A 57671-nucleotide genomic window follows, 5' to 3' on the forward strand; every position below is an offset into this window, starting at 1 on the left:
CGCCGCTGCTGTTGATGCCGTCATGGACTCTGCCCGTCGATGCGTCATATAGCGTCGTGGACGCCCAGCTATAGACGGTGTTTGCGTCACTGAGATACGTCGAGTTGCCGGTGATTTGATAGAGCAGATTGCCTGCGATAACAAACGTCCAGTTAGAAGCCGACGCCTTGTATCCGGAAGGAGTATTTGCAGCAGCAACGTTCCACCAGATTCCGCCGCCGAAGGTCGTGTCATAGCCGCGACTCCAGACCGTTGCGAAGTTTGTCTCCGCATCGTTCAACCATGTCGTGTTGCCGGTGGCGTTATAGGCGCGGATAAAGGCGATCGTGGCCCACATCAGATCGTCGTCGTAGGTGTCCCCTGACCAGTCGCTGCTGAACTGGGTGACAAAGCCGTTGCACAACTGGTTGATCATCGTGACACCTGCCGATGTCGGATTCTGGGCATAGGCATCGAGAGCAATCTCGATCTCTTCGGCTCCAACCCAGAAGCCGGATGTACTGGTCGATCCCTGCTGACTGCGGTAATCGTAGTTATCGCCGCTGGGATTGAAATAGAAGGCGTTGTTATAGCTGTTGAAGGCGGACTGGGCGTCGGCTGCGGTCCACTGGGCATGAAGCGGATGTACCACACCGAGGACAAGCAGGATTGCGAGAAAGAGCCAATGTACACCGCGCGTGCGGTGAAGATCTGCACAGAACTGTAGCTTCATAAGGCACTATCCTTTGTGTGCATCCGGCGATACCGGGCGCGGTTCAGCTCAAACACATGCCGCACGATTTTGACCGCTGCTCCGCTTCCTGCATGCGAATTGTGCTTTCTTCATCGTTTGAGCGTTGCTCCATGGCGAAGAACCGGAGAAGGAAGTCCGCACACACCCGGTTCCAGAGGAAAGGCGATGAATATTCAACGATTGTTGCTGTTGGATAAAAACTCTACGGCGTGACCAGAGAGAGGTATGGCCACCTAATCAATAAAAGCGATCACGTGCAAAAGACTCTCAAATAGGCAATTGGTATCGTTTCCATAGCGAGCACATATTGCCACTCGCACAGTTAGATAGTCAAGCGGACTTGGAATTATTTTTGTAGGTTTATGGTCGCCGCCATGGAGGAATTCGGGGACAGCATACTGGAGTGCTCCTACTTCCGTCAGCTATGCCCTTGACTCCGCAACTGCGCAAAAGCTCTTCGCAAACGCTCCACGACCTCAGGATGTTGGGCCGCGAGGTTATGGGTCTCATAGGGATCGGCGGCAATATCGTATAGCTCCAGCCGTGCGACGGGAAACTTCTGCTCCTGCGGATCGGAGACTGCTGCGTCGGCTGGCGGCTTCCACTCTGGAGGAGGATGTGCCCCCGGCCGCTGGCTGCGATCGATCAGCTTCCAGTGGCCTTCGCGAATGGCAAGCACATCGGCTTCTTCCACCAGCGACTCACGTCCTCGCTCAGACTTTCCGAGCAATGCGGGCAGTACGTTCATGCTGTCTTCCGCCGTCCCCGCAGGCACCTTCTGCTGCGTAAGCGCTGCAAGGCTTGCGAGTAGATCGAGTTGGTCGATGAGCGCGTTGGAGACTCCCGGTTTGACGTGGCCGGTCCAGCGCACCAGAAAGGGCATCGTCGTTCCGCCCTCGAAGATGGTGTATTTGCCACCCCGAAAAGGGCCCGCCGGTTTGTGTCCATCCAGCTTGCGGTCCGATCCATCGTCATACCCATCGTTCACAACGGGGCCGTTGTCGGAAGTAAAGATCACGAGCGTATTCTCGTCCAGCCGCAGACGTTGCAATGTATCCAGAATCTGTCCAACGCTCCAGTCGAGTTGATCGATCACATCGCAACGCACGCCACAGGCATTCTTGCCTGCGAACTGCGCCGCGGGAGCGCGGGGCACATGAATATCGCTTGGCGTGAAGTAGAGCAGAAAAGGTTGGTGCTGATTCTTTTCGATAAACTCAACAGCTTTCCCCGTGAAGGTAGCGGCCATGGTCTCGTCCTTCCAGCGTGCGGACTGACCACCTGTCATAAATCCGATACGACTGATGCCATCCACGATAGTGCCATCGTGGCCCTCGCTCAGCTTCATCTTAAGTAGTTCGGGGTCTTCCTTGCCTGTGGGCTCGTTGCCGATCTTGTGATCGTAGGAGACCTGAATAGGATCCTTCGGATCGAGATTCACCACGCGATGATTGTGGATGTAGACGGTCGGCACACGATCCGCAGTCGCGGCGAAGAAGAACGCATCGTCGAATCCCACTTCGCAGGGGCCGGGCTTAATCTCCCCGTTCCAATCGATCGTTCCATCTCCTAAACCGAGGTGCCACTTACCTACCAGGCCCGTTGTATAGCCAGCCGATTTCAGCACCGAAGGAATAGTGGCCTGATGGCTTTCGATCAGCAGCTTGGCATCGCCGGGCAGAATCCGAACCCCATCGTGCCGCCACGCATAACTCCCGGTCAGCATCGCATAGCGAGATGGCGTACAGGTAGCAGCATCGGAATGCGCCTGAACGAACCGCAGCCCGCTTGCGGCCATGGCATCAATACGCGGTGTATGAACATGCGTTGCGCCATAGCAAGATAGGTCGCCATACCCCACGTCGTCAGCGAGGATCACAACGATATTTGGCGGCCTGTCGATCGGTGTGGCTTCCGCGAGGGAACAGAACCCGCGTGACGCGATTCCAGAGCTTACAGCAGCTAGACTCTGAAGAAAACGGCGACGATCTATGGCCATGAACTCTTCCCTGTATCCGGATCCGTGGCACGCCAAGAGCTGGGGCCACACTCACCATAAGATTCAACCACTCTAAACGAAGATAGATCGATGGCCCACCCGCCCTGGTGTGCCTTGACGAACGGATGCATCATCTCGTTCTCATCGCTTCTGGCTCCTGAGCAGGCTGCAGAGATGCTGATCGTCCCGCGATCATTTATCGTTGGCTGTATGAGCGGAAAGAGCAAAAATCGCGCGTGGGCATCGCTACTTTGCGCATTGCTGCTCTGGCTTACGGTGAGCCCTCCGCATTGCGATTTGTGCGATGGAAGTTCCTTTTCTGTCGCCACATCCCCGCAGTCCATCCTCAAGCATTCACATCCTGTTGCGCCTGATACCTGCAATGGCATTTGCTCTTGTTGCGCGTTCCAAGGACTTCCGAATACACAACAGGTCCTGATACCGGTAAACACCAGGCTCGCAGATGTTTCACCTGAAGCACCTCGTCCTGCGTTCACGCCGCCCTCTGCGATATTTCGACCACCACGCATCTTCGTCTCCTAGCTCGCAGCCCTCCGCCCTTTGTGCGGAGCGAATCAGCATTGACCCTGGAGATTTGTTATGCGTACACGCACGTTCACGCTCGTCGGAGCGTATGTTTTTCTATTCTGCTGCCTACCTGCTTTCGGGCAGGCGGTTTATAACGACACTTCCATTCATTCGTCCGAAACTGCAAAGGATACGGACGATCCAATTGCCATCCTGGAAGTGGGAGCGGCCACCAATTGGAACCTCACCGGGGGCACTGCGACCTTCGCCCCGAATCTCGCAGCGGAATGTACCCCCATCGAACACTGGCTTGAACTGGAGGCCGGTGTCTCGCCCTTCTACACCCGCAACTCTACGGAATGGGACACCGATCTTCTCTTCAAAAAGCCATGGACCATCTCCAGGCAAGCCGAGTTCATGCTCGGCGTAGGGCCTCAATGGACTCACCTGAAACAGAATGGAAGAACTACGAACTCCGTGTCCGGCGAGTTGGCTGGAGACTTCATGTTCTGGCCATCAGGAAGACACAGGTTTGGATGGTTTCTTGAACCGGCCTACAACTACAGCTTTGCAGGGGTGCATCAGCAGTCGATAGGCATGTCTGCTGGCCTGCTGATCGGGATTCGCTAGTCTGGCTGTACGCACTTGTAAAACTCCACCTCACGCTGTCCCTTCAGTCAACGCCAAGGTGCGGCAAGCTTAAAAAGATCTTCGCACCTTGGCGCATCCAGACAGCACCTTAGAAAGTCATCTTGAAACCTAGTTTCACGTAACGCTGGTCCGTCGTACGAGCCTGGGCACTGACACTGGTCAATGTGCCAAAGTTGGTATCGCCAACAGTGCTGTCTGGATTACTGAAGTGTGGGGTGTTGGTGATGTTGAACACTTCTATGCGAGGCTGAGCCGTAAAACGCTGCCTGATCGTGAAGCTGCGGAAGAGACTTAGATCGGCATTGCCAAATCCTGGCCCACGGATGGAGTCAAAACCCGCAGTCCCAAAGCGGACTGCCGTGACCGGGGCAAAGGCCGTGGTATCAAACCAGGGATGATCGGGACCCACGCCCTTGAATTTTTTGACATAGGGTTTGACCTGATCGGCCATCTGCGAACTCCCCGGAGCATTCAACGAAGCACCACTCGCGGACACAGTGAAGGGCTCGCCGGAGTCGAAGCTGATGATCGTATTCAGCTGCCATCCACCGGCAATAGCCGCCGCAATGCCATGCGTCAGGAACGTCTTGTTCTTACCGAAGGGCAACGCAGCAAGCGCCGAGATCTGAAGATTGTGCGTGCGATCGTAGGGCATGAGAGCCCGGTTGAGATAAAAGTATTGCGGGATAGGAATTTCCGGCATTCCATCTCCATGGGTATCGCAGCAGGTCCCAATCCACCTGGACCAGGTGTAAGAGACGCCCACTTGAAATCCGTTTGTGAAACGATGATTGAGGGCAGTCTGAAGCGCGTTGTAAACCATGTTTTCAAAAGCCAGGTCCTCGATTTCGGAGGCAGTATTTCCCGTGGCATAGGTACCGTTATAGAAGGGCTGGCTGGCTGCGCCTCCACCGACCTGGCCATAGTTGACGTTGTACCGGGTGTGCTGATGAACAGTGTGGGTGCCTACATAGGCGATCTGCCCCAGCCATCCTTTACCAAAATCCTGTTCGACTGCGGCGTTATACGACTCGGTGTAGCCGCGAATATAGTTTTTCGGAGAGGTGGCAAATGTAGCTCCGACAGGCAAAGGGATGATACCGCTGCTGATGTCGGGTGGCGTGAGGACAGGAATACCCTGCGCCAAAGTCGTCACAGGGCTATACGAGTTAGCGGATGAATAGTTACCGTTAAGATCGGCAGGGTAGTTATAAATGCCATCGCGGAACTGGCTGATCTGCTCTGGACTAAGGCTGAATCCAGCGCGAAGCACCATGGATTCGTTCGGACGGTAGGCGAGACCGATACGAGGCGAAAGCAGCGTCTTCTGCACATGAATACCGCAATCTTTCGCGATTGTGCCCTCACCGCATATCTCATATTGTTTGGTTGCGAAGTCGAAAAACTCAATGCCACGATCCGCACGTGTCGGAACCGGAAAATATTCCCAGCGGGTACCAATGGCAAACGTGAGCTTGGGGCTGACCTGCCACTGATCGCTCACATAGGGACTGAACTCCCAGGTCCTTAAGGTGAGGTACGGTGCGTTCTGCACGTCGCTCGACGTATTCTGCGCAAGGCCAAGCAGAAAATCGGCAAAGCCATTGAATTGACTTGGCGCTGCACCACCATTCAATGATGTAACACCGCCCGTAAAACTCAACTGGGTGTTGCTGGTCTCAATGTGGTTCATGTGCTGCTGGCTGACATCGATGCCGAAGCGCACATTGTGTCTTCCCTTAGTCCAGCTTGCATTAACGGTGTACTGGAAGATGGGGTCGGCGTAGACGAGAGGTGGATAGCTATAGCCATAGCTGTCGTAACCGGACGGCCTTAAGTTAGGAAATCCGCCTGCCGCAGGCAGATCGCCAACGTTCGTTCCGGGGATACCGAGCACATCCGATCCATAACGTTGATTGGAGAATGGAGGAACAAGATTTTGAACGGCGTGTGTCAGGCCAAATAGCGCCTCCACCACAAAGCGAGGTGTAGCGACATAGGTAGCCGAGACCGAAGTCGCGTAGGTGTTCCCATACGCAGAGGCGTCAGTGTTGGTGCCGGACAGAGGGGAAGAACCGAATTCAGGAATCGTCTGATTGTTGTAGGGGTAATCGCTGAAGCGCGCAAAGAGACGAAGCTTGCGTGTCGCGGTCCAGTCGAACTTCGTATCTATCTTCTGCAGCTTGTAATAGGACGGTTGCGTGTAATAGAAGTTGCTTGATTCGCCGGCCCCGGGAATATTTGGTTCTGGAATGAGCGCGACCACCTTTTGCGCGATCGGGCTGATTCGGTTCACGGGAATAACATTGCCAGCAAATGGCGTCCGTCCTGTCCCGTCCGCGTTTCCGGTGGCTGGATCGTAGATCAAGGTTGCAGCACTCCCAGATGAAGGAAGAGGCATGATGCCATTGCGCACGTTGTCGGTAGGAACAGTACCAATGCCTGGGTCTCCATTCGTATGCAGAAAATCGCCTTCATAGGAGCCAAAGAAAAATAACCTGTTTTTGAGGATCGGTCCACCGACCGTGCCGCCTGCATCGTTGTCGAGGTTCTTCGTCAACCCAACTCCCTGAGGCAGAAAGTACGGGCGGGCCGCGAGCAGATTGTCATAGTGATACCAATACACGGAGCCATGCAGCGAGTTAGTGCCGCTCTTGATCTGTACATTGATCGCGGCTCCATTCATCAAACCCTCGTCCGCGCCTGCACTCGCCGTAACCACGTTCACCGTCTGGATCGCATCCGTAGATGGAACAGCGAGGGAATAGTACTGAACCCAGGGATTTGTGGCGTTGACACCGTCAACGCGAACAATCGTGCCGCTCTCACTGGTGCCATTCGCATTAATCACCATGGAACGTTCAGGGTTGTTCGTTCCACCCGTGCTGGCTGACGGAGGAGAAACACCGGGCATTAGTCCGATCAACCCCTGATAGGAGCGCGTCGGCTGGGGGAGATCCTGAAACTCCTTGTTGGTGATCTGGTCATGAACGTCGGCGCTGTCTGTCTGCAACTGGGCGGATTCGGTGTCGACCGTAACGGACTGAACCTGCGAACTGATATTGAGCGTCGCGTCCACGCGAGCCGCTGTGTTGAGAGTCAAAACGACTCCCTTACTCTCAAAAGAACCAAATCCTGGTTTGGAAACTGAGACAGTGTACGTGCCGGCTGCAACCGTCGAGAACGTATAGCCACCCTCTGCATTGGTCGTGGTTTCTCGCGATATATTTGTCTCCGTCTGTGTAACTTTAACGGTTGCCCCGGGAATTAGCGCTCCACTGGAGTCCGTCACGCTGCCCACGATCGACCCATAAAAGGTTTGACACTCCCCTGCGGTCCCTCCCAGGAACAGGACACACACTGCAAGAACAAGGTAGAGCGAGGCCAATAAGTGTTGCGATAAGTGGCAATAACGAGATCCGTTGTTTTTTACTTTGGCAATATTCACAGAAACTCCTTGCGGTAAATGGATAGAGAACACAGATCTTTCGAAGCCTTCAATCCAGGCACACGGCAAATTCATTTGTTACCGCTTACATTTTGTGATCGTTTACATCCATTCCAATAAAGCCTCTCAATGACCGAAATCATTTAGCTTGCACTGGAACCCAGCAATCCTGCATCACGTCTTTGAGGCCAACTGAGAGCAAAAAACAGAAAATGACGAAGAGTGACAGACTCCTGCGGCGTTGCCTCTTTGTAGAAACCTGCAACCCACATAGAGTCTCGATGAACAAACTTTGAATGCCGGGAAGTGAATCACCTGTCAACAATGCTTGTCAATAGTGAAAATGCCTTCTTGGGTTCATCGCGCCAACCCGCGAACCATCTTGGAGAGGTACACGCGGACGATTCTGGCAATGAAGCACGAGACCGAAGCGAATATGGCGACCGGATAGCCATTCGTACTTGCAAAACTTCATCCCACGCTGTAACTTGAACTCGATGACGATGCACTGCACCTCCGCCCGATTTACCTATTGCTACTGGTGGCAACCAGCGGCCCGGCGGACGTATGTGCTTCTCTGAGAACCAGAGAACCTAAACGAAATCCACCGAGCCGCGACCCCAAAGGGTTGCGGTTTTTCTTTTGCCCCATGAACTGCTCACCGAACTGACAAACCAGGCTGACAAACCGAACCAAGGGAGACGACAATGACCGCAGCAACCGCTACCCTCGAAGCAGTGACAAAACACACCCCAACCCGATCGGTGCCGCTTCCAGCGGCTCACTCCAAACCGGTCGGCTATGACCGAATCGTCTTCACCGGATTCATGGGCTCGGGCAAGTCCACCGTCGGTGCCCTGCTGGCCGAGCGGCTGGGATGGGCGTTCCTCGACCTGGATACGGAGATCGAGCGGCGCTGCGGCCTGCCTGTGCCACAGATCTTCGCTGAACTGGGAGAGTCTCACTTTCGCCGCCAGGAGACAGCGGCACTGGCTTCCGTGTTGGGCCGTTCGCATGTCGTGATTGCGCTGGGTGGCGGTGCGCCCGAAGAGCTCGGCAACCGGCTGTTGCTGGAGCAGACGCCGGGAACAGCTGTGGTCTTTCTCACTGCCCCTTTCGCCACACTCTACGACCGTTGCCAGGTACAGGCAGCTACCCCCGGAGCCACCGAACGTCCTGTGCTGGCCGACCGCCAGAAGGCCGAAACCCGCTTCGAAGCCCGGCAGCGGCACTACGAGCGCATCGCCGACTCCACTCTGGACACAACAGCACTCTCCGTTGAAGAGACCCTTGAGGCGTTGCTTCTGCAGCTCTCCCCAAATTCACGCCCGTAGAGCAGTTCTCGTAATGGTGTAGAGCGAGTCAAGGGTATCTACGTCGTTTTTCCTCAAGAAAAACGACACTCGCAAGGTTTTTCCGCTTCACAGTATTACGAGAACTGCTCTAAATCGGGCATAAAGAGCGGCATACACCCAGCGGCCAGCCCTCTGCATCCAACCTCAAGCAAACAAAAGGAGCTCCGCGCTGAACTCGATATCATCTGCCGCGTCACCGTTACCCCCGGAAGAGCAGCCGCTCACGCCCAAAGAGGCGCGGGAGTCGCGCGCGACGCGCAGCAATATCCTGTTTTTCTTCGCCGTGCTGATCGCGCTCGGCCTGGCCTGGAAGCTGCTCAACGTGCTCGAGCTCGTCTACCTGAGCGCGCTCTTTGCGGTGGTCCTGATGCCGGTCGTGCAACGCATCCAGAAGCTCTCCATTCGCGGTTGGAGCCCATCACGGCCTATTGCCATCGCCCTCCTGCTCGGAACAGTTCTCATCGGCCTGACCCTCTTTCTCGTCGTCGGCCTGCCGCCTGTGGTGCGCGACATTCAGCACTTCGCCAACGATCTCCCGCAGCGAGCTCCTGCTCTCATCGCGAAACTGAAAAAGCTGCCGCTGGCGGACAAACTAGGCGTGGATTCCCTGGCACAGCGGTCCGAGGACCTGCTTTCCTCTGTTGCGAGCTATCTCCTCGCCTCGCTTCCGCTCTGGGTAGGCCGCATCCTCGACCTGCTCACAGCCTTCGTGCTCTGTATCTACTTCATGCTCGAAGGCGAATATGCCTACTTCTACTTCCTCTCCCTCTTCCAAGCGAACGAGCGTGCGCGGCTGGCCAGAACACTGATCACCGCCGAACACCGCATGAGCGGTTGGCTGCTGGGACAAGCCTCCCTCATGCTGATCCTCGGCGTCGTCAGCACCACGGTCTTCGGTATCCTGCACGTGCGCTACTTCGTTCTGCTGGGCGTCCTGATGGGGCTCTTCAACATCATCCCCGTCGCCGGTGGCGTCATCACGATCCTGATGGTGGCAGGCGTAGCCGCGCTTGATTCCTGGTCGAAGATGTTGGGTGTCTTCATCTTCTACGCCATCTACGTGCAGCTCGAAAATGGCTTCCTGACGCCGCGCATCATGAAAACCAGCGTGAACCTGATGGGACTCTCGGTGCTGGTCGCCTTGCTGGCCGGCACGGCACTAGCCGGAATCCCCGGCGCCCTCGTCTCCGTACCGACCGCCGCCCTCATTGCGGTGTTGATGGACGAGTACTTCGTCAAAGCGGACGGAGAGCAGATGGCCCGCGAAGCCGAGGCCAACGAAAAGACTGCAGCAAAGGCCTGATTTCTGCCTGCTCTCCTGACCTCTTGCCGGATGCTTTTTGGGGCAGCTCAACAAAGGGAAATTTATGTGCGCTAAAGATGACGGGATCGCCTGGCTATAGCACCCTGCAAACATAAATAGCTCTGCTCCTTGTCAGCGGCACTCTCTGCTCACATTAAAATCTCACCCCCCCTGGCGCACGTTTTTTCCTGATTTGACGATGCTTCTCCGGCGAATCCGGAACTTCACAGACGCGATTACGCGAAAATCCGACATCGCCATATTTTCCTTGACATCATTGGCGTGAGGGGCGAATACTTTCCGGCATTGAATTAATGTCTCTATTGAATATCAGCTGCTTAGTCGAGAGACTATTCAACCTGAATCGCTACCAGGGAGATCAAAATGCTCCGAAGTTTCGGCCATGCTAAGCCGTTACTATCTGCAACGATTTCCTTGAGAAATAGCAGTCCAGTGGACAAGCCTCCGCGGGCTGCTTGCCGCAGATTCGATATCTGCAGCTCGCCCTGCGAACCTACCCATCACAGACGTTAACTGTTCGAGGAGTTAGTATGTCTTTTCGAGTCAAGCCGTTCAAGGCATGCATATTCTCATGCATGAAGTTCCTGGCAGCAGCGTCCTTGCTGACTGCGCCAACCGTCTTGTTGTCACAAGCTGCAACGGGAACACCGCTACCGAACAGCTCCCAATATTTCAGAGTCGTCCGCCTCGAACATGGGTCGCAGAACGGAACCCTTGTGGCCAGCAATGGCCAAACGGGGAACATCTTCCAAAGCACCAACAATGGCGGGAGCTGGACGCAGGTGGCCACCGTTTCCGGACCCTCCGGCGCCACTCTGAATGGCGGTGCAACGCTGTTCGAGATGCCCCAGACCGTCGGCAGTCTAGCCGCTGGCACATTGCTGTATGCGACTACCTACACCGAGGGTTCCCAAAGGGCCATCGAAATGTACGTCAGTACTAATGAAGGCAGCACTTGGACCTATTGGCAGCAGTTGCTCATCGGCGGAAACCTTAACCAGGGATTGTGGGAGCCGGAGTTTGAAATTGCCAGCGATGGTGGACTGGTTGTGTTCTGGTCGGACGAGACCGATCCTTGCTGTAGCCAGAAGCTTGCGCAGATGCGCACCTACAACGGCACTTCGTGGCAGGATCAGCAGAATACTGTGGCCAGCTCCATCCAAGCCGATCGACCAGGCATGGCAGTGGTAACGAAACTTCCCGGCGGGACCTATTTCATGACCTATGAAGATTGTGGCCCGGCGGCTTGTACGGTCTTCTATCGCACCTCGACCGACGGGTGGAACTGGGGCACCTCCTCGAATATGGGGACCAAGCTGCAAACGCCCAGCGGACAATACTTCGAACATACACCCACCAATACGTGGAGCCCGTCGGTGCTTTCGAGCAACGGCGCGATCCTGGTGGTTGGGCAATTGTTCCTCGCATCCAATGGCACTGTCGATCCCCAGAATGGAGAAGTTATTCTGGAAAACCTCAGCTCCGACGGCAACTCCGGTAGTTGGTTTCCCATCAGCGCGCCGGTTCAGGTTCCCAACGCCTACGATAACTTCTGCCCCAATTACTCTTCGGCGCTCTTGCCGGCCACCGACGGATCGAGCATTCTCGAGGTGACCTCCGCGTACAACAGCAGCGGTAATTGCGAGGGCTACTTTGCGACCGAAACCTGGAACAATCTGCCTGCGGACGGCTCGACACACGCCCTCAGGAATGTGGCATCGAACGGCCTTTGCGTCGATGACTACGGTTGGGGAACAGCGAATGACACAGAGGCCGATCTCTGGAGCTGCACGGGCTCGATCATTCAGGAATGGACGGTCCATAGCCAGGGGAGCGGTTATTTCAGCCTTTCCAACGCGGACACCGGCTTGTGCCTGGATAACACCGGCGGACTTTCGACTCCACAAAATCCGACAACGCTCTGGGGATGCGCCAACAATAGCAACCAAAACTGGCTATTCATGGACCGAGGCAATGCGGTGTATCAGTTGATGAATCAATCTTCGGGCACATTAATGCTTGACGATTGGGAGGCATCGACCACCCCCGGAACTCAACTCGAAGTTTTCACCAGTAACGGTTCGCCCGCACAGCAATACGTATTGCAATAGCGCATCGCGATCGAACTCAGGAAGATGCCTTGTGCATGCAGCAGTCCAATCCTGGCGAGGGCGTTGGCAATTGCCGACGCCCTCGCCAGGATTGGAATCACGCCACGGAACTGCACATCGTGCCTACGGCTCTGCGGACTGATTGATGCAGATCTCCTACTGCGACCGCAAGTATAGGCAACGAATATAGCCACTTGCTAGCAAGACTTTGTCGCAATACAGTGATGTTGCGATTCTTGCGCTGACGGCGAGGAGCTTGACATCGGTGAGGCAGCAGTTGGCGGGGTGCCAATCCGATGCTCACAAGATATCTTCCAAGGACAGTTGATCTGTCCCAACGCCTGCCATAGTCCCCAGCAGAGACATTTTGGCGACAAACAACTGACATAAATGCGGCAACCGTGCGGCCCTGTTCAAAGTAAAACTGTATTTGTCTTGCAACTCTGCACAAGGCCCGGTCGCGGAGCTCTCGTCAGGGTTTACCTATGCCCTTGATACGGTCACAATCTGGCTCCTCTCGACTCGTGGTTCCTTGGAATCGAATGAAGACTCTTGAACGCTAGCGCACAAACCTTCGAAGTGAACAGCACGGCAGCTCAACCGGCTACGTTGCTTCCGGCTGTGATCGGATTCTTTTTCTCCTTTCGCATCTTCATCATGCCCCTGACAGTACTTATCCTGCAGGCCGATCCGCAGGTAGGCGTGGGGCTGAGCCTCGCACTTAACTTCCTGCTGCTGGCGATCGTCATGTTTCACTCGTTCGGCCATGCTCCAAGAACCCTGGGCTCCGTATTGCGCTTACCCTGCCTCTTCTGGGTGCTGCTTTTTCTTGGGTTCTCTGGCTGCAGTCTGATCTGGAGTGTTACAGCCTCTCTACCCGCGGCCGTGGCTTTCTGGTGTGGGATGGCTGCGGATGTGGCAATGGTCATCCTGCTGCTTCGCACTGGGCTTACCGTCGAGACATCTTCCAGCCTGATGAAGGGGTTTGTCTATGGAGCCTGTGGCATCGCTCTGGTCGCGTGGATTATGCCGGCGCAATCGGACCTTCGCCTCGGCGACGAAGAGTTCTTAGGACCCAATGCGATTGGCTATGCCTGTGCCTTTGCCGTCTTTCTCGCTGAGTACCTGATGCTGGTTCGGCGAGATCAAAAGCGCTGGAAATATTCTGCGCTCTTCCTCGCTGTTACTCTTCTCCGCAGCCTCAGCAAGACCTCGATCATTGCCTTTCTAGCAGGTCAGGCTCTTATATTGTTTCTCAATAAATCGATAAGCCGAAAAACGAAGATACAGCTGGTCCTCGGCTTGATCCTTGTCATCGCGCTCTTCTGGGGTTTGTTGGCGTCTTATTACACTGTCTATACCGACACAGGTGATTCGGCAGAATCGCTCACAGGCAGAGCTGGAATATGGGCCTATATTTTTAGCGAAGCCATTGAACGTCCTTGGATCGGACATGGATTTCACTCTGTCTGGAAGGTAATACCACCCTTCTACAGAGACCATTTTGAAGCTCGACACGCGCACAACGAACTACTGCAACAGTTCTATGCCTATGGAGTAACAGGCATAGTGATGCTGGTCGGCCTCTACAGTAGTTTCCATCGCCAGATCAGAAAGCTCCCCAGATCTCCATTGAGGGCAATCCTGCTCGGGCTTTTACTCTTCGTGCTTGTGCGAGGAGTTGCCGATACAGAGGTCTTCGATCTCTCCCTTCCGTTATGGGCGATTGTCATGTTCTCCGCCATTATTTCGGAAGTTGTTTCTACTTCTTCTAGTCCGTCCGACCTCTCCAGTTCACCGCTTGCCGGTTGGCAGCCTTCGTCCAGCAGCTGAAGTGATCAGGGTAGAAATAAAATCTTATGCCGAATAAGGAATTGAACCTCAATACGGGAGACACCGCCGTTAGTTCCGTTCACCTGAACGCGATGCGCGGAGGCGCTGCGCTTGTCGTGCTTCTAGGGCACACTCGCGGCCTTTTTTTCTCCTCGTTGACCGAAACACAGGCCGGTACTACCTCGATCTCGCGGATCTTGATCGGGGATGAAGCTGTGATGGTTTTTTTCGTCCTGAGCGGTTATCTAGTTGGGGGAGGAGTCATCAAGGCGCTAAGACAGGGCACCTGGTCGTGGAGGAGTTACCTTATCAAGCGACTCACTCGCCTCTGGATAGTGTTGATTCCTGCACTCCTACTGGGCACTGCATTGGACTATGTGGGTTTGCATTTTTTCACAGCGCCGACAGCCATCTATGCCGGACCGCCCCAACAGTCCGAGGTTCGCGATGTCTCGAGGAAGCTTTCACTTCCAGTGATTGCGGGAAATGCGGTCTTCCTCCAATCCATTCTAGTCAGCACGGCAGGGACAAACAACTCGCTCTGGAGCCTTGCAAATGAGTTTTGGTATTACATCGCTTTCCCCGCGCTTCTACTCGCACTGAGGAAAAAACAGAAATCATGGTTGCGATGTGGCTATCTATTGGCCGTTTTGGCTATCGCGCTCTTCGTTGGCAAGAGCATTAGTATGCTCTTCTTCATATGGGGGCTGGGAGCCCTCCTGGCTACGGTGCCGCTTTTGGCTCCTCGAGGAACTGCGAAGATTATCTCTGGCTGCCTTCTTCTCTCGTTGCCCTTTTTGTTCGTGGTGATCCGGCGCCTCTCGCTGCCAAAGTATGAGGCAGAGTGGATTGTGGCGCTTTCTTTTGCTGTTGCCCTTTATTTCGTCCTTCATCGAACCGAGAAAGCGCGGAGGGGGCTATATCAAAGCCTCGCGAGCTTTTTTTCTCGGACATCATACACACTCTATTTGGTTCATCTTCCCCTGGCGGTGCTCCTGTGTGCCTGCATCAACACTCCATGGCATCAATGGGCTAAGTCGCCCAGGGGCGTCACCATTTATTTGCTACTGAATGCGAGTCTGGTATTGGTCTCATACCTCTTCTACCTAGCTTTTGAAGCGAACACCGACAAGGTGAGACACGCCCTGTTGCATTACACGATAAGGGCAAAGCATCCTTCCACCCAGCGATCTGGAATCGGTTTATAACAAAGAGTGGCTGGAGAGGATGACGGGGACAGCTTGACTGGCGTCTCAGGCGATCGCAATCTGGCTGCGCCAGAGCCATAACCGCTTTGCCGACGCCATATAAGGGGTGCCGGGGCCGGATTTCACCCAAAACAGCTTGAACTGCACGGACGCTTCTATGTAACCTGAAATAGAGGACTTCCCGTAACCTGCAAGCTATCTCTTCCTCGTCCTTATCTATATGCAGTTAGCTCTCGATGCAACCTTGACCAACGTGCAGACCTCCGAGCGGAGCAGTTCGGAGCTTGAGGATATTGACGCGCTGGTGCGGACCTATCGTCCACGGCTGTTGCGCTTCGTCACCTTCTCCATCGGCGACGCGGATCTGGCGGAGTCCATCACGCAGGACTGCTTTCTCAAGGCCTACAACGGACGCGCCAGCTTTCGCGGCGACTGTGCCGTCAATACCTGGCTGACGAGCATCGCCATGAACCTCATCCGCGACCAGCAGCGGCTGCAGAAGTTCCGCTTCTGGCGACAGGCGCGAGCAACCGCGATCGATGTCAATGAAGCCGCGAACTTCCTGCCCAGCAAAGAGTGCTCCGCCGAATCCCGTGTCCTGATCAAGGAACAGACCAAACACGTGCAGGCCGCACTCGCCAACCTCTCTGTCAATCAGCGCAGCATCTTTCTCATGCGCTTTGGCCAGGACATGGAGCTTGCCGAGATCGCCGCAGCCATCCACATGCCGCTCAACACGGTTAAAACGCATCTCCACCGCGCGCTGAAATCGGTGCGCGCCCAGGTAGGAGGCATACGATGAAGTCCAGCATCCATCTCGTCCATCTCTCCGACGACCAGATCCTTAACACTCTTTCTGGAGACGTCTCAGCCGGAGTCGCAGCCCACCTCGCGAATTGCAGCATCTGCTCTCGCCGAGTCGCCGAGGCGGAAGCACCCATCGCCAGCTTCAAGGCCGTGACCCTCGCCTGGAGCGAGCGCCGCTCGGCCACGCTTCCCCTGCAGCCTCCTGCCGCGCCTCCCCTGGCCTGGCACCGCCGCGCGGTCATGGCCGCAACCGCGACGGCAGCTCTGTTGGTTGGCATCTCCGTGCCATTGGTCAGAAACGAAGCACCCTCGGCACCAGTGGTAACCTCCCCAGCGACGGCTACGCCGTCGTCGACGGCAGAAGTCGCAACAGTTTCAACTCCAGCGCTGACGGCCGCCATGCAGCATAAGATCCCTGAAGCACCGGCTGCTGTAGAAACTGCACAGACCAAACCGCAGGATGAACAGATTGCTCGTGACAACCAGATGTTGCAGAACATCGACCGCGCTCTGGACAACTCCGTGGAATCGCCTGCAGACACCTACGAGCTCCAGCCCATCAGCAGCCAGGGTCCGGCTCGCGAACGTGCCAAAACTTTAGAGAACTAAGGAATCGCTCGTGACCTCGCTCCGCCATCTTCGGCCTCTCCTGTTCGGTGGCCTCTTGCTGCTTGGCGCCTCGCTGGCGCACGCGCAGGGCCGGGGCGGCGGCCGTGGCGGAATGGGAGGAGGAGAAGGCGGCTTCCGCATGGGAGACCACGATCTTGGCGGGCCTAACGCCGCCAGCCAACCGGTGCACAACGGGCCGATGTTCGCCCCATCCTTGCGCTTCTGGAACGACAAGAAGACCGTCAAAAGCTTGAACCTGCGTCCGGATCAGCAGAAGCGGATGGATGACCTCTTCAACTCCAGCAAAGACAACCTGGTATCTCTCTATGACAATCTGCAGCACGAGCAGCTTCGCTATAACTCGATGTCCCGCGAAGACATGCAGGACGAGGGCAAGGTCTTTGCCCAGATCGATCGTGTAAGCCAGGCGCGCGCTGACCTGGAAAAGGCCAGGGCCCACCTCTTTCTACAGATTCGCAAGGAGATGGACCCTCCGCAACTCGAAGAGTTGGACCGCGAGACAGCCAGCTCGCACTGAGCGTCTACAGATTTCCGCGGCTGGCCTGTTCACGTTCAATCGCCTCAAACAAAGCCTTGAAGTTGCCCTTTCCGAAGCTGCGGCTGCCTTTGCGCTGGATGATCTCGTAGAACAGCGTGGGCCGGTCCTCGACCGGGCGCGTAAAGATCTGCAGCATGTAGCCCTCGTTGTCGCGGTCCACCAGAATTCCCAGCCTCTCCAGCTCATCGATCGGCTCATCAATCGTACCGACGCGCCCCTGCAACTCCGTGTAGTACGTGTGCGGAACAGTGAGAAACTCCACGCCCTGCTGCTTCATTCGTGAGACCGTGTCGAGAATGTCGTTGGTCGCAAGTGCAATGTGCTGCACACCCGGGCCTCCGTAGAAGTCGAGATACTCTTCAATCTGTGACTTCCGCTTACCTTCGGCGGGCTCATTGATGGGGAACTTCACATAGCCGTTGCCATTAGCCATCACCTTGGACATCAGCGCCGAGTACTCCGTCGAGATATCGCTGTCATCGAAGTGTTGATAGAGCCCGAAGCCCATTACATCTTCATAAAACTTCACCCACTCGTTCATCGCATTCCAGCCGACGTTGCCCACGCAGTGGTCGATGTGCAGCAGCCCTACCGGCCGCGCGACGAGGTCGTCAGCGACTGCGCGATAGCCGGGAAGAAATGGCCCGTTGTAGTCGCCACGCTCGACGAAGCTGTGCAGCGTGTCGCCATAGGCAGCGATGCTCGCCACGACCGCGCGACCATGCTCATCCTCCAGCACGCGCGGCTCTTCGACGCTACGCCCACCGCGCTTCGTCGTCTCCTCCCACGACTTGCGAGCGTCATCGACCCACAGCGCAATCGAACGCACGCCATCACCATGCTTCGCGATATGCACCGCAATGTCGGTGTCGGGACGCAGCGGCGTCGTCAGCACAAAACGCACCTTGCCCTGCTGCAGCACATACGACGCGCGATCGCGGCGGCCAGTCTCCGGCCCTGCATAGGCAACGAGTTTCATCCCAAACGCCGCGCGATAAAAATACGCCGCCTGCCGCGCATTGCCGACATAGAACTCGACGTGGTCAGTGCCGCGCAAGGGCAGAAAGTCTTCGTGCTGCTGAGTGGTTCCGGGGACTGGGGCGAGGGTAGTGCTCATAGGGTTCCTTCTCCGTGGTGCACTGGCATGCTGGTTAAGATGCAGCCGACGCAACAGGTGAGGATATGACAGCCGGGGGGACTCTGGCTAGCCCAGTTGTGTGAATCCCGGCTGTGTGAATTTAGAACCGAGTGGCGAGGAAATGGCCGATCTCGGCGAACTCATCCTCGGAGAGGCGGAAGTCCACGGCGGGAAGAACCCCTTCGACCTGCTTCGGATTGCGACCGCCAACGATAGCTGCAGTGATCGCAGGGTTATGGAGCGTCCAGGCGATGGCGACTACACCGGCTTCGACGTTACGGCGCTTGCCGATGGCTCTCAAGAGTTCCGCAAGCTCCAGATTCCGTGAGAGTTGTGGCTCCTGGTAGTTCTTGGCATTGCGCCGGAAGTCGTCCTCCGGCATCTGGGCAACACGCTCTTTCGTCATCGCGCCGGTGAGCAGGCCAGACTGCATGGGCGAGTAGTTGATGACGCCAATGCCGTGCTTCTGGCAGAAGGGCAGAATCTCAGGCTCGACCGTACGGTTGATCATGGAATAAGGCGGCTGCAGCGAGGTGATGGGAGCAATCCTAAGAGCGCGTTCCAGCTGCGCGACGTTGAAGTTGGAGACGCCAATCCAACGCACCTTGCCCTCGCGCTGCAGTTCGGCCATGGTGCTCCAACCCTCTTCCAACTCTTCGTCAGGAACAGGCCAGTGAATTTGGTAAAGGTCGATAACGTCGACCTGCAGCCGACGGAGACTCTGCTCCACCTCTTCACGGATCTTCTTCATCGTCTGGACGATCTTGCGGTCGGCACCCCAGGTCATGGAAGACTTGGTGAAAACATAGGGCTTCGCGCCGCTGGACTTGAGGGCTTTGGCGACGATCTCTTCCGAGTGGCCGAGACCATAGACAGCCGCAGTGTCGATCCAGTTGATACCGGCGTCAAGCGAGCGGTGAATGGCATCAATAGAATCCTGGTCGTCCTGCGCACCCCAGCCGTACTGCCAGCCACCTCCACCGATGGCCCATGCGCCAAAGCCAATCGCGGTGAGGTGAAGATCGGAGTTGCCAAGTTGTTTCGTGGTGCCGAGCGTTTTGGTCCTTGAGTCGAGCGTTAGCGTTTCGGTCATAGTCCATTGGACGCTATCGCTGCGGCAACGGACGCCATGGACGCAAGAATGTGGCCGATACACGAACCGAGTGGCGAGGAAATGGCCGATTCCGGCTGCGAATATCCGCCATGCGTTGGGTTTAGCCGAGATTCCCACCTCAACGCGTCGCGATACCTTCCAGCAGCAACGGCTCACACGACGGACCGCCGTCTGTACTCCAAAGGAGTCATCCCGACGATACGTTTGAACGCCTTGATGAAGGCGCTGACGCTGTTATATCCAACCGCAAAGCAGGTTTCAGTAACAGAGCTTCCGTTGGACAGCTTCTCGAGCGCAACCAGCATCCGTAGATGATGTTGCCACTGCCCAATCGACATTCCTGTCTCTCCTTGAAAGTTGCGCAGCAGCGATCGTTGCGACATCCCCACCCAGCGCGCCCAGGCTTCCAGAGTGCGATCTTCATCCGGATGCAGCGACATCTGCTCCACGAGCCGTTTCAGGCGAGGATCGCTGGGCATCGGAAGATGCAGAGGCTGCTCCTCCAGGCTCTCGATCTCGTCAAGCAGCACCGACAGAAGATGCTGTCTCGAAGCGTGAGCTGGAGGTTTGTCGCTCCACGCCGAAAGGCGCAGCACGATCTGCTGCAGAAGCGCTGAAGTCGAAAGCACCATCGGATGTTCGGGGAGAGAACCGCAAAGGTCAGGAGTTAGGTAAACCGACCACCCCGTGATGTTTCCGCAGGAACGAAGGCCATGCGAACATCCAGGCGGAATCCAACCGCAACGCTGAGGAGGAAGCACCCAGGAGCCAGCAGCAGTCTCCACGATAGCCAGACCCGATTCCAACGATAGAAGCTGCCCCTTGGCATGCGCGTGTGCCTCTGTGTTCCTCACGATCGGCGCATCGATGCGCCAGACAAACACGTCCAGCTTTGGGTCTTCAATCTCCGTGTGCGGTGTGCTGTTCACATTGGCCATTTCGAGCTACTTATCGGCTGTCTCAGCTTAGCGGCTTCGACACTCCCTGCCTATGCTGAAGATAAGGAGATTGAACGATGAAACCACATGAACTTCTTCCCGATGGAGTCGACAGCCTGGTTTTGGGCGGGCAAACCGTACGCAAGGGAACCATTGGCGCCTTTATCCAGAATGCACTGGCCTTGGCCGATCCCAGAACCGAAACCAACGCCCGGCAAATCCTCGAAGCAGAAACCCTCGAATTGATTCCCAGCATGCAGGCCCTCCAGTTATTCGACATCTTCGATATACGAGATGGCGAACTGCGTAAGCTTGTCGCATCAAGATACCCCGACATTCCAGGGCTGAAGAATCCTCCGGCCGAATAGCACCTTCCAGAGCTACCTTGCAGGTGATAGAGTCTGCAAGGCCGGATGGATACGCGCGACACATTCTCCAAGCACTACTGTCGGCAGTCCCTCGCGCTCACAGCGAGCTCGCAGCGTAACCTCATCGCCATCCTGCAACCAGGCTCTTCGTTCGCCATTCGGCAGCGTAATCGCCTCAACGCCATTGCGCGTAAGCTCCAGCAGACAGCCCGCAGACTCGCGTTGCGGCCCGGAGATCGTACCCGTCGCCAGCAGATCGCCAGGCCGCAGATTGCAGCCATTGCTCGTGTGGTGCGCGACCATCTGCGAGGCGGTCCAGTAAAGCTCACGCGTACTTCCGTGGCTGACCAGCATCGGTTCAAGCCCCGCCGCACGGCTTGCCTCCGTACTCAGCAGCACCTCAACCTCAATGTCGAAGGCCCCATTGCGCAGGTCTGCAGCCTCCACAAGATACGGCAGTGGCTGCGGATCACCTGGCTCGCGAGCCACAGGCGCAACGCGGAACGGCTCCAGCGCAGCCATCGGAGTAATCCACGGCGCAACGCTGGTCGCAAAACTCTTGCCCAAAAACGGCCCCAGCGGCTGATACTCCCACGCCTGCACATCGCGAGCCGACCAGTCGTTCAGCAGCATGACTCCAAAGAGGTGTTCGCGCGCGTTTGCAATCGGGATCGGCTCGCCCAGTACATTCCCCTGCCCTATGACAAACGCAAGTTCCAGCTCATAATCCAGCGCATAACTCGGCGCAAACTCTGGCTGCGCACCCTCGCTCACTGGACGCCGCTGTCCCCGCGGACGCCGCACCGGCGTTCCACCCGCCACCAGCGACGACGCACGACCGTTGTACGCGATCGGCACATGCTTGTAGTTCGGCAGCAACGGATTGTCCGGACGAAATAACTCCCCCACACGCCGCGCATGATGCAGGCTCGCATAGAAATCCGTGTAGCCACCGGCATCGACCGGCAACACCAACTGCGCTTCATGCAGCGGATAGAGGAACCAGTCGACGCGCGTCTGAATATCGCCCGGTGCCGTATCTTCCAGCAACTCGCGCAAGCGATGACGCAACGCATGCCACGCCTCAGGCCCTAGCGATAGAAGCGCATTCAACGAAGGCTGACAACACGCGTCACGCACATTGGCAGTAAGCGAATCGAGCAGGCCATCTTTCTCGCACGCTGCAATATCCAACAGCCACGCACCGATACGCACACAGAGCCTTACATCATCTTCTTTGCGAAACGCACCATAAGGCAGATGATTCAGGTCCGGCTCGTTCGCACCCTCAACCCAACTGCGCATCGCAAATTCGCTCACACCGGCCTCGCTCTAACAACTGTGTCGCAGTATGCAGGATGCCTCTTCGCCTTCTTATCCGGATCACCTAAACATTGTCATCTCGACCGAAGGCGGCGCTTTTGCCGCCGTAGTGGAGAGACCTGCAGGTTGCTTGTGCGGGCACTCATGCCGACGCAAGCAACCTGCAGGTCTCTCCACTACGCATGACGATGAAGCCATCATGCTTCGGTCGAGATGACAACATTGAGGTAATCCAGTCACACAGTACACAGATCTTCGAACGGCTCTACTTCTCCGTCGTAAACGTCCACGTCGTCTCGCTGTGGTACGTCTGCCCCGGCTTCAGCTCAGTGCTGGGAAAGTTCGGACGATTGGGAGAATCAGGAAAGTGCTGCGTCTCGAGACACAGCCCGCTGTGCTGCACATACTTCACTCCGCTGATTCCGGTCAGTGTGCCGTCGAGGAAGTTGCCACTATAGAACTGCACGCCCGGCTCCGTCGTCTCAACGCTCAGCACACGCCCGCTGGTTGCGTCGTAGACCTTCGCCGCAGGCCGCAGTTCACCGGACTTGCCGCGCAAGACCAAGTTGTGGTCATAGCCGCTGCCGTTCTTCAGTTGGACGTCATCTGCGCCAATGCGCGCCCCCACGGACTCGGGCTTGGTGAAGTCGAACGGCGTTCCCGCCACCGGAGCCAGCTGCCCCAACGGAATCGACGTAGCATCGATCGGCGTGTACTGATCGGCATCGAGCGTCAGCTTCTCATTCAGAATCGTTCCAGAGGCCTCGCCCCCGAGATTGAAGTACGAATGGTTGGTCAGGTTCACAACCGTGGGCTTGTCGCTGGTCGCGCTATAGACGATCCGCACCGTGCTGCCCTCCAGCGTGTAGCGCACATGCGCAGTCATCTTGCCGGGAAAGCCCTGGTCGCCGTCCGGGCTAATCAGCGTGAACTCTACGCCATTCGGGATCTCCTTCGCCGTCCAGTTGCGGCTCGCAAAGCCATCGGGACCACCATGCAAAGCGTTCGGAGCGTTGTTGATCGGAATCTGGTACTGCTTGCCGTCGAGCGTGAACTTGCCCAGTGCGATGCGGTTCGCATAGCGCCCCGGCACGCTGCCAAAGTAGGTCTTCGTATCGCCGAGGTAGCCCTCAATATTGGCGTAACCAAGCACCACATCACCCATCTTGCCGTCGCGATCTTTGGTCGCCAGAGAAACGACACGCGCGCCATAGGTCATCACCCGTATCTCCACCGCCGGGCTCTTCAGCGTGTAGATCTCAACCGCAGCACCGCTCGGCAATGTGCCAAAAGAGGTGTGGGTAACGGAGGCGTGGGCGATTGCAGCAGAAGTCATGCAGAACAGAACGGCGCGAAACAGCTTCATTGCGACTCTCTCAAAGAGTAGGATTGCGGCGCCCCAACAGAGGCAATTGCCGTCATGCGCCACTATACGCGAGCCCATAGCAGCTGCACATCCCCCGCATGTAGCCAGCCCTTATGAAACCGGTTTACCCTATGAAGCACAGCCCAGTGCGCCGATTTCGCGGCGTGCTACCACTGTCCAATCTCATACGTGGAGCCTTCTCGTTTGCGCCTCTCAAAACCCCTGCTCGCCTCCGCAATCTTCCTCCTCAGCCTCTCGCCTGCAGCGCGTGCCGCAACTCCTCCGGACCACTGGGTAGGCACCTGGGCGGCCTCTCCCGTAGGCATGAAGAACACCAGCGGCAACCTCGGCGCGGACACTTCCGAGGGAATCACCTTGCGAGAGATCGTCCACATCTCCCTGGGCGGACCTGAAGTCAGAGTCGTGCTGACCAATGAATTCGGCCTGGAGCCGTTGACCATCAACGCCGGCACCATCGCAGCGAGTGCGGGCAGCGGCAGCATTGCAGGAAGCGCTGTGCCGTTGACCTTCAGCGGGTCCAGCACGGTGACGATTCCCCCAGGAGCGCTGTTCGTGAGCGATCCCGCCCCCCTGAAGGTCGCGCCGCTGTCGGACCTCACCGTGAGCCTCTATCTGCCCAGCCAACCGGCAAGTCAGATCACAGGCCACGCATTTGCCGACCAGACGAACTACCTGGTGCCGGGCAATTCCATTACGAGCGCGAGCCTTACCACTCCGAAAGAGGTCGATAGCTGGGAGTTCCTGAAGGGTGTCGACGTGAAAGCGGATGCCGACAGCGAGGCCATCGTGGCCTTTGGAGACAGCATCACCGACGGCGCACACAGCACACGCGACAAGAACCTGCGCTGGCCCGATGTGCTGGCCCAGCGGCTGCAGGCGAACAAGAAGACAGCGAAGCTGGGCGTGCTGAATCAGGGCATCGGCGGCAACCGCATTCTGCACGATGTAGCCGGCCCCAGCGCTCTCGCGCGCTTCGACCGCGATGTGCTGGCACAGCCAGGAGTGAAGTACCTCATCATCCTGGAAGCCATCAACGACATCGGCCACGCAGCAGACCCCAGAAGGCCCTACGACATCGTCACCGCCGACGATCTGATAGCGGGCTATTCGCAGATGGTGCGTCGCGCCCACACGCATGGCATCAAGGTGATCGGCGCAACGCTGACACCCTACGTCGGTGCGGGTTATGCCTCCCCCAAGGGCGAAGAGATGCGGCAGGCGTTGAACCAGTGGATTCGCACCACCAAAGAACTCGACGGCTTTGTTGACTTCGACAAAGCAACGAGCGATCCAGCCAATCCGTCAGTATTCTCGTCAACGGCCGATAGCGGAGACCATCTGCATCCGGGCGATGCAGGCTACAAGGCGATGGGCGGAGTTATCGATCTAAAGTTGTTCGAGAAGTAGCGCGGCCACCTTGGTACCGCAGATGCCGGGTGCCCCATCTTCGGCGCGTTTTTTGCGCCTAAGGTGGGCATCGTTTGCGTCAGCAAACGATTGCTCCTGCTCATTCTGATTAAGTTGCTGCCATTAGCTGAGGCAAGTCAACAGGTCAAGGAGTGGTCATGCCATTGCGCAATAGCGGGTATTGAAAAAGACCTGCTTCGTTAAGGGCGCGGGGAAACAGGTTTACCCGCGCCCTTAACGAAACCTCCTCGCGGACTGTCTCTGAACTGCTTTTAATAAAAAAGGACGGCGGGAGATATTTCTCCCGCCGTCCTCTTGCTTACAAATCGCTTACTTCAATTCGTAACCGGCAAAGAAGTAACCAATCTCAAACGCCGCAGTCTCCTCGGCATCAGAGCCGTGAATCGCATTCTCGCCGATGGATGAGGCAAACTGCTTGCGGATGGTTCCCTCTTCGGCCTGCGCCGGATTGGTGGCACCCATCAGCTTGCGGAAGTCGGCGATGGCGTTGTCCTTCTCGAGGACCATCGGGTAGATCACGCCGGAGCTCATGAAGTCGGTGAGTTCGCCGAAGAAGGGACGCTCGGCATGCACGTAGTAGAAACCTTCGGCCTGCTGCTTGGTGAGGACGATCTTCTTGATCGCGAGAAGCTTGAAGCCCGCCTTGCTGATCTCGGCGAGGATAGCGGCGGTGTCGCCCTTGCGGACGGCGTCCGGCTTGATGATGCTGAAAGTACGCTGTGACACGTGATTCTCCTTAGTTTGACTGCTCTTTTAGTGTAAATGGACGCACGTTACAGCACGTCGCGCCGCTCACTCAGAATGTTCGCCCTTCATGTACCACCACAAAAGTCGCCCTGAACAGCCTGGTTTGCCCAGCGAGCAGAGGCAGAAATGTACGGGAAAGGGCTCTCATTAGGCGTAGCCACAAATCTAAGTCCCGAAGGGACGACACCATCACAGCCCAGGGTGATGACGCAGAGCGCGATGCGAATGTTTGTGGCGCGCTTTGCGTCAAGGGTGAAACCCTGGGTTACAGATCTAGAAGAAGGTAAGTCCTGAAAGGGCGCCCTATCGATGCCAATCTTTGGCAACCAACAAACGCAAACAGGCCCGAGCGAAGCTCGAACCTGTTTCCTGTTTCCTGTTTCCTGTTTCCTGTTTCCTGTTTCCTGTTTCCTGTTTCCTGTTTCCTAAAAAAGCTAAGCCTTACCCAGCAACCTCGCCATCGCATCGCCAATCTCCGCAGGGCTCTTCACCACGGTGATACCGGCAGCGGACATAGCTGCCATCTTGCTGGCGGCTGTGCCTTCGCCACCGGAGATGATGGCTCCAGCGTGACCCATGCGGCGGCCTGGAGGCGCTGTCTGGCCCGCGATGAAACCGACAACCGGCTTCTTCACGTACTGCTTGATGAACTCGGCGGCAGCCTCTTCGGCCGAGCCGCCGATTTCACCGATCATGATGATGGCCTCGGTTTCGGGATCGTCATTGAGCAAACGCAATGCATCGATATGAGTCGTACCGATGATGGGATCGCCGCCAATGCCGATAGCCGTTGACTGGCCGATGCCACGCTGCGTGAGTTGGTACACCGCCTCATAGGTAAGAGTGCCGGACTTCGAAACGATGCCGACCGATCCCTCTTTATGAATGCGTCCCGGCATAATGCCGATCTTAGCCTTGCCCGGCGAGATCACACCCGGGCAGTTCGGCCCGATGAGCCGCGACTTCGAGGTCTTGATGACTTCCCACACCTTCACCATATCCAGCACCGGAATGCCTTCGGTGATGCAAACGATCAGCGGCACCTCCGCCGCAGCCGCTTCGAGAATTCCATCCGCAGCCGCCGGTGGAGGAACGAAGATCACCGTCGCATTCGCGCCAGTCTCTTTCACAGCCTCTTCAACGGTATTGAAGACAGGCCATCCCTCATGAATCGTGCCGCCCTTACCTGGAGTCACTCCACCAACAACTTTGGTGCCGTATTCAGCGCAGCCCTTGGCGTGGAAAGTACCTTCACGACCCGTAATTCCTTGCACAATCAACCGCGTATTTTTATCGACCAGTACTGCCATGTTTAGTTCTCCGTTCTCAGTTGTCAGTTCTCAGTCTGTCGAACTTTGGGCGGTTGGCTAAGATACTTCGACAATCCACTCAACATCTGACCGACTTCATGCGACAACATTTCGATTTCGCCAATCCTGTGCTCTTCTGCAAAACCTAAGCGATTGGCAATCAGGAACTGCGTTTGCAGCTCACAATTACTGCCACGTGCTATTGAAACAAACTGCTTGAAATCTTTTCTGGTGCCGCGGGCTGATCCCTCTGCGATATTGCTCGCTATCGAAACTGCTGCGCGCTGCATCTGCGAACTCAAACCATAGATTTCGGATTTCGGGAACTCAGCCGTCAACCCATAGACCAAAACCGTTAGATCAATGGATAGTTTCCATACCTTCAACTCGCGAAATGACTTTGCCACAATCCCTCACTGAGAACTGAGAACGGACAACTGAGAACTAGCCCTTCGCGGCGGCTACGACCAAATCGGCTGCTTCTTTCATGGTGGCGCCAATCTGGACCTTTAGGCCGGAGTCCGCAATGATCTTGCGGCCCTCTTCAACATTCGTGCCTTCGAGCCGAAGAATGATCGGTAGCTGCACATTCAACTTCTTCGCAGCCGCAACCACTGCCGTCGCCAGCACATCCACACGCAGGATGCCGCCAAAGATATTGATGAAGATCGCCTTCACATTCGGATCGCTCAACAAGATGCCGAAGGCATTTTCAATCTGCTCCTGGTTCGCACCACCGCCGACATCGAGGAAGTTCGCAGCCGAACCGCCCGCGTACTGGATGATGTCCATCGTCGCCATCGCCAGCCCCGCGCCGTTCACCATGCACGCGATATTGCCATCAAGCTTGATGTAGTTCAGCGCATACTTGCTGGCTTCGACTTCGAGCGGATCTTCTTCGCTCAGGTCGCGCAGTTCCTTCAGATCCTTGTGGCGGAACATCGCGTTGTCGTCGAAGTTGATCTTGCAGTCCAGCGCGAAGAGCTTGCCGTCCTTCGTCGTGATGAAGGGGTTGATCTCCATCAGCGTGGAGTCGGTCTCGATGAAGGCCTTGTAGAGGCCAAGCATGAACTTCACCGCGTCGCCGATCTGAGCGGGCTCCAGGCCGAGCTTGAACGCCAGCTTCCGCGCCTGGTACGGCTGGAAGCCGATAGCCGGATCGACATATTCCTTGAAGATGGCGTCGGGATTCTCGTGCGCCACCTCTTCGATCTCCATGCCGCCCGCCTGCGATGCCATGAACACCACCTTGGACGACGCCCGGTCGAGGACGAGACCTAGATACAACTCGCGCGCAATGTTCGAACCGGACTCGATGAGCAGCCGCTGGACTTTTTGTCCGGCAGGCCCAGTCTGGTGCGTGACGAGCTGCATCCCGAGGATATTTTTCGAGTACTCGACAGCCTCTTCAAGCGAGCGAGCCAGCTTGACGCCACCGCCCTTGCCCCGTCCACCCGCATGAATCTGCGCCTTGACGACAACAACCGCGTTGCCGGCGGAGAAAAGCTGCTTGGCGGCCGCATCGGCCTCTTCGATCGTGGTGGCCATCTCCCCGTTGGGTACGGGGACGCCGTACTTCCGGAGAATCTCTTTAGCCTGGTACTCGTGGATCTTCATTCGCGCTCCAGAATGCTACAAGATGCGACAATTCGCTCTTTATACAGACCCAGTCATAGTAGCGAGTGCCGGAAACGCGGAGCAAGCCACCACGACGATTATCGGTGCGAGTGTGCGTTTTTGGCCGTCGGTTCACAGTCGCCCGTTGCCGGTTCTCAGTTCTCAGTGGTCAGTTCTCAGAATGGGGTGCTTTGAAGGGTACGGCCTTCCAGGCCGTACGTAAACCGCTCACCGCTCAAGCGGCTTTAGCCGCGGAGGGAATGTACGCACCGGCAAAATTCCCGCCTCAACTCGTCTGCCTCTGACAACTGAGAACTGACCACTGAGAACTGGACCCCAAATCTGCTAGCCTCAAGCTGAATGTCGATCCAAACAGAACTACGGCGCATCGTCGAAGCGCGCGAGACCCTCTCCTTCGAAGCCGCGCTCGCCCTGATGCAGCGCATCCTCGCCGGCGAGGCCTCGGACATAGAAATTGCCACCCTGCTCGGCGCTCTGGCCGGACGCGGCGAGACAGCCCACGAGATCGCAGGCTTCGCCACCGCCATGCGTGCCGTGGCAACGACCCTCCCCCTCACAGACGCGGAACGCGAGCAGTTGGTGGACACCTGCGGCACCGGCGGCGATGCCAGCGGCAGCTTCAACATCTCCACCGCAGCGGCGCTGGTAGCCGCCGCTGCGGGAGCAAAAGTCGCCAAGCACGGCAACCGCGCGATTACCTCCCGCTGCGGCTCAGCCGACGTGCTCGACGCCCTGGGAATTCCGACCACGCTCTCCCCCGAAGCCGCCGCAAAGGCCCTGCGCGAACAAGGATTCTGTTTTCTGCTGGCCCCCTCGCATCATCCTGCCATGAAGGCCGTCATGCCCGTACGGCGTGCGATGGGCGTACGCACGGCGCTGCATGTGCTCGGTCCTCTGCTCAATCCGGCGGGCGCGCGGCGGCAGGTGATGGGTGTCTACTCCGCACGGCTGGTTCCTCTCGTCGCCGAAGCCATGACCATGCTCGGCGTGCAGCACGCATTCGTCGTTCACGGTGATGGTGGCCTCGACGAACTGGCACTCAGCGGCCCCAGCGAAGTCGCCGAAGTACGCGACGGAAGCGTTCGCCAATATATCGTCTCCCCCGAGAATTTCGGCCTGCAGCGAGCCCCGCTGTCCGCCCTCGAAGGCGGCGATGCCACGACAAATGCAGCGATCCTAACGGCAGTCTTCGCCGGAGAACCCGGGCCCCGACGCGACGTCGTGCTGCTGAACGCAGCAGCGGTGCTAACCTCCGCAGGCCTCGCCCAGAATATTCACGAAGGCGTTACCGTTGCCTCTGCGACAATCGATTCCGGCGCCGTGACAAAACTGGTTGCAAGCCTGCAAAGCACGTAGAGTTGTCATGGGCATCCTTCCGGATACGTGCGATAATCGCACAAGCACGAAGAGCGGAAAAGGGCGGTTTACTGCATATCCCAACACTTCGGGCACCCATTAGAAGCAATGAATCTTGAGAGGTTAGCGACATGGCACGAGTAACCGGCATTGGCGGCGTCTTCCTTCGTTCGAACGATTCCAAGGCACTGGCAAAGTGGTACGCCGAGCATCTTGGCCTTCACCTCAGCGACTTCAACGGCACCGCCTTTCAGTGGAGCGACGAAATCCCCGCCGGCACAGGCATGACCGCCTGGTCGGCATTCCCACAGGACACGCAGTACTTCGGCGAAGGCCAGCAGGCAGCGATGATCAACTATCGTGTCGACGACCTCGACGCTCTGCTCACTCAACTCGCCGCGGCAGGCGTATGGATTGATCCAAAGCGCGACAACCAGTCCTACGGCCGCTTCGCATGGATCAAAGACTGCGACGGCAACCGCCTGGAACTGTGGCAGCCTCTGGCCTAGGAATAGAGCCTGTAAGCTCAAGGCATGGCCGAAATCTCAAACCAGCCGAGACGATATGCCCCTCTGTGGTTGATGGGCATGTCGAACATGACGCTTGGCTTGTTCGGCGGATTTCTATTAGTGCCGTTACCGCAGATGCTCGCTGCGCAGGGTGTACCCGAGGGCTACATCACAGCGATCGTCGCGACGTGCCTCTCGCCGGGATTCTGGGGTTTTGCCCTGGGGCCCCTGCTCGATGTCCGGTTCTCTCGACGGTGGTACGCTGCCCTGTTTGCCATCCTTGCAGGCGCCATCATGGCCGCCTCCATTTTGTCGCAGCACCACATGCGCACGATGGAGACGTTGCTGACCATCGGGTACGCCTCGGCCATGTTGAGCTCCAACGCGCTCGGCGGCTGGCTCGGGACGATCGTACGCCGCGAAGATGAGGCCCAGCTCAGCGCCTGGACCCAGGTGGGAAGCTACCTGGGCTATGCCTTGATGGCCGTCCTTCCGGGCGAGCTCTCCCGGGTGTTACCTCCCTCTCTCACAGCGCCCCTGCTGGGCACGCTGGTCGTATTGCCAGCCGTCATCTTTCTATGGATGCCGGTCCCTCTCGAAAACCTCACCCAGGCAAAGCGGCTCGCGGAAAGCTTTGGCGCCTTCGGACGAGAGCTCCTGGCCCTTTTTAAACGCCGCGAGGTCCTGGTAGCCCTGCCCTTGTTCCTGCTGCCGACAGGCTCCTTCGCCATGACCAACAACCTCGGAGGAATAGGCCAGGACTTCCATGCCAGCCCCCAGTTTGTGAGCCGCATCAGCGCACTCATGCTCATGCTGGCCGGCGCGTTTGGCTGCCTGATGCTGCCTCTGCTGGCCAAGAAGATACGGATTCTACCGCTGTACTTTGTAGTGGGCATCGCAGGCGCACTCTTTACCTTGAGCCTGCTGGCGCTCCCCCACGCCCCGGCAACCTTCGCGACAGCCATCCTGGGAGAGAACATCTTCCAGGCACTTTCGTTCTCGACCGCTGTAGCCATTACCTTCGATACGATCGGACGCAATAACCCTCTGGCAGCGACGCAGTTCGGCCTGCTGACCTCGGCGACGGCCCTGCCCATCAGCTACATGGGCGCACTCGACGGCTGGGCCTACGGCCACGGCGGTCTGCGCGGAGAGTTGCGTACCGACGCACTGGTAAGCCTCGCCGCCTGCGTGGCGTTACTACCGCTGGTGCGCTTGATGCGCAAAGGGTAAGCCTTTATCTTTTCCAGCAGAACGGCAACTCAATGCCAGCCGTCGTAACGTCAACTTCATACAGGACACACAAGACTGAGAGCTAGTATGGGCATACCAAAACTACGCTTACGGCCACCTCCATAAGCGCTCCCCGTCATACGAACATCCCCGCACTGAACCCAATAAGGAGAATTTTCAATGAGCATCCTCACCCTCAAAGATGGAAACACCCTCTATTACAAGGACTGGGGCACCGGTCAGCCCATCGTGTTCTCGCACGGCTGGCCGTTGACGGCAGATGCCTGGGACGCGCAGATGCTGTTCCTCGGCCAGCAAGGCTATCGCGTCATCGCCCACGACCGCCGCGGCAATGGCCGCTCCAGCCAGCCGTGGGACGGCAACGAGATGGACACTTATGCCGACGATCTTGCTGAGCTATTCGAAGCGCTCGACCTGAAGGACGCTGTGATGGTCGGCCACTCGACCGGTGGCGGCGAAGTTGCGCGTTACCTCGGCCGGCACGGCACCAAGCGAGTCTCCAAAGCGGTTCTGATTGGCGCGGTCCCGCCACTGATGCTGAAGACGGAGAAGAATCCCGGCGGCCTGCCGCTTTCGGTCTTTGACGGCTTACGGGCCAGCCTCGTCGCAGACCGGTCACAGTTCTACAAGGACCTTACCCTGCCGTTTTATGGCTATAACCGCCCCGGCGCCAAGATCTCTGAGGGTGTTCGCGACAGCTTCTGGCTCCAGGGGATGCTGGGCTCGCACAAGAGCGAGTACGACACGATCAAAGCCTTCTCCGAAACCGACTTCACCGAAGACCTCAAGAAGATCGACATCCCCACGCTGGTTCTGCATGGCGACGACGACCAGATTGTACCGATCGGAGCGGCAGGGCTGCTGTCTGCGAAGATCGTGAAGGGCGCGACACTGAAGGTCTACCCGGGCTTCCCGCACGGAATGTGCACGACGCACGCCGACGAGATCAACGCCGACCTGCTGGCCTTCATCAAAGGCTAGAAAGACCGCCGCCGTCGTTTTTCGCCGTCATCCTTCAGCTTCGTTTCAGGATGACGGCGAAAACAGACCATTACTACCCAACCGCAGGCAGTTCCAACTGCTCGGAGCCAAGCTCATCGGTGAATGGTGAGAAGTGCGCACGGCAACGGGCCTCATATAGGCCTGCTGCTCCCACCACGACCAACTCCTGGCTCTGCCCCAGCCTCTGCGTATGAATCGCCGACGCACCGCAAACCATGCAGACAGCGGAAAGCTTCGTTACCTTGTCCGCAATGGCCATTAGGTTGGGAACCGGGCCAAAGGGCTCCGCCGCGAAGGTCGTATCGAGACCGGCCATCAGAACGCGCTTGCCCATTGCGATTAGCTCAACGGCCAGGGGAATGATCCCGATGTCAAAGAACTGCACCTCGTCGATCCCCACGACCTCCACCTCTGAGAGCAGAGGGTACAAAGCCTCGCGCAGATGCTCGACAGTGGCAACTGTAGTGGCCTCGTGGGTCTGCGAACTGTGTGAGGCGATAGCCGTACGGTGATAACGCAGGTCGATGTCAGGCTTATAGCAAGCCACGCGCTGGCGAGCGATGCGCGCACGCTTAAGGCGGCGGATCAGTTCCTCGCTCTTGCCGGAGAACATGGGGCCGGTGATGACTTCAAGCACGCCGGGGGGCTGGGTCTGCATGGGCTGGCGGTGGCCTCGTTGAGTGGAGTTGATACTTGAATTATCGTAATCTCGGCGACGGATACACGCAGTGGATAAGTAAGCCGGTTCTCCGTTTGTGTCTCTCGAGAGATGCCACGAAACCTCGCATTACGAGGGTCACGGTCGATATGAGGTCTCCCATGCTCAAGTGCAGGTTGTTTGTGTTGGCCGCAGTCATTGGCCTGATATCTGTCTCTTTCGCGTACGGACAAGAGAAACCGGCTCGACTGACGTTCGATGTGGCAACGATCAAGCCCTCTCAACCGGGTCTGCGCAACGGCGGGATCAAACCGCTACCCGGTGGAACTGGATATACGGCTCAGAACATTCACGTGAAACTCATCATCAGCTTGATGTACAAGGTTCCCATGCGACAGATCTCAGGCGGCCCGGACTGGCTCGACTCCGAGAACTTCGATATTGAAGCAAGGACGGACCATTCGTATGGCATCGACGATCTCCACGTGATGTTCCAGAATCTGCTGGCGGATCGGTTCAAGCTGAGATTCCATAAGGAGATCAAGGAAGGTCCCGTGTATGTGCTTACGGTGGATAAATCGGGGCTGAAGATGAAGCCCGATGGAAGCGGGCAGGCCCTCCAGATTCCAATCCTTCCCGGCAAAGACAACGAATTTATTGGAACCAGGGTTCCCATGCAATATCTCTGCTGGTGGCTCGACCAGCAACTCCAGTGGGACGGGCGTCCCGTAATCGACAGAACCAGCCTGGATAAGAGCTACGACTTCACTCTGTCCTTTGTCCCGGAGTTCCCGCCCGACTTCCCCAAAGAGAACCTGCCTCCCGAACTCCTCGACCGTCCGTCACTCTTCGACGCCTTAAAGCAGCAGCTTGGCCTCAAACTAGAAGCCCAAAAGGGACCGGTGGACAATCTTGTCATCGATCACATAGAGAAACCGTCCGAGGATTAACGGAATTTTTCAGTGATCTAGCTGCGGCCACAGTAGATGACATTCCGGTATTGAGCGTATTCTGGCGGTACTTCTTGTACGGGAGAGTTGATGATGCGATCTGGATGGTTTGCGATTGGCGGATTGGCACTGGGGATGTCTATTGCGGTGGCGCAGGGTCCCAAAGAGATTAAAGTGGCGATCAAGACGTCTACCGGGCAGGACGCCGGCACAGCCACCTTCAAAACGGTGAAAAAGGGCGTCAAAGTGAAGCTCGAGTTGAAGAATCTGCCCTTCGGCCCTCACGGCGTGCATATCCACCAGAACGCGTCCTGTGAGGCCCCGGACTTCAAGAGCGCGGGCGGCCACTTCAATCCCGATGGAAAGAAGCACGGCTATATGAATGACATGGGTCACCACAATGGGGACTTTCCGGCAAGCGTGGATATCGGCGAAGACCACAACGGCACGGCAACCTTTGTGCTGGGCTCGATCTCCCTTGACCCGGTGGCACCTAACTCCCTGTTCGCCAATGGCGGCACCTCCATCGTCGTGCATGAAAAGGCCGACGACGAGAAGACTGACCCCAGCGGAAATTCAGGGAATCGGATCGCCTGCGGAGTGATCAAAAACTAGGAACAAGGGATCAGGGATTAGCCGCAAGAAAGTGCCTTTCCTATGAGTCATTTAGGTGCTAGGGTGAAGTACGGTTTAATTTTTCGAGTTCTTGATCCCTAATCCCAGCTTTTTGGGAACCGCACCGGCACCGGCTGCGTATTACAACCTATGGCAACGGCGACTATTCCGGCGATATTTGAACGCGATAGCCGAATGCTGCTGGGGGGGCGAATTCTGCGGCGCGAGCCGTCGATACCTCCAGCCGGGCGCAACTCCCGGCCGGAGCTTTTGCCCGTGCAAGAGAAACCTATGACGGAAGCGCGACTGTCGCCCGAGGAACCGCAATCGCAGCTCCCGCAGATACAGGAGCAACGCGCCGCAGCGGTAGCCGAGCAAGCCAGACTTGCCGAGCTGGCAGTGCGGTGCCTGCAGGGAGATGCGGACGCCTGGGAAAAATTAGCGACCGGACAGCATCGCAGGATCTACGGAATTTGTTATCGTTTCACCGGGTCGGCAACGGACGCTGAAGACCTGACGCAGGAAGTGTTCTTGAAGATGTTCAAGAACCTCGCCAGTTTCGACCCGGCCAAAGGCGGCTTTACGACGTGGTTGACGACGCTAACGCGCAACCTGCTCGTCGACAGCTATCGCCGCTCGCGGATGGATCGCGTCAGCGACTCGCTGGATGAGACGTATGACGGTGAAGATGACGGGCCCTCAAAAGCAGAGAAATTAGCAGACACACGGCCTGGGCAGGAACATCATATGGCCGGGTTGGAACTTCGGGCCCAGATTCAGCAGGCGCTGGCACAGGTGTCGCCAGACTTGCGCGAGGCGGTGATTTTGCGCGACCTCGAAGATATGGATTACAAGGATATTGCCGAGATTCTCGGCGTTCCGCAAGGCACGGTGAAGAGCCGCATCAGCCGCGGACGCAGTGAACTGGCAAAGCTTTTGAAGCGTATAGAAGGGCAGGTGATGTAGGGTGGAAAACATGGGCCAATTCGACGAGTTTGATAGCAACACGATGGCGTGCGCCGTATGCGAGGCGATGTGCCCGGATGCCGTAGACGGCACGCTGAGCGACGCCGAGCGGAGAGCATTCGACAAACATCTGGCGGGCTGCGTCTCCTGCGCTGATGAACTGGCCGAGGCACAACGCGGAGCCGCGTGGATGGCGATGCTCAAGGGCCACACCCCCGAACCGCCCGCAGCGTTATTGCAACGGATTCTGGCGGAGACGACGGGCGCTGCACAGGCGGCTGCAACCTCCCCTGTTCCTGTAGCCGCTCCGATCCTCGCGATCCCGCCCTTCCACCGTGAGACCGGAAACGGGTGGAGCACCCGCATCTCGGCCCTCCGCGGCAAGCTGGCCGACATCTTCTCCCTCGAGAATGCCCGTATGGGCTTCCAGCCTCGGCTGGCGATGACGGCGGCGATGGCGTTCTTCTCTATCGCTCTGACGCTGAACATGACGGGCGTCCGGCTAAGCGATCTACGTGCCGATAGCCTGCGCCCTTCGTCGCTGCGCCGGGCGGTAGCGGACATGGGCGCTTCGGCAACCCGTTCCTTCCAGAATCTGCGCGTGGTGTATCAAGTGGAGTCGCGTGTAAACGATCTGCGCAATAACGACGACGAACAGAATATTCCGGGCACGCTGGACCGGTCGCATGGATCGAGCAACCAGACACCGGATTCGAATGGAACCACGGCTCCCCAGGACAAGCCAGCCAAGAAAGACGCGCCGCCCCAAGGCACGAGCGAACTTGTGCTCCCGATGCCCCGCAACGCAGCGCTCAGGAAGGGAGCCTAGCCATGATTGACGAGACAACAAATCAGGGCCACGCTACTGGCGGCGAACGGGTAGGTTTCTGCCAGGACTGCGGGCGTCCTCTGACACGGGAGACGGTGCGAACGGTAGGCTCGGGAGTATTCTGCGAGTCCTGTCTGGAAGCTCGCATCGCAGGGTCAGCCCAAACAGCGGGCGCAGCCCAGGGACCGGGCGTCCCTCCCCCAACAAGCGGACCTGTTCCGCCTCCCCCGCCATCGTCTGGCGAACCGAGTCCTTTGCTGGCAGGCTTTCTTGGCCTGATTCCCGGTGTGGGCGCCATGTACAACGGTCAGGTTGCTAAGGGCTTCGCTCACCTGGTGGTCTTCGCAGTGCTGGTGTTTTTGTCCGATCACGCGAGTGATGTTTTCGGGGTCTTCGTCGCAGGCTGGATCTTCTACCAGGCGTTTGAGGCTTACCACACAGCCAAGGCTCGTCGAGATGGACTGCCCTTACCCGATCCATTCGGATTCAACGACATTGGCGACCGTATGGGCTTCGGTAAAAACTGGCCCGGAAGCACGTCGCGTCCTGCGGCAGCACCCGCCGACTGGGTAGGCTACGTTCCACCAACTCAGTTTGGGAACACAGCTGCACAGCAAACAACCGCAGCGGAAGAGATTCGCCAGCAGGCCTACAGAGACGCGAACCTAAATACGCCGCCGACCGACTCGCAACAGACCTCGGCAAGCTGGGGTTCGACTCACTACCAGGCACCTTACACTGCCCCTTATGCTCCGACAGCAACAGATGCAACCATACCGCCAGCGCCGGTGGTTCCGGCGCGGCGCTTTCCGGTGGGTGCGATCTGGCTGATCGGCCTCGGACTGGTATTCCTGTTGGCCAATATCGACTCCTCCTTCTTCCGTCTCGACGGACGATGGGTGTTTCCTCTATTGCTTGCCGCACTCTCCGCGTGGGTATTTATCCGCCGCTTGGGTTGGGCAGGAGGTGTAAGCCGCCTGACAAAGGATGGGACTGAAGGTGAATTTGCGGGCGCCCAATTCGTCTACATCCTCCGCGCCCCTGTCATGCTGATGATCCTCGCTATCCTCTTTGCTCTGCAGGCAGCACATGTAATGACATTCGGGCAGACCTGGCCGGTGTTGGTCATCGCTTTGGGAGCAATCTTACTTTTGGAACGCTCTGTAGGCCGTCCACACTACATTGCTCCTACAAACTTCATACCCGGCACACCGCAATCGGCAGGCTATACGCCCCCCTACACAGCGCCAGTTGCTGAAGCACACGCTCCACAATGGCCCGCCACAGACGATTCAGCAAAGGGTGGGCAGTAAGATGAGCTCCTATCCGCCGCCTCCACCCGGTCAGCCACAGTATCCACCACCGTACAACCGGAATGACTGGAAGGCCCAGCAACGCGTACTAAAGCAGCAGGCCCGCATGCAGCGTGCCCAAGCTCGCATACAGATGCGAACCATGCGACGCGGATCGATCGTCGGTCCACTGGTGATCCTTACGGTGGGCATCATATTTTTCCTGGTACAGACCGGCAGGCTCTCGTGGGCACATGCCCTGGACTGGTACGCAGGCTACTGGCCGTTCGTGATGATTGGAGCGGGCGTCATACTGCTCCTCGAATGGGCCATCGACCAGTATCTGCACAGTGATAACCCAGCGCGAGGCACACGAGCCCTCGGTGGTGGGGTGATTATGCTCCTCATCCTTCTGGCCATCGTTGGAGCAAGTTCGCGAGCTGCCAGGCGCGGTATGGAGTGGAAGGAACGCAACTTCGGACACGGCTTTTCAAATTGGGACCACGCCTTCGGAGATCGGCACGACGCTGACGACTCCGCCAGCGCTGCCATCCCTCCCGGCGGGATGCTCACGATCCATTGCCCGCACGGCGATGTGACGGTAACGGGCACCAGTGAAGACGGACAAGTCCACGTCAACGTCCACAAGCAGGCCTATGCATGGAGTGACAGTGACGCAGAGACAAAAGAAGCTCAGCTACAGCCGACGCTGAAACCCGACGGAGCCAATCTGCTGCTGGACGTGGCGGATGTGGGAGGCGGACAGGCAGACCTGACCATCGATGTCCCGCACAACACCGCGCTTGCCATCACAGCAGGACGCGGCGATGTGGAAGTTTCGGAGATCCATGCGAATGTCACGCTGACCGCGAACCACGGACAGGTTGACCTGAGCGGCATCGATGGTGCGGTACAGGCTCACGTCAATGACGACGACGAGAGTGTATCGGCGCATAGCGTCAAAGGAATCGTCACGATCGAAGGCCACTCTGGCGACATCACCGCTTCCGACATCGTCGGGCCCCTGACGCTGCATGGCGACTTCCTGGGAACGACACACCTGGAGCGCATCAACGGAACCATTAGCTTCCAGACCAGCCGTACCCAGTTCCAAGCCGCGCGGATCGATGGCGAGTGCGAGATCTCTCGTGCGGAGTTGCAGGCCGACCAAGTGCTTGGCCCGGTGGTGCTCGTCACCCGGGAGAAGAACATCACGCTGGACCGGGTACAGGGCAGCGTACAGCTCACCAATCGTAACGGCAGCGTCAATGTAACAAACACGTCGCCACTAAATCAGATCACAATCTCCAATCAACACGGTTCCGTCGACCTGGGAGTGCCGGAACACGCCGGATTTGTTCTCCAGGCACAGACGAAAAACGGTGATATCGAAAATGACTTTGGCTTGGAGCCAATGGAGACGGCACACGTCAACGTGCTGACCGGAACAGTCGGCAACGGCGGTCCCTCCGTAAAGGTCGACACCAGCGACGGCGATGTAACGATCAGTAAGAGCTCCGTCGCGCCTCTGCCACCGACTCCGCCTGTCGCGCCTCGCATCACCGTTAAGCCTCCTCCAGCACCTCGCCCCATGATGCCGAAAGTTCCGAAGGTACCAGCTTTGCCCAAAGTACCGGCTGTGCCTTCGCCTCCCGACGCCTAATCACGACACCTCTCTCCTTGTTACGCGGGAGCAGTAACTGTTTGAGACCTCATCGTCACGAGCTGCGGTGACAAAATAGCCGATCACTATCAGCTGCTGAGTCCAGCTCAAGTTCTTTCAGGGACTCAACGATCCAGTCGGCTTCCTTCAATTCTTCCGGAGCATGAGAAGACGCCACGGCGATTACGAAACAGCCTGCCGTCTTTGCTGCGCGGATACCCGACGGAGAGTCTTCAATTACAAGACAATCGGCCGGGATCAATCCAAGTTGTGAGGCTCCAAGCTGATAGGGCTCCGGGCTCGGCTTGCCCAGGCTGACACTTTCGGACGTGACGACCTTTGGCGGTACCGGCAAGCCAAGAGTTCCCAGACGATGCCGCATAACCCGATCAGAAGCTGATGTCACGATGCTCCACTGTGTCGGTTGTAGACCAGCGAGCAGTTCGCGAACACCGGGATAAACGGTAAGACCCGCAGTGTCTTCCGCATCAAAGTCTTCCATTCGTTCGAGCTCAGTCGTCAGATCGAGATCAGGCCTGAGAGCACGAATCGTATCGATGGTTCGCCGGCCATGTGTGCTGTGTATGGAGAAGGTGGCTTCCATTCCATGCAGCTTCGCCCACCTCAGCCAGCTTCGCTCATCCGCTTCGATAGAACTAATGAGGACGCCGTCCATATCGAAAAGGACAGCTCGAACGCTGATCTTCAGGCCTTTAGAATCTGGGGCGCTCATCACTTTTTATTATTGCGCGATAGAACGTATCGGGTGCAAATGACATAAAGGCGCTGCGCGTAGGTCGAAATCCCGTGAAATCTAGAAATGTGACCCCTAAAGACAAAACATCTTTTTCGGTGTTTCTTCTCGTGATTTCTAGAATTGCGGGGCGCAATGAATTGATTCTGCCGATGTTATTTCATCGGCATCTAGCCTCTCTCCCATTAACTTTTCGCACACGCAACACAATTTTCGCCTACAATTTTGAGGCCGCTACTGCGCCCTGTGAGATCTGCTTGAATCTGACCCAACGCATCGCTACCGCCGCCCTCTTCGCTGTCAGCACTCTGAGCTATGCCCAGCTGGAGGGCGACAAGATAGACACCACAGCCGCTCATCATCCCGTCCTCGCCATTCAGGACACCGAAACGGCCGCGCAGCGGGATGCTCGCATGAAGTGGTGGCGCGAGGCTCGCTTTGGCATGTTCATCCATTGGGGTCTTTACTCCATCCCCGCCGGCACGTGGAACGGCAAGCCGTCTCATGGAGCTGGTGAGTGGATCATGAACGATTCCTCCATTCCCGTCGCGGACTACAAGGCGCTCGCGCCGAAGTTCAATCCTGTGGGATTCAGCGCGCACGATATTGTGGCCCTCGCGAAGTCCGCGGGCATGAAGTACATCGTCATTACCGCCAAACACCATGACGGCTTCGCGATGTTCGACTCCAAAGCGAATCCCTTCAACATCGTTGACGCGACACCCTTCAAGCGCGATCCGCTGCGCGAGCTTGCCGAGGAGTGCCGTAAACAAGGGGTTAAGCTCGGCTTCTACTACTCGCAAGATCAGGACTGGACCTCTCCTGGAGCCAGCGCGCTCAAGACCGGCGACCATCAACCCCCTACCTACCACTGGGACAAAGCGCAGGACGGCGACTTCGATACCTACCTGCACACCAAGGCCATCCCACAGATCAAAGAGCTTCTCAGCAACTACGGCGAGTTCCCTGTCGTGGTCTGGTTTGATACTCCTACCGGCAACATGACGCCAGAGCGCGCGGCGGAGATCGTGACCTTGCTCAACCAGCACCCCAACCTCATCTGGAACAACCGCCTCGGCGGTGGATACAAGGGTGACACGGAGACACCCGAGCAGTACATCCCACCCCAGGGTTTCCCGGGCCAGGATTGGGAGTCCTGCATGACGATGAATGACACCTGGGGCTTCAAGTCTGACGACACGGACTTCAAATCCACGGAGACGCTGCTGCACAATCTCATCGACATCGCCAGCAAAGGCGGCAACTATCTGCTCAACATCGGGCCTGATTCCAATGGCGTTGTCCCAGCGGCTGAGGCTGAGCGCCTGCACGAGATGGGCAAGTGGCTGGCAGTCAATGGTGAAGCTATCTACAGCACCGGACCAACTCTCTTCGGCGCAGAGGCAGGTGCGTTCAGTTCTACGGAAAAGAACGGTGACGGCAAGCCAAAGTTCATTGCCGCGTGGAACTGGCGGTCGACCACTGGCCGGGGAGCCAACGCCAATAAGATCTACATCGAGATCTTCAACTGGCCCAGCGGCTCATTCCATCTGGACAAGCTGTCACGCAAGGTCACCAGCGCCTACCTGCTGGCAGACCCGGCACATAAGTCTCTAAAGCTGACGCGAAATGGGGACAGCCTCGAGGTACAACTCCCCGCTCAGGCTCCAGAGGCCATCGCCTCGGTGCTTGTGCTCAAGACAGCGAAGTAGACGGCTGGTCGGGCTCAGCCCACCAGCCGTTCGCAACGCACGTATAGATCAGCATCGGCACCAACAGCATGAGATAGAAGTAACCGTCGACCAGCACGTTGAACAAAGTGAAGACGGTCAAGGCGATGATGCTCCAACGTAGAGTGTCTTCGAGTGTCGCGCAGCCTTTGCGGGCAAAACAGTAGACGAAGATCGCAATCATCAGTACGGCTTGCAGCCTCAGCAACTTGTCGGGCCGGATCAGGTACGTCACCCAATACGACAGATTGATCGGCATGGCCTCGGCATGGGCCATCAGCTCCCACTGCCCTACCGTGTTGTTGGCGATGCGCCGAGTTGCCGACACTAGAAATGGTCCTGCGACCGCAAGCGATCCGAGCGCGGCAAGCAGTGTGAGCTTGATCGTCTCCAGCCATCCGCGGCGACGGAGAGCGTTGAGCAGGAAAAATGGGAAAAGAATCCAGCTGAACTGATAGATCGCCATGCTGACGCCGAAGACAAGCGCGGCCCAGGCGAAGTGCCGACGCTGCATGAGAACGTAGATCGCGACGAGGGTGAACCAGTGCGGCGGCAGGTAGAGTTCGTGGCGATACTGCAGGAATGGGCATAGCAGAAAAAGCCCCAGGAGAACTGCGACTTCATGTCGTCGCTCCATCCGTGCGGCCCAGAAGATAAGCGCAGCGCTGGCTGCGACGTAGACAATCGATCCAAACCGGATATCAAGGTGAGCGGCGACAAACGGGAAGAAGGCCACCATCATTCCCGGGAGATAGGGAAAGTCGTAGACGCGGTCGGCTACGTACATCCGCGCATAAGGGTTGATGTGGTGCAGCAGATTGGTATCTGCCCACTGGATGACCGGGAGCATGTCAGAGCGGAGATAGGTCAAAGGAAAGCTGACGATCGCCAGAATCATTCCCGCGATATAGGCGGTCAGCGTGACAGCAAAGATCCAGGTGGCATTCCTGAGGGGCTTTGAGGTTAATCCGCCGAGAAAGATCAGCAGCGGGATGAAGACGGCTAGTGACAGGAGCGGATGTAAGCGATAGCCAAGCGAGGCAAAGTGGTGAGACTCGTAGGCAAAGAGCAGGAGGAACAAGATCTCGAAGAGCAGCGTCAACCGGAGAGCTCTGTCTGGCGACCACCAGACAGGCATCCCCCCTTTTTCGGAAGCGAAGAGCAGTTGCCAGAGAGCAGCGAGAAAGCCGATTGTGAGCGGCAGCAAGAGGAACTGGTGGGCTATCCCGATGGGGCGTCCGGACCACCCGTCGCCAACGAAATTGACGATCAGGAGCAGCGCTGTAAACCAGCCTGCGCGACGGTATTCCATCGGGTCTAGTCGGGTCAAGTGAGTCTCTAAGCAATGAAGATTTGAAGCTTGGCTACGATTGTAACGAGGAAACTTCTCTTATGATGCAGAACGGTAACAATTCAGGCCGACTACAGGGGTCTACCTTCATGGGGGCTTGAACCCAAGGTTGCGGCGTGGCTGCTTCAAGCACCCGTAAAAGCGCTCACGCAGAGGGCGCGGAGGAAAACGCCAAGGACGCGACGGCTTCCGTGGCGAGGGCTTCATACGCGTGGCCGTTTGAGTCTCGGCGCTCCATTATGTGGATGTAGTCGCACACCGGAAGGAGGGCTGAATCATCTCTGAAAACTGGGTTAAAGTAGAAAAGCCCATCACAAGGATGGGCTTTTCAGAAATAATGCCGGCGATCACCTAATCTCCCACACACTTACGCGTGCAGTACCATCGGCCCAACGAGGCTTAACTTCCGTGTTCGGGATGGGAACGGGTGGGACCCTCGCGGTAAACTCACCGGCAAACTTGAGAAAGATGCGCCACAGCGCGATCGTTCACAACTGAATAGATTGAGCAGACATTTACCAAAATAACGTATTAGTTATATCTCTATAACTACAAAGCTTGTGTTGAATATCTCTAGAACAATGTGAACTAAACATTGCGCAGAGTAAATTCTATGGACAAGCCGAACGGGCGATTAGTACTGGTAAGCTACATGCATTACTGCACTTCAACCTCCAGCCTATCAACCAGGTGGTCTTCCTGGGCCCTTCATTTCCCTTACGGGTTGGGAGATCTCATCTTAGAGCGTGCTTCCCGCTTATATGCATTCAGCGGTTATCACAACCGAACTTCGCTACCCAGCCGTGCCATTGGCATGACAACTGGAACACAAGAGGTTCGTCCATCCCGGTCCTCTCGTACTAAGGACAGCCCTCTTCAAATCTCCTACGCCCACAGCAGATAGAGACCGAACTGTCTCGCGACGTTCTGAACCCAGCTCACGTACCGCTTTAATAGGCGAACAGCCTAACCCTTGGAACCTTCTACAGCTCCAGGATGCGATGAGCCGACATCGAGGTGCCAAACCGAAGCGTCGATATGAACTCTTGGCTTCGATCAGCCTGTTATCCCCGGCGTACCTTTTATCCGTTGAGCGATGGCCCTTCCATACAGAACCACCGGATCACTAAGGCCTGCTTTCGCATCTGCTCGACTTGTAGGTCTTGCAGTTAACCACACTTATGCCTTTGCACTCGACGGTCGATTTCCAAACGACCTGAGTGTAGCTTCGCGCGCCTCCGTTACAATTTAGGAGGCGACCGCCCCAGTCAAACTACCCGTCTTACTATGTCCCTCTTCCCGATAAGGGAAGGAGGTTAGAATCACAACACTCGCAGGGTGGTATCTCACCGTTGGCTCCACCAAGTCCAAGAACCTGGTATCAAAGCCTCCCACCTATCCTGCGCAGCAAGAGCCGTAACTCACAGTAAAAGTATAGTAAAGGTGCACGGGGTCTTTTCGTCTAGCTGCGGGTAACCGGCATCTTCACCGGTACTACAAGTTCGCCGAGCAACTCGTTAAGACAGTCGAACGATCGTTACTCCATTCGTGCAGGTCGGAACTTACCCGACAAGGAATTTCGCTACCTTAGGACCGTTATAGTTACGGCCGCCGTTCACCGGGGCTTCAGTTCGAAGCTTCGAGCTTGCGCCCTAACCTCTCCCTTTAACCTTCCGGCACCGGGCAGGAGTCAGCCCCTATACGTCGTTTTAGACTTTGCAGAGACCTGTGTTTTTGTTAAACAGTCGCCGTTCGCGTTTCACTGCGGCCCCCCTAGGCTTGCACCCACGGGGGCGACCCTTCTCCCGAAGTTACGGGTCTAATTTGCCGAGTTCCTTAACAAGCTTTCACTCGAGCGCCTTTGGATATTCTCCTCGTCTACCTGTGTCGGTTTGTGGTACGGTTCCCAATCTTTCTCCTTAGAGGTTTTTCTTGGCACCATGAAATCAGCAGCTTCAAGCCCTACGGCTCTGCTTTACGCCTCACTGTTAAGCTTCTCCGGATTTGCCTAGAGAAACCAGCTTCACGCGTATCGAACCACATAGCCATATGTGGTCCTGCTTATCCTTATGCGTCACCCCATCGTCAAACGAACTATTGGGAGGTCCGGAATATTAACCGGAAATCCATCGCTTACGCCTTTCGGCCTCAGCTTAGGGACCGCCTAACCCTGAGCGGATTAACCTTCCTCAGGAAACCTTAGACTTTCGGCGGGAAGGGTTCTCACCTTCCTTATCGCTACTTATGCCGGCAGGGTCTCTTCTCTAATGTCCACGTATCTTCCCAGTTACGCTTCATCCACGAGAGAATGCTCTCCTACCACGCACACTCAAAAGTGTGCATCCGCTGCTTCGGTATATAGTTTTAGCCCCGTTGTATTGTCGGCACCGGACCGCTTGACCAGTGAGCTATTACGCTTTCTTTAAAGGATGGCTGCTTCTAAGCCAACCTCCTGGCTGTCTGAGCGTTCCGACTTCCTTTCCCACTTAACTATAATTTTGGGACCTTAGCAGGCGGTCTGGACTGTTTTCCTCTCGACTGTGAAGCTTAGCCCCCACAGTCTGACTGCCGTGCTGGTTGTAATCGGCATTCGAAGTTTGGTTGGATTCAGTAAGCCGGAAAGCCCCCTAGTCCATCCATGTCTCTACCACCGATCCAAATCACACGACGCTAGCCCTAAAGCTATTTCGGAGAGAACGAGCTATCACGGAATTTGATTAGCCTTTCACCCCTACCCTCAGCTCATCCGAGCTTTTTTCAACAAACACCGGTTCGGTCCTCCAATGGGTGTTACCCCATCTTCAACCTGGCCAAGGGTAGATCATCCCGCTTCGCGTCTATTCCTGCCAACTGAATCGCCCTATTCAGACTCGCTTTCGCTGCGGCTCGCTCACGCTTAACCTTGCTGACAAGAATAACTAGCCGGCTCATTATGCAATAGGCACGCGGTCAGACATTCCCTTACGGGCATAGTCCTCCCACTGCTTGTAGGCACACGGTTTCAGGTACTTTTCACTCCCCTCTCGGGGTGCTTTTCGCCTTTCCCTCACGGTACTGGTTCACTATCGGTCAGAAACGAGTATTTAGCCTTACGGGATGGTCCCCGTGGATTCAAGCAGGGTTTCTCGTGCCCCGCCTTACTCAGGTACCTGCTTCGAGTCTGGATCAATTTCGTCTACGCGCCTGTCACGCTGTTTCGGGCTGGTTTCCACACAGCTTCGACTATCGACCAGATTGGTAACTCTACTGTTGCAGGCCCTACAACCCCCGAATTACCGAAATAATACGGGTTTGGGCTGTTCCGAGTTCGCTCGCCACTACTATCGGAATCGAGGTTTCTTTCTTCTCCTGGAGGTACTGAGATGGTTCACTTCCCTCCGTTCGCTTGCTCCTACCTATGTATTCAGTAGGACATAATATGGGTTTGCCATATTGGGTTTCCCCATTCGGAAATCTCCGGATCAATGCCTATGTGCGGCTTCCCGAAGCTTATCGCAGCTTGTCGCGTCCTTCATCGCCTGTTTCTGCCAAGGCATCCACCGTGCGCCCTTAGTAGCTTGACCATAGAATTTACTCGCACGCATCAGAGTGAAAACCTCTGACCGTAGGGAGTAACCTACGTTGTTTAGTCCGCCTTTGTAACTTGTCCTCACTGGATTAGGGTGAGGGGTTACTAGAATATTCTAAAGACACTCAACACTGTAATCAGCTAGATCTATCGAAACTACCGATAGCTCCAAGCTGCTCAGCCTTGTAGTTATATTTACCCAATCTATTCAGTTGTCAAAAATCGTCTGCGGCAACAAAGTGTTGCAACGCTACGCACTCTGGAGTGCGCCTGAGACATGCTCAAGGATCAGAATCCGCTATGAGCGGAGACTCAACCTCGAGCAGGTTTGCTTCGATGAAACCTTTTGAGAGTTATGGTGGAGCTGACCGGGATCGAACCGATGACATCCTGCTTGCAAAGCAGGCGCTCTCCCAACTGAGCTACAGCCCCACTTCCTTCAGTATAACCGAAGAATGGAATATGGTGGGCCTGGGTAGACTCGAACTACCGACCTCACCCTTATCAGGGGTGCGCTCTAGCCAACTGAGCTACAGGCCCGGCATCGCCGAACAGCTTTGCGCCGGTTGGCGTGCTTACTCTGTCGCCCGGCCCATTCCAAAGAATGTGACGCGGACTCTTGAGCTCTCTCGAAGGTTTTCGAGGACACAGTTGAACGTGCTATCCAGCTACGCCGGATATGACCATCGTTGTTGATTCATACGACAAAGAGAAGGTTGAGTTCAGATTCCCCATCTCGCACTCTGCCGACCAAGATCGGCTTTGCTTGAGGTAGGGGTTGTCTGGCCTTTCGCACCTATCAGGTAGCACCTTGCGGTGGCCTGCTCGCAATCGCGAGGCTAGGATTGATTACCAGAGCGTTCTCTCTTAGAAAGGAGGTGATCCAGCCGCAGGTTCTCCTACGGCTACCTTGTTACGACTTCACCCCAATCATGAATTACACCTTGGGCGGCTGCTCCCTTGCGGTTAGCGCACCGACTTCTAGTGCAACCCACTTTCGTGATGTGACGGGCGGTGTGTACAAGGCCCGGGAACGTATTCACCGTGGCATGCTGATCCACGATTACTAGCGATTCCAGCTTCATGGAGTCGAGTTGCAGACTCCAATCCGAACTGAGGCCGGCTTTTTCCGATTAGCTCACCCTCGCGGGGTTGCAGCGGTTTGTACCGGCCATTGTAGCACGTGTGTAGCCCTGGACATAAAGGCCATGAGGACTTGACGTCATCCCCACCTTCCTCCCCGTTATCCGAGGCGGTTTCGCCAGAGTGCTCAACTAAATGGTAGCAACTGGAGATAAGGGTTGCGCTCGTTGCGGGACTTAACCCAACATCTCACGACACGAGCTGACGACAGCCATGCAGCACCTATATACAGACCCATTGCTGGGAGACGATATTTCTACCGTTGTCCTGTACATTTCGAGCCCAGGTAAGGTTCTTCGCGTTGCGTCGAATTAAACCACATGCTCCACCGCTTGTGCGGGCCCCCGTCAATTCCTTTGAGTTTCAGCCTTGCGACCGTACTCCCCAGGCGGATTGCTTATCGCGTTAGCTTCGACACGGTAGGATTGGGTACCCACCACATCAAGCAATCATCGTTTAGGGCTAGGACTACCAGGGTATCTAATCCTGTTTGCTCCCCTAGCTTTCGTGCATCAGCGTCAGTTATGGTCCAGTGAGCCGCTTTCGCCACAGGTGTTCCTTCCGATATCTACGCATTTCACCGCTACACCGGAAATTCCACTCACCTCTCCCATACTCAAGCCCGACAGTTTCGCATGCAGACTTCGGGTTGAGCCCGAAGATTTCACATGTGACTTATCAAACCGCCTACGCACCCTTTACGCCCAATAATTCCGAACAACGCTTGCCCCCCTCGTATTACCGCGGCTGCTGGCACGAAGTTAGCCGGGGCTTCTTCTCTCGGTACCGTCATTATCTTCCCGATCGAAAGGAGTTTACATCCCAAGGGATTTCATCCTCCACGCGGCGTTGCTGCGTCAGGGTTTCCCCCATTGCGCAAAATTCCCCACTGCTGCCTCCCGTAGGAGTCTGGACCGTGTTTCAGTTCCAGTGTGTCCGTGCGCCCTCTCAGGCCGGATACAGATCATCGTCTTGGTGGGCCATTACCCCGCCAACTAACTAATCTGCCGCGAACTCCTCTTCAAGCGCATTGCTGCTTTGACCCGTAGGTATTATGCGGTATTAGCTAAGATTTCTCTCAGTTATTCCCCACTCGAAGGTAGATGATTCACGTGTTACTCACCCGTGCGCCACTGTACTCAGGACCGAAGTCCCTTTCTCGTGCGACTTGCATGTGTTAGGCACGCCGCCAGCGTTGATTCTGAGCCAGGATCAAACTCTCGTTTAATCTTGGTTTGCTCTGCCTTCTAGGACAGGGGTCCGAAGGCTCGAGCGCTCCGCTCGCTCGAAAGGAGCGGAGGTAATAATATAGTGAGAATGACCCAACCAAAGGTCGTTTCATCTCACGACTGGCACGTTCAACTATGTTGTCAAAGATCCTGACTGTTCTCGCCTAAGCGGACAGTTTTGGATCAAGGACCAACTCTGGGCAAAGCCGCAGGTTTGTGTCCTCGAACTTGATTGCGCTGTGTTGTACTGGGGAGATACCGGGCGTGTTTCTTATTCACCGGCCTCGCTGCAGTGTTTTGCGCGAACTTTCTAAGAGTATCGAAGTTTCACTCGCTTGTCAACCTTTATTCTCGCGATTTTCTTGTCGCTTTCATTCTTCCATCTGAACCCGTCGGGGCGTGGAGAACAAAGCGACCAGAGCGTGAGATGGTCAACCAACAACAGCACAAATTATCAAAACACCGTAACGACTCGATAAGGAGTCGCGGAGCCTAAGCTCCTTGGATACACCACTTGCAGTTGCTTGGGTTTGTGTCGGCCGGCTCAGCGAGCTCTTACTACCGCGATCAAACGCTTGGACTGCGCTCCGACTTGCCATACTCACCCCTGAGGGGTAGGCGCGAAGCATTTGTTTCTGTTTCCCGTACCAACCAAGAGTATCGCATCGCCTTGCTTTGCGCAACCCCTTGAGGTTGATTCGTTTTCCTTGCCACTTCTTTGCCACATCGTTACGACTGCGACTTGTTGAGATTAGCAACGATTGGAGCTTCATGCAAGCCAATAAGTGTGGATAGCTGTGGAGGACTGTGCATTTCTCGTCTTTTACCCGGCTATTCCCTCTTCCTTACAGCGCGGAAACCGCTAAAAACCCTGGATTTTCAAGGGAAAACGACGTTTAGCGGATGTTTCTCGTGCAGACTATAAAAACTGCGCCGAATGTCCTGGATCATTCGTTGTGGACCGTGGGCAAAGGAGATTGAGCGCTTTAGGCACGGGATATCGTGCAATCGAGATATACCGCCCCGGCAGGGCTCTATTTTCTTTGGGCCCGTAACCCAGGGTGGAGGCGACACGGCGAGCAAAAAGCGCTCTCCGCGTCGCCTCCACCCTGAGCTGGTATATATCGCCCCTTTGGGGCTTGTTCCCGTGGTTGTTTGACCCTCTGCGCTGCGTTTAGCTGCTGTACTCCATTTTGTGTTGATGTAGTCGCGCATTTGAAGGCCGGTTGAATAGTTACCCTGTGGTCATTCCATGTCGCAGGAGAAAAGAGCATATCCAAGGGCTGAAGCCCGCTCTGGGACTGCGCTTTGATGTCCGGACTAAAGTCCGGATCTAAGCGCAGAGACAAAAGCAAATACGCTCTCTGATCTGACTCATCATCAAGCTCACATCTCGCGATCGGTGAAACCACTCTTGGCCATGATTCGATAGAATCCGCATCAGGTAAACACCACACATGGAAGCCAACGAAATTAGCGAGTTCTCTCAGGAGATGAATGAGGCAGGTGAGGGCGGTATGAAGCATATCGCCCTCATCATAAGCGTGCTGGCGGTATTGGTTGCAATGGTTACAGTACTGGGCCATCGCACGCATACGGAAGCCATTCTGATGCAGTCGCGTGCCGCCGACCAATGGAACCAGTATCAGGCCAAAAAGATTCGGCATGGACAGCTCAGCTCTACTTCCGACCTGCTATCCCTGCAGCCCAGCACGAACGATGCCGCCGTGCAGCACAAGCTGGCTGAGTATAAGGCGCACCTCGAAAAGCTGGACGAGGACCTTCTTGACGAGCAGAAGAAGGCCGAGGAGTTTGAGCACGAAGTAAGATTCTCCGAACGCCGAGCGAATCGCTACGACCTGGGCGAAGCACTCCTGCAGATTGCAGTAGTGCTCGCGTCGATTACGCTGCTTACGAAACAGAAGACTTACTTCGTGCTCGGTCTGGCTCTGGGTTTAGCTGGGTTGTTGACCGCCCTGTCCGCGTCCTTGATCCACTAAAAGACCAACGGGCGAAATGGTTTATCGTCATGCGAATTAGAGAAACCTGCAGGTTGTCCGCGCACGCAATAGTGCTGGTACAAGCAACCTGCAGGTCTCTCCGCTACGGCGGCAAAAAGCGCCGCGTCGCACCCCAGCGAACAAAAGACGCGTTCGCCGGGGACCCCGCACTCCGGTCGAGATGACAATGTATGGGTGAGGTCGAAAAAGGCACATCACGATATTCGTGAAATGCTTTTAGAACTTCGCCGGCTCTTCCCATGCCGTAAAGACGAACTCGTGGAGAGGCTTGCGTTGGCGGGGTGCAATCTCCCGCTCACGCACAGGCTCCGGTAGCGTGTCCGGATCACCGAAATAACCGACAGCCGTTACCGCGCCGATGGCAAATTCTTCGGGAATCGCGAAGGCCTCGCGCGCTTTGTCATGGCTGAAGCCTCCCATTGAGTGAGTGTGCAGGCCGAGCGCCGTTGCCTGGAGGGAGAGATTGGCTGTTGCCGCGCCTGTGTCATGCAAGCCGTAATGGTTGGGGTTGCCATTATGACCTAAGGTCTTTTTCGCTGCCGACAGTATGAGTACGGGAGCGCTCTTTGCCCATCCCTGATTGAACTCAACGAGGGTGTCGAAGATTTTCTTGTAGGTCTCATCGCCGCGATGGCCAACGAGGAAACGCCATGGCTGCTCGTTGGACGAAGACGCCGCCCATTGCGCCGCTTCGAAGAGCTTTTTGACATCGTCGGTGGAGATCGCCTTGTCGGCGAAGGCGCGAGGGCTCCAGCGTCCAAGGATGACTTCTATGACGCCTGGTAGTGCCGGTGCGTGCTTCAGTTTTTCAATCGCTTCTGAGTTCTGAGACATTCTTCGCTCCATGGGAGAAATTTCTCTACGTTAGATTCGGTGGTTCTGAGGTAAGACTCATACCTTCTGTGGACTCTTAGAAGCCGTCGGGCTTGTTCAATACGCCAAGATCGACGAAGCCATTGACGAAGTACTGCACGGCGAGCGCGACCAGCAACAGACCCATAATGCGGACGAGGATGCGGATGCCCGTTTCGCCGAGCATGCGGGCGACGCGGTCGGCGCTGCCGAGAACCAGATAGCAGATCGCGGCAGTGATGGTGATCGAACCGAAGATCGCGGCCATCTGCCAGTGAGTCTGGGCCTGGCCGACCAGCACCATCACGCTGGTGATGGCGCCGGGGCCAGCCAGCATGGGAATGCCCATGGGCACGATGCCGACATCGTCTTTCGAGGAGGCGGCCTGAGTCTCGTCGGGGCTCTCCTGTGTGGCCGAACGCTTGGCTTCGAGCATGTCGAGGCCGATGAGGAGAAGAATGATGCCGCCGGAGATCTCAAACGCTGGAAGCGTGATCCCGAAGAGGCGGAAGATGTATGTACCTGCGACTCCAAAGCCTGTGAGGATGACGAACGCAGTCAGCGAGGCCTTGCGGGCGGTACGGCGGCGCTTGGCGGCATCCTGATCGGCGGTGACGGCGAGAAACGTGGGCAGCGCAGCGAATGGATCAACGAGAAAGAAGATGGAGCTGAGCGCGAGCAACGAAAAACGGACGTAGGCCGACCCTTCCAAGCGGGATAACGCAGCTGTGTGAGGATCAAACATGACTCTTTGATTCTTTCACGACAGATCGGGCATGCTTTCGAAACGGCTGAAACGACACGTTGCCGAGCCCTAAAACATCCAAGGCGGATGCCTGCCCGCATGCTAGACTCAAACGCATTCAGAGCCATGATCTTCATGATCGATAACGGCCCATCCCCCACACACAGAGTGAGTTGCAGCAGATGACCTATGGCTGGAGCGAGTTACTGAAGAGCGGACTGGGCACGCTGACTCTTCCTTGTTTTTTTCTGGCTCCCGGATACCTGGCGAGTTCGCTGACGAACGTCTTCGAGTTCAGGAAGCAATCATGGGTCGAGCGGCTACTGTGGTCTCTGGTGCTGTCCGTGCCTGTGTCCCTGGTACTGGCCGTGCATCCAGGCGTGGGGCTCTCGCCTTTGTGGACTCTGCGGCTGTTCGAGTTGCTGTTCCTCATCGCCATAGTGCGAGTGGTGTGGGATATACGCCATGACTCGGGGGCTGGACATGCATCATGGGATCGTTACGCGACCATCTGCGCGGTGGCCGCCGCCGGGTTAGTGGCCTATTGCCTGCTGGCGGCGGCTCCCCTTCAGATCCATCAAAAGCTTTATGAGAGTGCCGCCTGGCAGGATTGGAATGTACGAATCCAGCTGGTGAATTCGGCGCTGCGTGGGGGCAGCCCTCCGGGCAATCCGATGTTTGCTATCGATGGCGTTGCCCCGCCCCTCCACTACTACTACTTCTGGTATGTGCTTTGCGCTCAGATCAGCCTGCTGACTGGCGTTGGCGCGCGAGCGGCCTTGACGACGAGCGCCGCCGGAGCGGCACTCGCACTGATGGCGTGCGTGTTTCTCAGCCTGAAATATCTTGGGGTGAGCAGGCACAATCTGCGTCGCCAATGCGCAGCGTCTCTGATGGTTGGGTGCGTTCTAGGGCTGGATATCCTACCGGCCGTCCTGGGGGTTGTACTTCCCTTTCGGAGGGTCCACCCTGACATTCAGCTCTGGCTGGACGATCGTTCGCCGAGCTGGCTGCACTTGATTCTGTGGTCGCCACACCATATTGGAGGGCTTGTCTGCTGCGTCATTGGCGCGCTGCTGGTCCTTCGGACGAAGGACATAAGCGGGTGGCAGAGAGCCGTCTATGCGCTGTTGGCCGCAGTTTGTTTCGCCGCAGCCGCAGGAACATCCACCTTTGTGACGGCACTTTTCGTCCTGGTCTGCCTGGCGATTGTGGGAGACGCAGCCTGGCGGCGCGAGTGGAGAGTGGTGCAAACCATGATCGGCGCCGGAGTTCTTTCCCTGCTGATCGCGATGCCCTTTCTGCACAGCGCGACAGCTCCTCAGGGGCAGGGTCATGCGCGGGGCGCAGAACGTGCCATCAAGATATCGGTTCGCTATAACGACCAGGCCCATCAGATGCTGATGCGCTACTTTCCGGCCAAGGGAGCAGCGCAGGACTTTGGTCACGGCCACAGGTTCGCGATTCCCTTGCGGGTCCAGCAGATGGCTCGCCCCTTATTGATCCTCTCCATGTTCCTGGTGGACTTTGGATTCTTCCTGTTTGTTCTGGGCGATCGCGTGCAGAGAGATTTTTTCTCCCCTGGACGCATGGAGCGGAACCAGCGAATCCTTTGGCTGATGTTCCTGGGCGTTGCCGTGCCTGGTTTTCTGGTGACCTCGTCACCCGCAGAGCTCAATAACGACCTGGGCAGGCATGCGGGGATGTGCATGCGTTTTGTGCTGCTGCTATGGGCGTCCCCTATGGTGGCAACGTACCTGGAGCAGCTTGGACAGGCACCGAGTCTTTCGTCACAGCGGAAGATCGTCCTACAGCGATGCGCTGTCGGAGCGTTTGTGCTGGGGCTGGCGGGGCAGGTGTGGCAGATCGCCGTGAATCGGTTCGACATTCCCCTGGTCGAGGCCGGCGAGGCTCCGCCGTACACGATTGCAACGCGGATGCCGAACATCGGCTGGCGCTTCCATCAGATCCATCTCGCGATGGAAGCTGCAGCCCTGGCAACGGCTCCAAATGCGGTCGTGCAAGCCAATCCAAATGGGCGCCTGGAGCCGGTCTACCTGCTCTATACCAGCCGTCAGATGGCCGCCAGCGACGATGGATGCAATGTGCCCTTCGGGGGCGATCCGTCAGCCTGCCCTCCTATCGCCCAGTCGCTGGTCGGATTGTTTGGCGGAACGGGACCCCGCTTCCATGGCATGTCCAACATCCTTCCGCAGATGCCGCTCCAACCGGAGCTGATCACGACGACGAACTTCGATCGCGTGTGTCGCGAGGACCGGCTTTCGATCGTCGTGGCTACGTATTCGGACCCGGCATGGCACCATCCGGAGAGCTGGGTCTGGCAGAAACAGCCGGTCTATGCGAACTCGACCGCACGAGTCTTTGCCTGTCCTATTCCGTGAGAAGACCACGAATACGGTATAGCTCAGAGGAAGAATCATGCAGCATCGCGAATCGTCCAGCGTTCTTTGAGATTGAGAAACAGCGACTCGTAAAAACGGAAGCTTAGCCACGCCAATAAAAGCGTCGAGAAGAGCGCAAAGGGCAAAAGGATTCGAACACGGTGCATCCCCAGTCCGAGACTGAGTGCTTCGTGATGCTGGACGAGGTAGTTGCAAAAGCGATCAACCAGGTGGCTGTAGAGATCGTGAAAAATGTCATGAAATACATAGGCTCCATAGCTGATTCGACCCATCCAACGCAGGGGATACAGGCTAAGAGCCCGGCTGACAAGCGAACCAGGTTGAAGAGCGAGAAGGATTACTAACCCTGTGAGTATCGAGATGGCGCTGAACCCCCAGGTAAGTGCGCCTTCAGGATAGGGATAGGGATTCGCCAGAAAATGGTGCGCCGGGGTGAGAGCCAACCAAAGAAGGACGGCGGCAAAAACGATAGGGGCAGCGATGCGCGCCCAACGCAGTAGCGCTTCGGAGAGCGGGCCGCGCAACAGAAGCGCCAGCAGGCCACCGAGGAGAAGATCGTCCACACGGAAGGGGGTGGCGTGGGCCAGGATGTTGTATTCGAGCATCCAGGCCGGAAGTAAATGCGAGGCAAGTATACGCATGGCAAGGCAAACCGGAAGCGATGCGGCGCATATCCAGACGAGTTTACGGCGGTCCCTTACCCAGAAGACGATCCACGGCCAAACGAGATAAAACTGCTCCTCGACACAGAGGGTCCAGAAATGGCCCAGGTAGAGCACCACCCAGTGGATAGACGGCGCAGGCAGGAGTTGGAGGTCCGCTAGCCGTTGCAGTGGATCACCCCAACGGTAGGGATGTACATAGCCCACAAAGTTTCCTAAATATGCCGGCCAGACGAGCCAGTGCCAGGACCACTGCCAATGCACGAAGGGATCCAAGGCAAGAAGAACGAGGAAGATGCCGTAGTAGAGCGGAAAGATTCGCAGCGTGCGCCGGACGTAAAAGTTTCGGGTACGGTTTGAGTCGTTGCGACTGTCGAAGAGAATACCGGTAATAAGGAATCCGGAGAGAACGAAAAAGACGTTGACGCCAGCCCATCCCCACGGCAGAAACGTGTAGTGGTAGAGGAAGACCATCAGGAAGGCAATGGCACGGAGGCCGTCGAGTGCAGGATAAAAGGCGCGGTTCTCAGGCAGCGTACGCTCGGTATTGCCAGTAACGGGCAGGCTGTGCGGCAAAAAAGAGACCCCCTCGGAGTCTCTGCAGTTTACTTCACGGCGATGGAGTAAACGGCAGGACTTTGCGCTTCAACTTGGGCATTCGGGCGAAGGAACCTGTCAGGACTACTGATATGGCCTTCGAATGCTGGCTGGGTCTGGCAGAAACAGCCGGTCTATGCGAACTCGACCGCACGCGTCTTTGCCTGCCCTATTCCTTGAGAAAGAGGGCAAATACGATACCCTCCGCTTCGAGTTCCCCTCTACAATTAGTTATGAAACGCGAGAGGAGAACGCTTGAGCGCTCCTCCGCAAAAAGGAGTTTGATGCTATGCCGCTCGAAACAACTACAAATATCTGGCACAACGGCCGACTGATTCCCTGGGAAAAGGCCAACATTCACGTGATGAGCCACGTGATCCACTACGGCTCGTCTGTGTTTGAGGGCATTCGCTGTTACAAGCAACCAGAAGGCGCAGGCATCTTTCGCCTGCCCGAACACATGCAGCGGCTTATCAACTCAGCCAAGATCTATCGCATGCCGCTTGCTTACACTGTCGATCAGTTGAATGACGCGGTCGTCGAGGTCGTCGAGGCCAACGGTGTCACTCCTTGCTATGTCCGCCCCATTGCGTTTCGCGGCTACGGCGAGATCGGCGTGAATCCGCTGAAGTCGCCGGTCGAGGTCTACATCGCGAACTTCCCGTGGGGCAAGTACGTTCCCGGCGATGGTGGCGCAGACGTTTGCATTTCGAGCTGGAACCGTCTGGCGCCCAACACCATGCCCTCGCTCGCGAAGGCTGGCGCGAACTATATGAACTCACAGCTCATCCGCATGGAGGCTGACATCAACGGCTATTCGGAGGGCATTGCGCTCGATGTGAATGGCTATCTGTCAGAGGGCTCGGGTGAGAACCTCTTCATCGTGCGCGGCGGAACGCTGTATACGACGCCGCTGGCGAACTCTGTGCTGAACGGCATTACGCGC

At 56.7% G+C, this 57671-nt stretch carries 43 protein-coding genes, 2 tRNA genes and 3 rRNA genes (2 of these 48 cut by a window edge); 25 read left to right on the forward strand and 23 right to left on the reverse strand.

What is annotated here, in order from left to right; translation table 11 throughout:
- Both GSQ91_RS24420 and GSQ91_RS24425 read right to left on the reverse strand, forming a co-directional pair.
- Positions 1–712: the 5' portion of a glycoside hydrolase family 76 protein gene (locus tag GSQ91_RS24420; RefSeq protein WP_158824341.1), read on the reverse strand. It extends 2204 nt beyond the left edge of the window; the window shows 712 of its 2916 coding nt (coding positions 1–712); it begins with the start codon at positions 710–712; the stop codon falls past the left edge of the window.
- 439 nt (positions 713–1151) lie between these two features.
- Positions 1152–2732, reverse strand: coding sequence for a sulfatase-like hydrolase/transferase (locus GSQ91_RS24425; RefSeq protein WP_158824342.1), 1581 nt, complete (start codon positions 2730–2732; stop codon positions 1152–1154).
- A gap of 600 nt (positions 2733–3332) precedes the next feature.
- Between GSQ91_RS24425 and GSQ91_RS24430 the strand changes: the two genes are divergently transcribed.
- Positions 3333–3890, forward strand: coding sequence for a hypothetical protein (locus tag GSQ91_RS24430; protein ID WP_158824343.1), 558 nt, complete (start codon positions 3333–3335; stop codon positions 3888–3890).
- A 109-nt stretch (positions 3891–3999) separates the two neighbouring features.
- On the opposite strand, the gene GSQ91_RS24435 is transcribed toward GSQ91_RS24430, so the two are convergent.
- Positions 4000–7359 carry a TonB-dependent receptor gene (locus GSQ91_RS24435; RefSeq protein WP_158824344.1) on the reverse strand — a complete coding sequence of 1120 codons (3360 nt, stop codon included), beginning with the start codon at positions 7357–7359 and terminating at the stop codon, positions 4000–4002.
- 707 nt (positions 7360–8066) lie between these two features.
- Between GSQ91_RS24435 and GSQ91_RS24440 the strand changes: the two genes are divergently transcribed.
- The 8 genes from GSQ91_RS24440 to GSQ91_RS24475 all read left to right on the forward strand — a co-directional run bounded on the left by GSQ91_RS24440 (position 8067) and on the right by GSQ91_RS24475 (position 17144).
- Positions 8067–8693 (forward strand): shikimate kinase, encoded by a 627-nt coding sequence (locus tag GSQ91_RS24440; RefSeq protein ID WP_158824345.1) that lies wholly within the window; start codon positions 8067–8069, stop codon positions 8691–8693.
- 289 nt (positions 8694–8982) lie between these two features.
- Positions 8983–10017, forward strand: coding sequence for an AI-2E family transporter (locus GSQ91_RS24445; RefSeq protein WP_256370404.1), 1035 nt, complete (start codon positions 8983–8985; stop codon positions 10015–10017).
- A gap of 551 nt (positions 10018–10568) precedes the next feature.
- Positions 10569–12149: an RICIN domain-containing protein gene (locus tag GSQ91_RS24450; protein WP_158824346.1), complete on the forward strand. Its 1581-nt coding sequence runs from the start codon at positions 10569–10571 to the stop codon at positions 12147–12149.
- A gap of 552 nt (positions 12150–12701) precedes the next feature.
- Positions 12702–13982 (forward strand): O-antigen ligase, encoded by a 1281-nt coding sequence (locus GSQ91_RS24455; RefSeq protein WP_158824347.1) that lies wholly within the window; start codon positions 12702–12704, stop codon positions 13980–13982.
- Between the two features lie 26 nt (positions 13983–14008).
- Complete coding sequence (locus GSQ91_RS24460) at positions 14009–15190, forward strand: acyltransferase (protein WP_158824348.1); 1182 nt, start codon at positions 14009–14011, stop codon at positions 15188–15190.
- Between the two features lie 220 nt (positions 15191–15410).
- On the forward strand, positions 15411–15992 hold the full coding sequence (locus tag GSQ91_RS24465; protein WP_158824349.1) for an RNA polymerase sigma factor: 582 nt from the start codon (positions 15411–15413) through the stop codon (positions 15990–15992).
- Positions 15989–16606 carry a hypothetical protein gene (locus GSQ91_RS24470; protein WP_158824350.1) on the forward strand — a complete coding sequence of 206 codons (618 nt, stop codon included), beginning with the start codon at positions 15989–15991 and terminating at the stop codon, positions 16604–16606. Before GSQ91_RS24465 ends, GSQ91_RS24470 begins: the two co-directional genes overlap by 4 nt.
- Before the next feature lie 10 nt (positions 16607–16616).
- Complete coding sequence (locus GSQ91_RS24475; RefSeq protein ID WP_158824351.1) at positions 16617–17144, forward strand: Spy/CpxP family protein refolding chaperone; 528 nt, start codon at positions 16617–16619, stop codon at positions 17142–17144.
- 4 nt (positions 17145–17148) lie between these two features.
- Here GSQ91_RS24475 and hppD read toward each other — a convergent pair whose 3' ends face one another.
- From hppD to GSQ91_RS24490, 3 genes are all read right to left on the reverse strand, one after another.
- Complete coding sequence (gene hppD, locus GSQ91_RS24480) at positions 17149–18282, reverse strand: 4-hydroxyphenylpyruvate dioxygenase (protein WP_158824352.1); 1134 nt, start codon at positions 18280–18282, stop codon at positions 17149–17151.
- A gap of 121 nt (positions 18283–18403) precedes the next feature.
- Complete coding sequence (locus GSQ91_RS24485; RefSeq protein ID WP_158824353.1) at positions 18404–19396, reverse strand: aldo/keto reductase; 993 nt, start codon at positions 19394–19396, stop codon at positions 18404–18406.
- Between the two features lie 173 nt (positions 19397–19569).
- Positions 19570–20355: a helix-turn-helix domain-containing protein gene (locus tag GSQ91_RS24490; RefSeq protein WP_158824354.1), complete on the reverse strand. Its 786-nt coding sequence runs from the start codon at positions 20353–20355 to the stop codon at positions 19570–19572.
- Positions 20356–20432: 77 nt separating this feature from the next.
- Here GSQ91_RS24490 and GSQ91_RS24495 point away from each other — a divergent pair, with 77 nt between their 5' ends.
- Positions 20433–20723, forward strand: coding sequence for a hypothetical protein (locus tag GSQ91_RS24495; RefSeq protein ID WP_158824355.1), 291 nt, complete (start codon positions 20433–20435; stop codon positions 20721–20723).
- A 12-nt stretch (positions 20724–20735) separates the two neighbouring features.
- On the opposite strand, the gene fahA is transcribed toward GSQ91_RS24495, so the two are convergent.
- Entirely contained in the window at positions 20736–22043 is a 1308-nt protein-coding gene (fahA, locus tag GSQ91_RS24500) for a fumarylacetoacetase (protein WP_216845409.1), read from the reverse strand.
- Between the two features lie 268 nt (positions 22044–22311).
- Positions 22312–23412: an aldose epimerase family protein gene (locus GSQ91_RS24505; RefSeq protein ID WP_158824356.1), complete on the reverse strand. Its 1101-nt coding sequence runs from the start codon at positions 23410–23412 to the stop codon at positions 22312–22314.
- A 204-nt stretch (positions 23413–23616) separates the two neighbouring features.
- On the opposite strand from GSQ91_RS24505, the gene GSQ91_RS24510 reads away from it, so the two are divergent.
- On the forward strand, positions 23617–24840 hold the full coding sequence (locus tag GSQ91_RS24510) for an SGNH/GDSL hydrolase family protein (protein ID WP_158824357.1): 1224 nt from the start codon (positions 23617–23619) through the stop codon (positions 24838–24840).
- Between the two features lie 330 nt (positions 24841–25170).
- Here the strand turns inward: GSQ91_RS24510 and ndk are convergent, their stop codons facing one another.
- The 4 genes from ndk to sucC all read right to left on the reverse strand — a co-directional run bounded on the left by ndk (position 25171) and on the right by sucC (position 28535).
- Entirely contained in the window at positions 25171–25587 is a 417-nt protein-coding gene (gene ndk / locus GSQ91_RS24515; RefSeq protein ID WP_158824358.1) for a nucleoside-diphosphate kinase, read from the reverse strand.
- Between the two features lie 455 nt (positions 25588–26042).
- Positions 26043–26918 (reverse strand): succinate--CoA ligase subunit alpha, encoded by an 876-nt coding sequence (sucD, locus tag GSQ91_RS24520; protein ID WP_158824359.1) that lies wholly within the window; start codon positions 26916–26918, stop codon positions 26043–26045.
- Between the two features lie 23 nt (positions 26919–26941).
- Entirely contained in the window at positions 26942–27325 is a 384-nt protein-coding gene (locus tag GSQ91_RS24525; protein ID WP_158824360.1) for a four helix bundle protein, read from the reverse strand.
- Between the two features lie 37 nt (positions 27326–27362).
- Entirely contained in the window at positions 27363–28535 is a 1173-nt protein-coding gene (gene sucC / locus GSQ91_RS24530) for an ADP-forming succinate--CoA ligase subunit beta (RefSeq protein ID WP_158824361.1), read from the reverse strand.
- A 360-nt stretch (positions 28536–28895) separates the two neighbouring features.
- On the opposite strand from sucC, the gene trpD reads away from it, so the two are divergent.
- The 4 genes from trpD (at position 28896) to GSQ91_RS24550 (ending at position 32656) form a co-directional block, all read left to right on the forward strand.
- Entirely contained in the window at positions 28896–29912 is a 1017-nt protein-coding gene (gene trpD, locus GSQ91_RS24535; RefSeq protein WP_158824362.1) for an anthranilate phosphoribosyltransferase, read from the forward strand.
- Positions 29913–30043: 131 nt separating this feature from the next.
- Entirely contained in the window at positions 30044–30421 is a 378-nt protein-coding gene (locus GSQ91_RS24540) for a VOC family protein (protein ID WP_158824363.1), read from the forward strand.
- Between the two features lie 24 nt (positions 30422–30445).
- Positions 30446–31654 (forward strand): MFS transporter, encoded by a 1209-nt coding sequence (locus GSQ91_RS24545; RefSeq protein WP_158824364.1) that lies wholly within the window; start codon positions 30446–30448, stop codon positions 31652–31654.
- A 180-nt stretch (positions 31655–31834) separates the two neighbouring features.
- Positions 31835–32656 carry an alpha/beta fold hydrolase gene (locus GSQ91_RS24550; protein WP_158824365.1) on the forward strand — a complete coding sequence of 274 codons (822 nt, stop codon included), beginning with the start codon at positions 31835–31837 and terminating at the stop codon, positions 32654–32656.
- A gap of 73 nt (positions 32657–32729) precedes the next feature.
- On the opposite strand, the gene GSQ91_RS24555 is transcribed toward GSQ91_RS24550, so the two are convergent.
- Positions 32730–33335 (reverse strand): thymidine kinase, encoded by a 606-nt coding sequence (locus tag GSQ91_RS24555; RefSeq protein WP_158824366.1) that lies wholly within the window; start codon positions 33333–33335, stop codon positions 32730–32732.
- 161 nt (positions 33336–33496) lie between these two features.
- Here GSQ91_RS24555 and GSQ91_RS24560 point away from each other — a divergent pair, with 161 nt between their 5' ends.
- The 6 genes from GSQ91_RS24560 (at position 33497) to GSQ91_RS24585 (ending at position 39650) form a co-directional block, all read left to right on the forward strand.
- Positions 33497–34285, forward strand: a complete 789-nt coding sequence (locus tag GSQ91_RS24560) for a TIGR03435 family protein (protein WP_158824596.1) — start codon at positions 33497–33499, stop codon at positions 34283–34285.
- 90 nt (positions 34286–34375) lie between these two features.
- Positions 34376–34900, forward strand: coding sequence for a superoxide dismutase family protein (locus GSQ91_RS24565; protein WP_254064863.1), 525 nt, complete (start codon positions 34376–34378; stop codon positions 34898–34900).
- Between the two features lie 291 nt (positions 34901–35191).
- Positions 35192–35866: an RNA polymerase sigma factor gene (locus tag GSQ91_RS24570; protein ID WP_254064864.1), complete on the forward strand. Its 675-nt coding sequence runs from the start codon at positions 35192–35194 to the stop codon at positions 35864–35866.
- A gap of 10 nt (positions 35867–35876) precedes the next feature.
- The gene (locus tag GSQ91_RS24575) at positions 35877–36695 is read left to right on the forward strand and encodes an anti-sigma factor (protein ID WP_158824368.1); all 819 of its coding nucleotides are present in this window, start codon (positions 35877–35879) and stop codon (positions 36693–36695) included.
- Between the two features lie 2 nt (positions 36696–36697).
- Positions 36698–38008, forward strand: coding sequence for a hypothetical protein (locus GSQ91_RS24580; protein WP_158824369.1), 1311 nt, complete (start codon positions 36698–36700; stop codon positions 38006–38008).
- Between the two features lies 1 nt (position 38009).
- The gene (locus GSQ91_RS24585) at positions 38010–39650 is read left to right on the forward strand and encodes a DUF4097 family beta strand repeat-containing protein (RefSeq protein WP_158824370.1); all 1641 of its coding nucleotides are present in this window, start codon (positions 38010–38012) and stop codon (positions 39648–39650) included.
- 55 nt (positions 39651–39705) lie between these two features.
- Here GSQ91_RS24585 and GSQ91_RS24590 read toward each other — a convergent pair whose 3' ends face one another.
- On the reverse strand, positions 39706–40383 hold the full coding sequence (locus tag GSQ91_RS24590) for an HAD-IA family hydrolase (protein ID WP_158824371.1): 678 nt from the start codon (positions 40381–40383) through the stop codon (positions 39706–39708).
- Between the two features lie 278 nt (positions 40384–40661).
- On the opposite strand from GSQ91_RS24590, the gene GSQ91_RS24595 reads away from it, so the two are divergent.
- A complete protein-coding gene (locus GSQ91_RS24595) occupies positions 40662–42116 on the forward strand; it encodes an alpha-L-fucosidase (protein WP_158824372.1) in 1455 nt (484 codons plus the stop codon).
- Here GSQ91_RS24595 and GSQ91_RS24600 read toward each other — a convergent pair.
- From GSQ91_RS24600 to GSQ91_RS24625, 6 genes are all read right to left on the reverse strand, one after another.
- Positions 42100–43464 (reverse strand): hypothetical protein, encoded by a 1365-nt coding sequence (locus tag GSQ91_RS24600; protein ID WP_158824373.1) that lies wholly within the window; start codon positions 43462–43464, stop codon positions 42100–42102. The two genes, GSQ91_RS24595 and GSQ91_RS24600, sit on opposite strands and share 17 nt — an antisense overlap.
- A gap of 359 nt (positions 43465–43823) precedes the next feature.
- Positions 43824–43940, reverse strand: a 5S ribosomal RNA gene (gene rrf, locus GSQ91_RS24605).
- A gap of 158 nt (positions 43941–44098) precedes the next feature.
- Positions 44099–47048: ribosomal RNA gene (locus tag GSQ91_RS24610) — 23S ribosomal RNA — on the reverse strand.
- 361 nt (positions 47049–47409) lie between these two features.
- Positions 47410–47485: transfer RNA gene (locus GSQ91_RS24615), tRNA-Ala, on the reverse strand.
- Between the two features lie 31 nt (positions 47486–47516).
- Positions 47517–47593: transfer RNA gene (locus GSQ91_RS24620), tRNA-Ile, on the reverse strand.
- Between the two features lie 331 nt (positions 47594–47924).
- Positions 47925–49424: ribosomal RNA gene (locus GSQ91_RS24625) — 16S ribosomal RNA — on the reverse strand.
- Together the 16S, 23S and 5S rRNA genes with 2 tRNA genes alongside form the textbook arrangement of a ribosomal RNA operon.
- A 1458-nt stretch (positions 49425–50882) precedes the next feature.
- Between GSQ91_RS24625 and GSQ91_RS24630 the strand changes: the two genes are divergently transcribed.
- Entirely contained in the window at positions 50883–51425 is a 543-nt protein-coding gene (locus GSQ91_RS24630; RefSeq protein WP_158824374.1) for a DUF4337 domain-containing protein, read from the forward strand.
- Positions 51426–51662: 237 nt separating this feature from the next.
- On the opposite strand, the gene GSQ91_RS24635 is transcribed toward GSQ91_RS24630, so the two are convergent.
- Positions 51663–52280: a nitroreductase family protein gene (locus GSQ91_RS24635; RefSeq protein ID WP_158824375.1), complete on the reverse strand. Its 618-nt coding sequence runs from the start codon at positions 52278–52280 to the stop codon at positions 51663–51665.
- 76 nt (positions 52281–52356) lie between these two features.
- Positions 52357–53043 (reverse strand): MarC family protein, encoded by a 687-nt coding sequence (locus tag GSQ91_RS24640; protein ID WP_158824376.1) that lies wholly within the window; start codon positions 53041–53043, stop codon positions 52357–52359.
- 173 nt (positions 53044–53216) lie between these two features.
- On the opposite strand from GSQ91_RS24640, the gene GSQ91_RS24645 reads away from it, so the two are divergent.
- The gene (locus GSQ91_RS24645) at positions 53217–55445 is read left to right on the forward strand and encodes a hypothetical protein (RefSeq protein WP_158824377.1); all 2229 of its coding nucleotides are present in this window, start codon (positions 53217–53219) and stop codon (positions 55443–55445) included.
- A gap of 35 nt (positions 55446–55480) precedes the next feature.
- On the opposite strand, the gene GSQ91_RS24650 is transcribed toward GSQ91_RS24645, so the two are convergent.
- Positions 55481–56704, reverse strand: a complete 1224-nt coding sequence (locus GSQ91_RS24650; RefSeq protein ID WP_158824378.1) for an acyltransferase — start codon at positions 56702–56704, stop codon at positions 55481–55483.
- A 310-nt stretch (positions 56705–57014) separates the two neighbouring features.
- Here GSQ91_RS24650 and GSQ91_RS24655 point away from each other — a divergent pair, with 310 nt between their 5' ends.
- A protein-coding gene (locus GSQ91_RS24655; RefSeq protein WP_158824379.1) for a branched-chain amino acid transaminase crosses the window boundary here: on the forward strand, positions 57015–57671 show its 5' portion. The gene runs 279 nt beyond the window's last position; only the first 657 of its 936 coding nucleotides appear in the window; it begins with the start codon at positions 57015–57017; the stop codon falls past the right edge of the window.

The organism is Granulicella sp. S156 (assembly GCF_009766105.1).
Lineage (GTDB): Bacteria > Acidobacteriota > Terriglobia > Terriglobales > Acidobacteriaceae > Granulicella.

Excerpts from the sequence above, each read along its gene's own strand:
- GSQ91_RS24425 (WP_158824342.1), bottom strand. The coding sequence starts at position 2,732 with ATGGCCATAGATCGTCGCCGTTTTCTTCAGAGTCTAGCTGCTGTAAGC.
- GSQ91_RS24430 (WP_158824343.1), top strand. The coding sequence starts at position 3,333 with ATGCGTACACGCACGTTCACGCTCGTCGGAGCGTATGTTTTTCTATTC.
- GSQ91_RS24440 (WP_158824345.1), top strand. The coding sequence starts at position 8,067 with ATGACCGCAGCAACCGCTACCCTCGAAGCAGTGACAAAACACACCCCA.
- GSQ91_RS24450 (WP_158824346.1), top strand. The coding sequence starts at position 10,569 with ATGTCTTTTCGAGTCAAGCCGTTCAAGGCATGCATATTCTCATGCATG.
- GSQ91_RS24460 (WP_158824348.1), top strand. The coding sequence starts at position 14,009 with ATGCCGAATAAGGAATTGAACCTCAATACGGGAGACACCGCCGTTAGT.
- GSQ91_RS24465 (WP_158824349.1), top strand. The coding sequence starts at position 15,411 with ATGCAGTTAGCTCTCGATGCAACCTTGACCAACGTGCAGACCTCCGAG.
- GSQ91_RS24470 (WP_158824350.1), top strand. The coding sequence starts at position 15,989 with ATGAAGTCCAGCATCCATCTCGTCCATCTCTCCGACGACCAGATCCTT.
- hppD (WP_158824352.1), bottom strand. The coding sequence starts at position 18,282 with ATGAGCACTACCCTCGCCCCAGTCCCCGGAACCACTCAGCAGCACGAA.
- GSQ91_RS24485 (WP_158824353.1), bottom strand. The coding sequence starts at position 19,396 with ATGACCGAAACGCTAACGCTCGACTCAAGGACCAAAACGCTCGGCACC.
- GSQ91_RS24490 (WP_158824354.1), bottom strand. The coding sequence starts at position 20,355 with ATGGCCAATGTGAACAGCACACCGCACACGGAGATTGAAGACCCAAAG.
- GSQ91_RS24495 (WP_158824355.1), top strand. The coding sequence starts at position 20,433 with ATGAAACCACATGAACTTCTTCCCGATGGAGTCGACAGCCTGGTTTTG.
- GSQ91_RS24505 (WP_158824356.1), bottom strand. The coding sequence starts at position 23,412 with ATGAAGCTGTTTCGCGCCGTTCTGTTCTGCATGACTTCTGCTGCAATC.
- sucD (WP_158824359.1), bottom strand. The coding sequence starts at position 26,918 with ATGGCAGTACTGGTCGATAAAAATACGCGGTTGATTGTGCAAGGAATT.
- sucC (WP_158824361.1), bottom strand. The coding sequence starts at position 28,535 with ATGAAGATCCACGAGTACCAGGCTAAAGAGATTCTCCGGAAGTACGGC.
- trpD (WP_158824362.1), top strand. The coding sequence starts at position 28,896 with ATGTCGATCCAAACAGAACTACGGCGCATCGTCGAAGCGCGCGAGACC.
- GSQ91_RS24540 (WP_158824363.1), top strand. The coding sequence starts at position 30,044 with ATGGCACGAGTAACCGGCATTGGCGGCGTCTTCCTTCGTTCGAACGAT.
- GSQ91_RS24545 (WP_158824364.1), top strand. The coding sequence starts at position 30,446 with ATGGCCGAAATCTCAAACCAGCCGAGACGATATGCCCCTCTGTGGTTG.
- GSQ91_RS24550 (WP_158824365.1), top strand. The coding sequence starts at position 31,835 with ATGAGCATCCTCACCCTCAAAGATGGAAACACCCTCTATTACAAGGAC.
- GSQ91_RS24555 (WP_158824366.1), bottom strand. The coding sequence starts at position 33,335 with ATGCAGACCCAGCCCCCCGGCGTGCTTGAAGTCATCACCGGCCCCATG.
- GSQ91_RS24560 (WP_158824596.1), top strand. The coding sequence starts at position 33,497 with ATGCTCAAGTGCAGGTTGTTTGTGTTGGCCGCAGTCATTGGCCTGATA.
- GSQ91_RS24565 (WP_254064863.1), top strand. The coding sequence starts at position 34,376 with ATGATGCGATCTGGATGGTTTGCGATTGGCGGATTGGCACTGGGGATG.
- GSQ91_RS24570 (WP_254064864.1), top strand. The coding sequence starts at position 35,192 with ATGACGGAAGCGCGACTGTCGCCCGAGGAACCGCAATCGCAGCTCCCG.
- GSQ91_RS24575 (WP_158824368.1), top strand. The coding sequence starts at position 35,877 with ATGGGCCAATTCGACGAGTTTGATAGCAACACGATGGCGTGCGCCGTA.
- GSQ91_RS24580 (WP_158824369.1), top strand. The coding sequence starts at position 36,698 with ATGATTGACGAGACAACAAATCAGGGCCACGCTACTGGCGGCGAACGG.
- GSQ91_RS24585 (WP_158824370.1), top strand. The coding sequence starts at position 38,010 with ATGAGCTCCTATCCGCCGCCTCCACCCGGTCAGCCACAGTATCCACCA.
- GSQ91_RS24590 (WP_158824371.1), bottom strand. The coding sequence starts at position 40,383 with ATGAGCGCCCCAGATTCTAAAGGCCTGAAGATCAGCGTTCGAGCTGTC.
- GSQ91_RS24630 (WP_158824374.1), top strand. The coding sequence starts at position 50,883 with ATGGAAGCCAACGAAATTAGCGAGTTCTCTCAGGAGATGAATGAGGCA.
- GSQ91_RS24635 (WP_158824375.1), bottom strand. The coding sequence starts at position 52,280 with ATGTCTCAGAACTCAGAAGCGATTGAAAAACTGAAGCACGCACCGGCA.
- GSQ91_RS24640 (WP_158824376.1), bottom strand. The coding sequence starts at position 53,043 with ATGTTTGATCCTCACACAGCTGCGTTATCCCGCTTGGAAGGGTCGGCC.